The organism is Pseudoalteromonas sp. BZK2 (assembly GCF_014349195.1).
Classification (GTDB): Bacteria; Pseudomonadota; Gammaproteobacteria; order Enterobacterales; family Alteromonadaceae; genus Pseudoalteromonas; species Pseudoalteromonas simplex.
This window is the reverse complement of record NZ_JACSOG010000028.1, coordinates 1-57,671: the sequence shown is the minus strand read 5'-3', so window position 1 is coordinate 57,671 and position 57,671 is coordinate 1. Positions and strand designations below refer to the sequence as shown.

55 protein-coding genes (1 of these 55 running past the window's edge) are annotated in these 57,671 nt (G+C 41.6%); 31 read left to right on the top strand and 24 right to left on the bottom strand.

The window, feature by feature from the left end:
- On the top strand, positions 1-587 hold the 3' portion of the coding sequence (locus BIZ38_RS16155; protein ID WP_187490744.1) for a methyl-accepting chemotaxis protein. The gene continues 1,009 nt to the left of window position 1, outside the view; the window shows 587 of its 1,596 coding nt (coding positions 1,010-1,596); its start codon lies beyond the left edge, outside the window; its stop codon occupies positions 585-587.
- Positions 588-653: 66 nt separating this feature from the next.
- On the top strand, positions 654-1,106 hold the full coding sequence (locus BIZ38_RS16150; RefSeq protein ID WP_054554763.1) for a hypothetical protein: 453 nt from the start codon (positions 654-656) through the stop codon (positions 1,104-1,106).
- Here the strand turns inward: BIZ38_RS16150 and hemF are convergent.
- The 6 genes from hemF to BIZ38_RS16120 form a co-directional block, all read right to left on the bottom strand.
- Positions 1,103-2,053 carry an oxygen-dependent coproporphyrinogen oxidase gene (hemF, locus tag BIZ38_RS16145; protein WP_187490743.1) on the bottom strand — a complete coding sequence of 317 codons (951 nt, stop codon included), beginning with the start codon at positions 2,051-2,053 and terminating at the stop codon, positions 1,103-1,105. The two genes, BIZ38_RS16150 and hemF, sit on opposite strands and share 4 nt — an antisense overlap.
- Before the next feature lie 2 nt (positions 2,054-2,055).
- A complete protein-coding gene (locus BIZ38_RS16140; protein WP_138617971.1) occupies positions 2,056-2,622 on the bottom strand; it encodes an L-threonylcarbamoyladenylate synthase in 567 nt (188 codons plus the stop codon).
- A 34-nt stretch (positions 2,623-2,656) separates the two neighbouring features.
- Positions 2,657-3,226 carry a type I DNA topoisomerase gene (locus BIZ38_RS16135; protein ID WP_138617973.1) on the bottom strand — a complete coding sequence of 190 codons (570 nt, stop codon included), beginning with the start codon at positions 3,224-3,226 and terminating at the stop codon, positions 2,657-2,659.
- Positions 3,227-3,297: 71 nt separating this feature from the next.
- Positions 3,298-3,771: a DUF494 family protein gene (locus tag BIZ38_RS16130; protein ID WP_054554767.1), complete on the bottom strand. Its 474-nt coding sequence runs from the start codon at positions 3,769-3,771 to the stop codon at positions 3,298-3,300.
- On the bottom strand, positions 3,764-4,861 hold the full coding sequence (gene dprA, locus BIZ38_RS16125) for a DNA-processing protein DprA (protein ID WP_187490742.1): 1,098 nt from the start codon (positions 4,859-4,861) through the stop codon (positions 3,764-3,766). The genes BIZ38_RS16130 and dprA overlap by 8 nt, the downstream gene beginning before the upstream one ends.
- A 30-nt stretch (positions 4,862-4,891) precedes the next feature.
- Positions 4,892-6,010, bottom strand: coding sequence for a LysM peptidoglycan-binding domain-containing protein (locus tag BIZ38_RS16120; RefSeq protein WP_187490741.1), 1,119 nt, complete (start codon positions 6,008-6,010; stop codon positions 4,892-4,894).
- Positions 6,011-6,128: 118 nt separating this feature from the next.
- Here BIZ38_RS16120 and def point away from each other — a divergent pair, with 118 nt between their 5' ends.
- Genes def through trkA form a run of 4 tightly spaced genes read left to right on the top strand, consistent with a single transcriptional unit; the run spans position 6,129 to position 10,280 of the window.
- Entirely contained in the window at positions 6,129-6,638 is a 510-nt protein-coding gene (gene def, locus BIZ38_RS16115; protein ID WP_054554770.1) for a peptide deformylase, read from the top strand.
- Between the two features lie 20 nt (positions 6,639-6,658).
- Positions 6,659-7,612, top strand: a complete 954-nt coding sequence (fmt, locus tag BIZ38_RS16110; RefSeq protein WP_054554771.1) for a methionyl-tRNA formyltransferase — start codon at positions 6,659-6,661, stop codon at positions 7,610-7,612.
- Positions 7,605-8,891 carry a 16S rRNA (cytosine(967)-C(5))-methyltransferase RsmB gene (rsmB, locus tag BIZ38_RS16105; RefSeq protein WP_187490740.1) on the top strand — a complete coding sequence of 429 codons (1,287 nt, stop codon included), beginning with the start codon at positions 7,605-7,607 and terminating at the stop codon, positions 8,889-8,891. The genes fmt and rsmB overlap by 8 nt, the downstream gene beginning before the upstream one ends.
- 12 nt (positions 8,892-8,903) lie before the next feature.
- A complete protein-coding gene (trkA, locus tag BIZ38_RS16100; RefSeq protein ID WP_054554773.1) occupies positions 8,904-10,280 on the top strand; it encodes a Trk system potassium transporter TrkA in 1,377 nt (458 codons plus the stop codon).
- A gap of 84 nt (positions 10,281-10,364) precedes the next feature.
- Here the strand turns inward: trkA and BIZ38_RS16095 are convergent, their stop codons facing one another.
- The 9 genes from BIZ38_RS16095 to BIZ38_RS16055 all read right to left on the bottom strand — a co-directional run bounded on the left by BIZ38_RS16095 (position 10,365) and on the right by BIZ38_RS16055 (position 18,200).
- The gene (locus tag BIZ38_RS16095; protein ID WP_054554774.1) at positions 10,365-10,583 is read right to left on the bottom strand and encodes an EF-hand domain-containing protein; all 219 of its coding nucleotides are present in this window, start codon (positions 10,581-10,583) and stop codon (positions 10,365-10,367) included.
- An 86-nt stretch (positions 10,584-10,669) separates the two neighbouring features.
- Positions 10,670-10,885: a calmodulin gene (locus tag BIZ38_RS16090; protein ID WP_054554775.1), complete on the bottom strand. Its 216-nt coding sequence runs from the start codon at positions 10,883-10,885 to the stop codon at positions 10,670-10,672.
- Between the two features lie 140 nt (positions 10,886-11,025).
- Complete coding sequence (locus BIZ38_RS16085) at positions 11,026-11,238, bottom strand: calmodulin (RefSeq protein WP_054554776.1); 213 nt, start codon at positions 11,236-11,238, stop codon at positions 11,026-11,028.
- 67 nt (positions 11,239-11,305) lie between these two features.
- The gene (locus tag BIZ38_RS16080; protein WP_187490739.1) at positions 11,306-11,515 is read right to left on the bottom strand and encodes an EF-hand domain-containing protein; all 210 of its coding nucleotides are present in this window, start codon (positions 11,513-11,515) and stop codon (positions 11,306-11,308) included.
- 468 nt (positions 11,516-11,983) lie between these two features.
- Positions 11,984-12,640, bottom strand: coding sequence for a flagellar brake domain-containing protein (locus tag BIZ38_RS16075; protein ID WP_187490738.1), 657 nt, complete (start codon positions 12,638-12,640; stop codon positions 11,984-11,986).
- A 35-nt stretch (positions 12,641-12,675) separates the two neighbouring features.
- Positions 12,676-14,127 carry a TrkH family potassium uptake protein gene (locus BIZ38_RS16070; protein WP_054554779.1) on the bottom strand — a complete coding sequence of 484 codons (1,452 nt, stop codon included), beginning with the start codon at positions 14,125-14,127 and terminating at the stop codon, positions 12,676-12,678.
- 95 nt (positions 14,128-14,222) lie between these two features.
- Positions 14,223-14,840: a YigZ family protein gene (locus BIZ38_RS16065; protein ID WP_187490737.1), complete on the bottom strand. Its 618-nt coding sequence runs from the start codon at positions 14,838-14,840 to the stop codon at positions 14,223-14,225.
- Between the two features lie 57 nt (positions 14,841-14,897).
- On the bottom strand, positions 14,898-16,220 hold the full coding sequence (gene pepQ / locus BIZ38_RS16060; protein ID WP_054554781.1) for a Xaa-Pro dipeptidase: 1,323 nt from the start codon (positions 16,218-16,220) through the stop codon (positions 14,898-14,900).
- A gap of 93 nt (positions 16,221-16,313) precedes the next feature.
- Positions 16,314-18,200, bottom strand: coding sequence for a transglycosylase SLT domain-containing protein (locus BIZ38_RS16055; RefSeq protein ID WP_054554782.1), 1,887 nt, complete (start codon positions 18,198-18,200; stop codon positions 16,314-16,316).
- 195 nt (positions 18,201-18,395) lie between these two features.
- Between BIZ38_RS16055 and fadB the strand changes: the two genes are divergently transcribed.
- From fadB to tusA, 3 genes are all read left to right on the top strand, one after another.
- A complete protein-coding gene (fadB, locus tag BIZ38_RS16050; RefSeq protein WP_187490736.1) occupies positions 18,396-20,555 on the top strand; it encodes a fatty acid oxidation complex subunit alpha FadB in 2,160 nt (719 codons plus the stop codon).
- 5 nt (positions 20,556-20,560) lie between these two features.
- Positions 20,561-21,727: an acetyl-CoA C-acyltransferase FadA gene (fadA, locus tag BIZ38_RS16045; protein ID WP_054554784.1), complete on the top strand. Its 1,167-nt coding sequence runs from the start codon at positions 20,561-20,563 to the stop codon at positions 21,725-21,727.
- A 153-nt stretch (positions 21,728-21,880) separates the two neighbouring features.
- Positions 21,881-22,120, top strand: a complete 240-nt coding sequence (gene tusA, locus BIZ38_RS16040) for a sulfurtransferase TusA (protein ID WP_055199314.1) — start codon at positions 21,881-21,883, stop codon at positions 22,118-22,120.
- A 92-nt stretch (positions 22,121-22,212) separates the two neighbouring features.
- On the opposite strand, the gene BIZ38_RS16035 is transcribed toward tusA, so the two are convergent.
- From BIZ38_RS16035 to dnaA, 7 genes are all read right to left on the bottom strand, one after another.
- Positions 22,213-22,662 carry a hypothetical protein gene (locus BIZ38_RS16035; RefSeq protein ID WP_054563764.1) on the bottom strand — a complete coding sequence of 150 codons (450 nt, stop codon included), beginning with the start codon at positions 22,660-22,662 and terminating at the stop codon, positions 22,213-22,215.
- A gap of 61 nt (positions 22,663-22,723) precedes the next feature.
- Positions 22,724-24,793, bottom strand: a complete 2,070-nt coding sequence (gene glyS / locus BIZ38_RS16030; RefSeq protein ID WP_187490735.1) for a glycine--tRNA ligase subunit beta — start codon at positions 24,791-24,793, stop codon at positions 22,724-22,726.
- Positions 24,794-24,801: 8 nt separating this feature from the next.
- A complete protein-coding gene (gene glyQ, locus BIZ38_RS16025) occupies positions 24,802-25,701 on the bottom strand; it encodes a glycine--tRNA ligase subunit alpha (RefSeq protein WP_054554789.1) in 900 nt (299 codons plus the stop codon).
- A gap of 141 nt (positions 25,702-25,842) precedes the next feature.
- On the bottom strand, positions 25,843-28,269 hold the full coding sequence (gene gyrB, locus BIZ38_RS16020) for a DNA topoisomerase (ATP-hydrolyzing) subunit B (RefSeq protein ID WP_054554790.1): 2,427 nt from the start codon (positions 28,267-28,269) through the stop codon (positions 25,843-25,845).
- A gap of 12 nt (positions 28,270-28,281) precedes the next feature.
- Positions 28,282-29,376: a DNA replication/repair protein RecF gene (recF, locus tag BIZ38_RS16015; RefSeq protein WP_138602147.1), complete on the bottom strand. Its 1,095-nt coding sequence runs from the start codon at positions 29,374-29,376 to the stop codon at positions 28,282-28,284.
- A 6-nt stretch (positions 29,377-29,382) separates the two neighbouring features.
- Positions 29,383-30,486, bottom strand: a complete 1,104-nt coding sequence (dnaN, locus tag BIZ38_RS16010) for a DNA polymerase III subunit beta (protein ID WP_054563760.1) — start codon at positions 30,484-30,486, stop codon at positions 29,383-29,385.
- A gap of 13 nt (positions 30,487-30,499) precedes the next feature.
- On the bottom strand, positions 30,500-31,897 hold the full coding sequence (dnaA, locus tag BIZ38_RS16005; RefSeq protein ID WP_058583674.1) for a chromosomal replication initiator protein DnaA: 1,398 nt from the start codon (positions 31,895-31,897) through the stop codon (positions 30,500-30,502).
- Between the two features lie 506 nt (positions 31,898-32,403).
- Between dnaA and rpmH the strand changes: the two genes are divergently transcribed.
- The 4 genes from rpmH (at position 32,404) to yidC (ending at position 35,009) form a co-directional block, all read left to right on the top strand.
- Complete coding sequence (rpmH, locus tag BIZ38_RS16000; RefSeq protein ID WP_008488847.1) at positions 32,404-32,538, top strand: 50S ribosomal protein L34; 135 nt, start codon at positions 32,404-32,406, stop codon at positions 32,536-32,538.
- A 7-nt stretch (positions 32,539-32,545) separates the two neighbouring features.
- On the top strand, positions 32,546-32,968 hold the full coding sequence (gene rnpA, locus BIZ38_RS15995; RefSeq protein WP_058583673.1) for a ribonuclease P protein component: 423 nt from the start codon (positions 32,546-32,548) through the stop codon (positions 32,966-32,968).
- A 128-nt stretch (positions 32,969-33,096) separates the two neighbouring features.
- A complete protein-coding gene (gene yidD / locus BIZ38_RS15990; RefSeq protein ID WP_138618664.1) occupies positions 33,097-33,369 on the top strand; it encodes a membrane protein insertion efficiency factor YidD in 273 nt (90 codons plus the stop codon).
- 8 nt (positions 33,370-33,377) lie between these two features.
- Positions 33,378-35,009: a membrane protein insertase YidC gene (gene yidC, locus BIZ38_RS15985; protein ID WP_063530446.1), complete on the top strand. Its 1,632-nt coding sequence runs from the start codon at positions 33,378-33,380 to the stop codon at positions 35,007-35,009.
- 57 nt (positions 35,010-35,066) lie between these two features.
- Here yidC and BIZ38_RS15980 read toward each other — a convergent pair whose 3' ends face one another.
- Together BIZ38_RS15980 and BIZ38_RS15975 are read right to left on the bottom strand one after the other, a co-directional pair.
- A complete protein-coding gene (locus BIZ38_RS15980; RefSeq protein ID WP_187490734.1) occupies positions 35,067-36,272 on the bottom strand; it encodes a PepSY-associated TM helix domain-containing protein in 1,206 nt (401 codons plus the stop codon).
- Between the two features lie 9 nt (positions 36,273-36,281).
- Positions 36,282-38,429, bottom strand: a complete 2,148-nt coding sequence (locus BIZ38_RS15975; protein WP_166339765.1) for a TonB-dependent siderophore receptor — start codon at positions 38,427-38,429, stop codon at positions 36,282-36,284.
- Positions 38,430-38,638: 209 nt separating this feature from the next.
- Between BIZ38_RS15975 and mnmE the strand changes: the two genes are divergently transcribed.
- The 18 genes from mnmE to BIZ38_RS15885 all read left to right on the top strand — a co-directional run bounded on the left by mnmE (position 38,639) and on the right by BIZ38_RS15885 (position 57,318).
- Positions 38,639-40,003 (top strand): tRNA uridine-5-carboxymethylaminomethyl(34) synthesis GTPase MnmE, encoded by a 1,365-nt coding sequence (gene mnmE, locus BIZ38_RS15970; RefSeq protein ID WP_138618672.1) that lies wholly within the window; start codon positions 38,639-38,641, stop codon positions 40,001-40,003.
- A gap of 144 nt (positions 40,004-40,147) precedes the next feature.
- On the top strand, positions 40,148-40,888 hold the full coding sequence (locus BIZ38_RS15965) for an isocitrate lyase/phosphoenolpyruvate mutase family protein (RefSeq protein WP_138618674.1): 741 nt from the start codon (positions 40,148-40,150) through the stop codon (positions 40,886-40,888).
- Positions 40,889-41,473: 585 nt separating this feature from the next.
- The gene (gene mioC, locus BIZ38_RS15960; protein WP_187490733.1) at positions 41,474-41,923 is read left to right on the top strand and encodes an FMN-binding protein MioC; all 450 of its coding nucleotides are present in this window, start codon (positions 41,474-41,476) and stop codon (positions 41,921-41,923) included.
- Positions 41,924-42,352: 429 nt separating this feature from the next.
- Positions 42,353-44,242 carry a tRNA uridine-5-carboxymethylaminomethyl(34) synthesis enzyme MnmG gene (mnmG, locus tag BIZ38_RS15955; RefSeq protein ID WP_054554801.1) on the top strand — a complete coding sequence of 630 codons (1,890 nt, stop codon included), beginning with the start codon at positions 42,353-42,355 and terminating at the stop codon, positions 44,240-44,242.
- Between the two features lie 15 nt (positions 44,243-44,257).
- Entirely contained in the window at positions 44,258-44,878 is a 621-nt protein-coding gene (gene rsmG / locus BIZ38_RS15950; protein ID WP_054554802.1) for a 16S rRNA (guanine(527)-N(7))-methyltransferase RsmG, read from the top strand.
- A 13-nt stretch (positions 44,879-44,891) separates the two neighbouring features.
- The gene (locus BIZ38_RS15945; protein ID WP_054554803.1) at positions 44,892-45,677 is read left to right on the top strand and encodes a ParA family protein; all 786 of its coding nucleotides are present in this window, start codon (positions 44,892-44,894) and stop codon (positions 45,675-45,677) included.
- A 20-nt stretch (positions 45,678-45,697) separates the two neighbouring features.
- Complete coding sequence (locus tag BIZ38_RS15940; protein WP_187490732.1) at positions 45,698-46,609, top strand: ParB/RepB/Spo0J family partition protein; 912 nt, start codon at positions 45,698-45,700, stop codon at positions 46,607-46,609.
- A 159-nt stretch (positions 46,610-46,768) separates the two neighbouring features.
- On the top strand, positions 46,769-47,149 hold the full coding sequence (locus BIZ38_RS15935; protein WP_054554805.1) for an ATP synthase subunit I: 381 nt from the start codon (positions 46,769-46,771) through the stop codon (positions 47,147-47,149).
- A 15-nt stretch (positions 47,150-47,164) separates the two neighbouring features.
- The gene (gene atpB, locus BIZ38_RS15930; protein ID WP_054554806.1) at positions 47,165-48,022 is read left to right on the top strand and encodes a F0F1 ATP synthase subunit A; all 858 of its coding nucleotides are present in this window, start codon (positions 47,165-47,167) and stop codon (positions 48,020-48,022) included.
- A 56-nt stretch (positions 48,023-48,078) separates the two neighbouring features.
- The gene (gene atpE, locus BIZ38_RS15925) at positions 48,079-48,312 is read left to right on the top strand and encodes a F0F1 ATP synthase subunit C (RefSeq protein WP_004335261.1); all 234 of its coding nucleotides are present in this window, start codon (positions 48,079-48,081) and stop codon (positions 48,310-48,312) included.
- A 42-nt stretch (positions 48,313-48,354) separates the two neighbouring features.
- Positions 48,355-48,825, top strand: a complete 471-nt coding sequence (gene atpF, locus BIZ38_RS15920) for a F0F1 ATP synthase subunit B (protein ID WP_054554807.1) — start codon at positions 48,355-48,357, stop codon at positions 48,823-48,825.
- Positions 48,826-48,841: 16 nt separating this feature from the next.
- Positions 48,842-49,375: a F0F1 ATP synthase subunit delta gene (atpH, locus tag BIZ38_RS15915; protein WP_054554808.1), complete on the top strand. Its 534-nt coding sequence runs from the start codon at positions 48,842-48,844 to the stop codon at positions 49,373-49,375.
- 14 nt (positions 49,376-49,389) lie between these two features.
- On the top strand, positions 49,390-50,931 hold the full coding sequence (gene atpA / locus BIZ38_RS15910; protein WP_054554809.1) for a F0F1 ATP synthase subunit alpha: 1,542 nt from the start codon (positions 49,390-49,392) through the stop codon (positions 50,929-50,931).
- A 59-nt stretch (positions 50,932-50,990) separates the two neighbouring features.
- A complete protein-coding gene (gene atpG / locus BIZ38_RS15905) occupies positions 50,991-51,851 on the top strand; it encodes a F0F1 ATP synthase subunit gamma (protein ID WP_054554810.1) in 861 nt (286 codons plus the stop codon).
- A gap of 32 nt (positions 51,852-51,883) precedes the next feature.
- Positions 51,884-53,269: a F0F1 ATP synthase subunit beta gene (gene atpD / locus BIZ38_RS15900; RefSeq protein WP_054554811.1), complete on the top strand. Its 1,386-nt coding sequence runs from the start codon at positions 51,884-51,886 to the stop codon at positions 53,267-53,269.
- Between the two features lie 13 nt (positions 53,270-53,282).
- On the top strand, positions 53,283-53,705 hold the full coding sequence (locus tag BIZ38_RS15895; RefSeq protein WP_054554812.1) for a F0F1 ATP synthase subunit epsilon: 423 nt from the start codon (positions 53,283-53,285) through the stop codon (positions 53,703-53,705).
- 272 nt (positions 53,706-53,977) lie between these two features.
- Positions 53,978-55,336 carry a bifunctional UDP-N-acetylglucosamine diphosphorylase/glucosamine-1-phosphate N-acetyltransferase GlmU gene (glmU, locus tag BIZ38_RS15890; protein WP_187490731.1) on the top strand — a complete coding sequence of 453 codons (1,359 nt, stop codon included), beginning with the start codon at positions 53,978-53,980 and terminating at the stop codon, positions 55,334-55,336.
- Between the two features lie 143 nt (positions 55,337-55,479).
- Entirely contained in the window at positions 55,480-57,318 is a 1,839-nt protein-coding gene (locus BIZ38_RS15885) for a choice-of-anchor I family protein (RefSeq protein WP_187490730.1), read from the top strand.
- Positions 57,319-57,671: the final 353 nt, after the last annotated feature.

Here is a 57,671-nt window from a genome sequence, read left to right as displayed (position 1 = left end):
ATCAACTTGCGGCAGATGTTAGAGCGGCAGCTGAGCAAGTAAGTCAACTACAAACGCAAACGTTAGACGTTGGTAAAGTACTCGAGGTGATCAGTAGCATTGCCGAGCAAACTAACTTACTTGCACTTAATGCTGCCATTGAGGCAGCTCGTGCTGGTGAAGCTGGCCGAGGCTTTGCTGTGGTAGCCGATGAAGTACGTACTTTAGCAACCCGTACCCATGACTCAACCGACGAAATTCGCCGCACTATCGATAAACTACAAGCTGAAGCAGCACAAACCGTTAATACCATGAATAACTCTTGCGAAGAAGCAGACGAAAGAGCAGTTCAAGTTAAGCAAGTTGCAAAAGCTCTACGTGATATTTCTTCGCAGATGAGCGAAATAAATCAACTTAACGTGCAAATCGCTGATGCCACTGAACAGCAAAATCTAGCAGCTGAAGAAATTAACCAAAGCGTTATAGCAATTAGTGACAATGCCGAGCACTCATTGGTTGATGCCCATGAAAACCAAAAAGTCAGTGAAGAGCTGTTGTCGTTAGCACGGTCACTGGATGAACAAGTAAGACGCTTCAAATTAAGCTAAATTGCGCACTTTTCGTGCAACTGCTAGAGTTGTTATATACATTTCATAGTAAATAAGGATGTTTAAATGAAATTTATAACAACTCTTTTAGTCTGCATTGGGATTATTGCAGCGCTATTATTTACCTATCAGCACAGCGTGAATGATACTGCTGATCAACTAAGCACTATTGATCAATATATTTATCAGGATGATATTCAACAGATTGCTCAATCTCTTATCAGTCAAGATAAAACCTCACAGAGCGATAAACATGAACAAAGCATTGTTGATGGTTTTGATAAGCTTATTCAGCACCCTGAATATTTTGAGGTGAAACTTGATTTCTATGCCTGTGATATTAGTCAATGCTTAACACAGGTTAGTGCCCCCATTGATACACCATCTGATAAGTTAGAGATATTAAAAGCAGAAGTGCTATTTAGTGTCTTGGCAGAGCTGCCTAACAGTGACAGTGTCGCCACCCTCGTTGAGGGTGACAACACAATGTTGATTAGAGTGGTTTCAATACTTGATTAAAGCTGCCACTGACGTGCAACTAAATCTGATTCTTTGCTGTTTAACCAATCTTGCGGACGTAAATAGTACTGATACAGCTTAGCTTCTGGGCTATCTGCAGCAGGTACATAGTTATACTCCCAACGTGCTAATGGTGGCATCGACATCAAAATTGACTCAGTACGTCCGCCTGTTTGTAAGCCAAATAATGTACCGCGGTCCCAAACAAGATTAAATTCAACATAACGACCACGACGATACAGTTGGAAATCGCGTTGTTGTTCGGTTGTCGGCGTGTTTTTACGGCGCTCAATAATAGGAAGGTAAGCATCTAAATAGCCATTTCCTACCGCCTGCATAAAGGCAAAGCTTTGTTCAAAGCCGAGCTCATTTAAATCATCAAAGAATAAGCCACCAACACCACGTGTTTCGCTGCGGTGTTTTAGATAAAAGTAATCATCACACCAGTTTTTATATTTGTCGTATACCGATGCACCGAATGGCTGACATAAATCGCTTGCCACCTGATGCCAATGTTGTACATCTTCAAATACAGGGTAATAAGGTGTTAAATCAAAACCACCGCCAAACCACCAAATTGGATCTTCACCTTCTTTTTCGGCAATGAAGAAACGCACATTGGCGTGACTCGTTGGAATATGTGGATTATTAGGATGGATCACTAATGACACACCACATGCATGAAAACTACGACCTGCGAGCTCTGGACGATGCGCTGTTGCAGATGCTGGCATTGACGCGCCAAAAACATGCGAGTAGTTTACCCCACCCTGTTCGATGACATTACCACCTTGGATAACACGAGTACGACCACCGCCGCCTTCTGCACGTTGCCAATTATCTTCAACAAATTTTGCTTTGCCATCGGCACTCTCAAGACCCTGACAAATTGTATCTTGTAAGGCCATTAAATAGGTTTTAACTTGTTCGAGTAGCTCGCTTTGCATGTTTATCCTCTAAATACTTTGCCGGTCGCAGCGTCTTTGATCACACTTGGTTGGCTGTTGCCACCTAACGGCTCATCAACATAAAAATCTACCGTGTCAGCAAATTCGCTTTTCGCTTGTGCGATAGTCATTACCGTTTCTTGACCGGTTAAGTTTGCACTTGTTGAAACTAACGGCTTACCAAATTGCTGACACAGGGCTTTTACTGTTGGGTGATCAGTTACACGCACAGCAATAGTATCAAATTGACCCGTTAACCACTTTGGCGTTTCTTTTGCTGCCGGCATCACCCAAGTTATAGCACCTGGCCATTGTGAAAAGATATCAGCACGTTTATCCATGGGGATTTTGGCATCATCTACATACTTTAATAACTGGCCATAATTGTCAGCAATTAAAATTAAGCCTTTTTCTACAGGGCGTTGTTTGATGGCTAAAAGCTTTTCAACCGCAGATTGGTTATCAGGATCGCAACCAAGACCAAAAACAGCTTCGGTTGGGTAAACAATCACACCGCCTTGCTGCAAAGCGTCAATTGCATTGGCTGGTTGTGCAACAGGATCAGACAAAGAAACTCTCCTAAATAAACAAATTACAAGTGCATTAAGATTCGACTAACTTATGCATACACGACTTCTGCGGGCATTGTAACACAACACCTGAGGCAGTTTTCTTTTCGGTCATAATTGGCCACTGACAGGCAGGACACTCGGTCGCCACAGGTTTATGATTAAGCGTATATTTACAGCGCGGATAGCCATCACAAGAATAAAAGGTTTTGCCAAACTTATTACTACGCGCAACCAGCTGGCCTTTTTTGCATTTTGGGCAAGCAGGTAATTGAGGGGCACCGTCAGGCTCTTCATCATGTGCAATATAGTGGCACTCGGGATAGCCCGTACACCCAATAAACATGCCGTAGCGGCCATTTTTAATTACCAATGGCTTGCCACATTCTGGGCAGGCACTGTCTTCGAGTACTTTTATTTGTTGGCTATCGTGATGAGCTAATGGGCGGATGTAGTCACATTTAGGGTAACTGGCACAGCCTAAAAATGGCCCTGACTTTGAGTTGCGCATAACCAATTCAGAACCGCATTTAGGGCAAACCTCATACTCTTTTTCGAGTGCATGTTTATCTGCAGAAAAAAGAGAATGGTCGATTTTACTCATAAGATTCCTGTGGGGTTGGCTAATTTTCGCCTAATATACCCAAACTCAACAAAGATACAAGCAAAGTCGAATTAATGTAATACATCGGTTGGTTCGTCAAATATTAAGTCTTCCATTTGTGCGTAAGCTTGCTCTGATCCAGGTACATTAAATAACACCATCAGCACTACCCACTTTAGATCTTCCAAAGAAATAAATGGTTTATCTAAAGCGCAAAGCCTATCTATCACCATTTCGCGGGTTACGGTGTTAATCACACCAATTTGCTCAATAAACATTAAAAAGCCGCGACACTCAACACTTAACATTTGGCATTCACTATCTGTGTATATACGCATAGCATGTTGTGGTTGGGCATTAAGGTACGGGTAGATATCGCTTTGTTGTAAGTCTGCAAGTTGCTCTAGCCAATCAAGGGCTTTGTAGATTTCAGGTTTGTTGAAGCCAGCACGAACTAACTCATCGGTAAGTTCGTTCTCTTCAGTAAAGATTTCAGCTTCACTATGGATATAGTTTTCAAAAAGATACATGAGGATGTCAAACATGTTTATGTCCTCCCAGTCTTATATAACCATCTAGTACTCGTTCGATTTTATCTGCGAGCTCTAGGTCGAGTAACCGAGCTTGTACTTCGTCTACAGGTAATTGGCTGCGCAGTGTTATTTGATCAACACTTGTTACCTCATACCCTATACTTTTGAACACTGGGCAGTCGGGTTCATCTGCTATGGGCTGTTCTATACTATATAGACTGTTTTCACAGAAAAAGCTCACTTCATCAAGAATATCACTAATATTTTCTGTCAATTTAGCGCCTTGCTTAATTAAAAAATGACTCGCCTCTGAAAGTGGGCTTTTTATCGAACCCGGCACTGCAAACACTTCTTTATTCTGCTCAAGTGCATAGCGTACGGTAACCAAAGAGCCACTTTTAATCTGCGCTTCTACAATCAACACACCTAATGATAATCCAGAGATAATACGGTTTCGGCGCGGAAAATTAGCGGCATTAGCAGCAGTGCCTGGTAAGAACTCAGAAACCAATAAGCCCCGCTCTGCAACTTGTTTAATGAGCAAACTATGGCGTTTGGGATAGGCAATATCGATACCCGTACCAAGTACAGCAATGGTGTTTCCTGTTCCTGCTAATGCACCTTTATGGGCTGCGCCATCAATGCCCAAAGCCATACCAGATGTCACCGTCATGCCAACAGAAGATAATTGATGAGCAAATTCAGCAGCTATTTCAAGCCCTGTTGGTGTGGCATTACGGCTACCGACAATTGCTATTTGTGGTGACCGTAATAGCTCAGTGTTACCTAAACAAAATAATAAGATAGGTGCACTGGCTATTTGTTTGAGTAAGGGCGGATAGTTGCTATCAAAATAACTGATCACTTTGATTTTAAGCGTTGATATCTGCTCTTGATAGTGGGCGACTAATTGCCAATCGGTATTAACTAAGTTATCGGCTTGGCTTTGTGATAAGCCCAGCTGCTGAAGCTCTAAACTAGATAACCTAAATAGCTCATCCAGTGGCTGCTTTTGACTTAATGCAATAAGGCTTTTTATCCCAAGCCCTTTACATAAATAAAAGGCAAGCCAATGGGATAGCTTGCCTGAAACCTGTGCCATGCTCCCTCCTTAGAGCGCCCAAATTGTGAGTTAGTTTATAACTGCATAATCTCCAACTCGGATCGGGTGCTGATTTTTCACAATCAATGCGTAGCTAACGTTGTCATATACCTTAAACACCATTAGTTCACCGACTTTTTCCTTTGGCATATGCCATACAATACTGTCTTCGTCACTTTCGATACCGAACAGCTCATTTGCGTCAGTCATGAATTTCTCAAGGCTGTTAGAGTCTTCGCGGTAGCGAGGACCATTGCGACCGTCATACACTTCTGGTGATTGACGTTGAATATCGAGGACGAAACCCGGTTTCACTTGGTCCGAGCCTAAGTTTAGTACAACAATATCCATGGTACTAAATTCACGCATTTCATTAGCTGACGCGATTATCGTGCCATCTAAAGCCGTTTCTGGACGTTTCATTGTGAAATAGGCAGGCAACATCTGCCCTTCCATTGCTGGCATTAAAAAGTCATGCGGCTTAATTTCTTGTTTTACTAGCTCAACCTTAACTGAGGCAGGAACGCCATTTGCTACATCACCGCTTCTAAATGAGCGAACAATCGCCACAAGCTCAGCTTTATTCGCCAATACTTCATTGGTCTTTGGATCAACAAGGTCATTTCCTTTTCGATAAACCCCATACGCTTCATTTAAATGCAGGTCACCTTTAACATAGAGTGTATGCCCCAAGGTGTTCATTTTAGTATTAACACTAGCGCCTAAAATATAGGGTTTATCAGCAATAATTTCGGCACTAATCGCTTGCTCATAGCTTAAATATGGGCGTAATAATTCCAATGGTAAGGTAGGCACTGCATTTTTGCCTTTTGGAGTGATTCGCCCTTCTGGAGAGAGTTTTTTATAACGCGCATTTTTAACTAAACGAGGATTTCCGTCTTTATCGTAAATTAAAGTGAGCGCATCACCCGGGTATATTAAATGTGGATTCGCAATTTGTGGATTCATTTGCCATAAGTCAGGCCATTGCCAAGGCTCATCTAAATACACACCAGAAATATCCCAAAGTGTGTCGCCATTTTTTACAACGTATTGTTTTGGCGCATCTTTTTTTATTGTTAACACATCAGCAATTGCAGGAAAAGCACTGCTAAAGGCTAGCAAAGCCGCAACTAGTGGGTATCTCATTTGGCTTCCTTGTGTTGTTTTTCGATTATTATCAACCAAAACCTGTTAAAGGTGAACACGAATGGCTAAAATAAGAGCATACAATACCCTAAATGAATCACAAGTGTAAAAGGTAACTATGGCTAGGTTAGAAGTTTTAAGATTTCCGGATGAGCGTTTACGTACAATCGCGAAAGAAGTGCCAGAAGTAAACGATGAAGTTCGTCAAATCGTCAAAGACATGCTTGAAACTATGTATGACGAAAACGGTATCGGCTTAGCAGCAACGCAAGTAGATATCCACCAGCGCATTGTGGTGATCGATGTATCTGAAGAGCGCGACCAACCGTTAGTGTTAATCAACCCAGAAATCACCAAAAAAGATGGTTCAACGGTGAGTGAAGAAGGCTGTTTATCAGTTCCTTATTCATATGCAAAAGTTGACCGCGCAGAAACAGTCACTGTTAAAGCGCTAAATGAAAACGGTGAAGAATTCAGCCTAGACGCTGACGAGCTATTAGCGATTTGTATTCAGCATGAGCTTGATCACCTTAAAGGCACTCTATTTATTGATTATCTATCACCTTTAAAGCGCCAACGAATCCGTAAAAAGCTTGAGAAAGAAGCTAAGCTGGCAGCTAAATCATAAGTTAATCAATAGGAATATCTGTGACACAACCATTACGCATTATTTTTGCTGGTACGCCGGATTTTGCTGCGCGCCATTTACAAGCACTGATTGACTCAGAGCACGACATTGTTGGTGTATATAGCCAACCAGATCGCCCAGCGGGCCGAGGTAAAAAGCTAAAAGCCAGTGAAGTTAAAGAGCTGGCGCTTGCTCATGATTTACCTGTATTTCAACCGCAATCACTCAAATCAGATGAAGCACTTGCAGAGCTTACCAGCCTGAACGCCGATATTATGATTGTAGTGGCGTACGGCTTACTGTTACCAAAAGCGATTTTAGATGCACCGCGCTTAGGCTGCTTAAACGTGCATGGCTCTATTTTACCGCGCTGGCGTGGTGCTGCACCGATCCAACGTGCTATTTGGGCTGGTGACAACGAAACCGGTGTAACAATAATGCAAATGGATGAAGGCTTAGATACAGGCGACATGCTGCATATCAGCCGTTGCCCAATTGATAGCACAGAAACCAGTAGCTCTTTATACGATAAATTAGCTGCATTGGGTCCTGATGCACTGATCAGTACAATCAACCGTCTTGCTGCAGGTGAAATCACTCCAGAAAAGCAAGATGACGCACAAGCTAATTACGCTAAAAAGTTATCAAAAGACGAAGCCAATATTGATTGGTCAATGGATGCTGCGCAAATTGAGCGTAATATCCGCGCTTTTAATCCATGGCCTGTTTGTTTTACCGAAATGGCAGGACAAACAGTAAAAATTTGGCAAGCCGAAGTTGTATCGCAAACTGCACAAGCCGGTAAAATCATTGCTGCTGATAAGCAAGGTATTACTGTTGGCTGTGGGCAAGATGCACTTAAAATCACCCTTCTTCAACCGCAAGGTAAAAAACCAATGGCTGTTACTGACTTTTTAAATGGTCGCAGTGATTGGGTCGAGCCTGGCTCAGTATTAGGTCAAAGCAATGAGTAATGTAAGAGCACTTGCTGCTGAAACCCTTTACAACGTAGTCGATAAAGGCGCGTCGCTTAATAAAGAGCTACCTTTTGCAAGCCAGGGTTTATCGCCGAAAGATAAAGCTTTACTACAACAAATTTGCTACGGTGTGCTGCGCTATTTACCTAGCCTAGAAAATTATTGCCAGCAACTTTTAGATCAACCACTAAAAGGTAAGCGCCGTATTTTCCAGTTCTTGTTGTATGTGGGTATTTACCAACTTCAACATATGCGTGTACCACCTCATGCAGCAATCAGCGAAACGGTTAATGCGCTTCAGCAAATGCGCGCACTGGGTTTAAAAGGTCTGATTAACGCGATTTTACGCAGTTTCCAACGTGAGCAAGCTGAGCTTGAAGAAAAAGCAAAGCAAATTCCTGTTTGCAAATTTAACCACCCAGGTTGGTTTATCAAACAAGTTACTGCAGCTTATCCTGATAACTGGCAAGAAATTCTTGAAGCGAATCAGTTGCAAGCACCTATGTGGTTACGTGTAAACCAAGCGCAGTACAGCACCCAAGAATACAGCGAGATGCTTAAAGCAAATGATATTGAGCATATCCTTAATGCTGATTTTCCTGATGGTATTAAACTAGCTAAACCGTGTGATGTATACGCATTACCAGAGTTTGATACCGGTGCCTGCTCAGTTCAAGATGCAGCGGCACAATTAGCAGCACGCTTTTTAGATCCACAAAATGATGATGTCATTTTAGATGCGTGTGCAGCGCCAGGTGGTAAAACGTGCCATATCTTAGAACTTGCCGACGCTGACGTATTAGCACTAGATAGCGACAGCGAGCGTCTAGAACGTGTTAAACAAAACTTAGTGCGTATTGGCTTGGCAGCCGATCTACAATGTGCCGATGCTTCACAACCCCATATCTGGTGGGATGAACAGCAATTCGACCGTATTTTGCTTGATGTGCCTTGTTCAGCAACTGGCGTGATCCGTCGTCACCCTGATATTAAGTGGTTACGTCGTGCATCTGATATTGAAGATCTAGCTAACTTACAAGGCGATATCCTAAATAGCATTTGGCCTCTACTTAAGCCTGGTGGTACGTTAGTTTATGCGACCTGCTCTGTATTACCGCAAGAGAACCAACAACAAGTTGCTAAGTTCCTTGCCAATAATCAAAGTGCTGAACACATACCTTTGCATGAAAACGACACCCCTACGTTACCTGGTCTGCAATTACTGCCTGGTGAAAGTGACGGTTTCTATTACGCAAAGCTAGTTAAAAAACACTAATAAGAACAAGCTATGAAAATAATCATACTCGGTGCCGGACAAGTTGGTGGCACATTGGCAGAAAACCTCGTAGGTGAGCAAAATGAGATCACCGTTGTCGATATCGACGGTAACCGTTTGCGAGAGCTACAAGATAAGTACGACTTACAAGGTGTTACCGGTCACAGTGCGCATCCCGATGTATTGCGTCGCGCAGGCGCAGAAGACGCCGATATGATTATTGCCGTAACCAGTTCAGATGAAGTGAACATGGTTGCTTGCCAAGTTGCTTATAGTATTTTTAACACACCGACCAAAATTGCCCGTATTCGCTCAGAGCAATACTTAAAGTACCGTGAAAAGCTATTTCATAATGACGACTTACCTGTTGATCACTATATTGCTCCTGAAGCGCTGGTAACTAAGTATATTCGTCGCTTAATCGACTATCCGGGTGCTTTACAGGTATTACAATTTGCCGATGGCATGTTATCGCTGGTTGCGGTGAAAGCCTATTACGGTGGTTTGCTGGTGGGTTATGCACTTTCAGCCTTGAAAGAACACATTCCGAATGTCGAAACCCGTGTAGCGGCTATTTATCGTCAAGGTAAAGCGATAAAACCGCTTGGCACAACGGTTATCGAAGCGGACGATGAAGTGTTCTTTATCGCTGCAACAAAGCATATTCGCGCAGTCATGAATGAACTTCAAAAGCTCGAACGTTCATACAAAAAGATCATGATCGCCGGTGGTGGTAATATCGGTGCAGGTCTTGCGCGTTCACTTGAGAAAAACCACAGCGTTAAGCTGCTTGAGCGCAATAAAGAGCGTGCAGCACAGCTTTCTGAAATGCTTGATAACACCGTCGTATTTTGTGGCGATGCCTCTGATCAAGAACTGTTATCTGAAGAACATATTGAACAAGTAGATGTTTTCATTGCTGTTACCAATGATGATGAAGCAAACATTATGTCTGCGATGCTGGCAAAGCGTATGGGCGCACAAAAAACCATGGTGCTTATTCAGCGTGGCGCTTATGTAGACTTAGTACAAGGTGGTGAGATTGATATTGCTATTTCGCCTCAGCAAGCCACTATTTCAGCACTACTAACACACGTTCGCCGTGGTGACATTGTTAATGTTTATTCGTTACGTAAAGGCGCAGCAGAAGCTATTGAAGCTGTCGCTCATGGTGATGAGCATACATCTAAAGTTGTTGGCCGAGCAATTGCTGAGATTAAGCTACCAGCTGGAACTACCATTGGTGCAATTGTACGTAACGATGATGTGCTGATTGCCCATGACGATACCGTTATTCAGTCTGGCGACCACGTTATCATGTTCTTGATTGATAAAAAGCACATTACAGTTGTTGAAAAGCTATTCCAAGTAAGTGCTATCTTCTTGTAAACGAACGCTTATAAACGAAAAAAGCAGCCATGACAGCTGCTTTACGACTCTTGAAGTGAAAGTACCTAACTTTTCTAAAAGATTCTACTGAATTTGAGCAAACTCTTCTTTTGAAAGTTCGCCATTACCATCGCTATCTAACTCTGGAAATAACTTTTCAAGCTGCATATTTGCAGACGCTTCTTCTTTGCTGATCACACCATCACCGTCGGTATCGAACGTTGCAAAGCTTACGCCTTGTGCAAAGGCTGCTGATGATGTTGCTAGTGCTAAAATTGCGATTGTTGTGCTTAACTGTTTCATAATAACTACCTTAAATTTTAAAAGAGTGAAATCCGTTTCTGAGATCCTTGCTTAGTGGAAACTGGTATAACTACGTACTAATTCAGTTATTCGGCTTCAGAGAACTCAGCTTCAGTAAGAACGCCGTCGCCATTCACATCTAGTGTTTTAAACTGCGACATAATTTTTGCGTCAACGGCTGCTTCACTTTTGCTAACCACGCCATTACCGTCAACGTCTAGAGTGTCAAAGTCAGATGCTGCAAAAGCTGCTGATGATGATGCAAGTGCGATTAAAGCTAATGTTTTGTTTACTGTTTTCATAATCATATTCCTTCAATATTAAGAGTGTTAGCTGATCACACTTCCAGTGTTGTCCTTTGTCATGGATTCCCTTATCCATTTAGGCTGTCTTTGGCAGCTCAGAACTAATCAGCTAAATAAACTGGTTTTGCTTAATCACATTAAGCTTTTGAAAATTCTTGTTTCGATAACTCACCGTTACCGTCAGTGTCTAGTTCACTGAATTTGCTCATAAGCTCTGCATCTACCGATGCTTCGCTTTGGCTGATAACACCATTGCCATCAACATCTAAGGTATCGAAGTCACTCATCGCAAATGCTGCAGATGAAGATACAAGTGCCATAAGTGCTAGTGTTTTATTTACTGTGTTCATAATGTCATTCCTTCAAAATGTGTTGTCTTGAGTTAGAAATCCTTTTCAGTGCGTCCTTACAATGAAATTAAGCTTTTGAGTACTCTTGTTTTGACAGCTCACCGTTGCCGTCTGTATCAAGCTCTTTAAATTGGCTCATTAATGCTTTGCTTACAGATGCTTCGCTTTTGCTGATTGCGCCATCACCATTAACATCTAATGTGTCAAAGTCAGCGGCAAATGCTGCAGATGAAGTTGCAAGAGCTACAAGTGCTAAAGTTTTGTGTAACGTTTTCATAATCACTATTCCTTCAATGTTGTCTCAACTGTGATAAAGGATATGTTCCTGAATCAGTTTTTCTCTGTGTTCGCTAAGACTATTTCAACTTCGATGCCAAAGTTAAAAAGAACAATAAAATCAGTGTATTAAATTAAAATACCGAGAATTAGGGGGAAATAACGCGATTTATTTGTTGCTGTTTTGCAACAAGCTCGGTGGTTGGTTTTTTGTCACCTTTAAAATCAATAAGTTACAAAGATTAAAATGGAGACAATAGCGATTAATTCGGATTAGAAAACAGAAAAGTTAGGGATTGGAAAATAAACTCTATCTGAACAACAAAACTTAAAGAAAAAAATCGAAATTAATTTAATTAGTAACACATTGATTTAATTGGTTATTTAAATTTATTTATAAAATAATTTTAATATCTGTAGGGTTAAATTGAGGAAAATAGCCATTTTGTTGCAAAATGGCGAATTGGCATTAACTATCCAACACTGAAAGGTCAATTAAGTGCTCTTCCATGAATTTTTTCATTTCATCTTCACTGGTATCAAGTTGCACACCAAACATAAAGCCACCCGCTCGCTTGCGTACGCTGCATACCTTGCCACTAAACTCACGTTTACTTAGGGTGATTTGGCAGCTTTGTCCTTTAAAAGCGCTTAAGTCCTCCTTGCTATTAATATCAAACTGCACACCTGTCACAGAAATATCTTTAATAAGCCCTGCCAATTTTTGCTCCGAAATCACTAAGTTTGCAGGGAATAAAGTAGGAATACGCGCTTCACTACGCAAGCTATAAAGCTGCACTTGCTGAGGAAAGTCGAGAAAAATTAAGCGATAAGGGTGCGATGATAAGGCGTTTATTTGCTGACGAAAAGCAATCACTTGCCCACCACCCGCTTCGAGCACAGCCCGTATAATCACCATCACACCGTCTTTGATGAAATCACTGCCGTTCGCCAATCGCTTTGAGGAAGGGTAATTTAAGATGATGTATTGCTCATTCATCAAGCCAATAAACTCTGTTTTCACACGCTTACTATTTGTTGGTGTGATAATTTCCACATCAACTAAGCTACCAGCAGGAATACAGGTTAACTTTTCTAAATTTAATTGTTTTTGGGTTTTTGGCACTTTTTGATCTCCATTCCTAGAGAGTTATCCGCCGTTTACCCTCGCCAAAACGTTGGGGTAAATAACACTAATAAAGTAAATATTTCTAAACGACCAAATACCATCGCAATAGTAAGTAGCCATTTTGCCGTATCAGAAATCGCGCCGTAATGAGCGGCGACTTCACCTAAACCAGGGCCTAAGTTATTTAAGCAAGCAGCGGTTGCTGAGAATGCACTGATGTTATCCATACCGGTGCCCATCAGCGCCAACATAATAATGACGAACACTAACGCATAGGCTGAGAAAAAGCCCCAAACGGCTTCTACAACTTTATCTGGGAGTGCTTTTCGGCCTAATTTAATTGAATAAATAGCCCTCGGGTGCACTAGACGATTAAGTTCACGAATACCTTGTAGGTAAAGTAAGAACACCCGCACGACCTTCATACCACCACCGGTAGATCCGGCACAGCCGCCAATAAAACTTGAAAAGATAAGTAAAATAGGTAAGAACAGCGGCCATGCTGAGAAGTTATCAGTCGCAAAGCCCGCGGTTGTACTCATTGAAACCGCTTGGAACATGGCTTGGTCGAGAGTCTCATCACCATCGGCATAAATATTATTTGATGACAGCACAGTAAAGCAGACAATAACTAAGGCTAATTGAATCAATAAAAACACTTTGAATTCAGGGTCGCGTAAATAAACACGAATATTGCGTGACGATACAGCTGCATAGTGCAGCGAGAAGTTAATGGCTGCGATCAGCAAAAACACGACACAGATAAAGTTAATTAATGGGCTATCAAACTGCCCCATTGATGCGTCGTAGGTAGAGAAGCCGCCAATCGCAATCGTAGAGAATGCATGACATATTGCATCAAACCAATCCATCCCTGCAGCCCAGTATGCAAGCGTACAGGCAATCGTCAGCGATACATAGATATACCAAAGGTGCTTTGCAGTATCGGCAATACGCGGCGTCATTTTTGAATCTTTAACCGGACCGGGGGTTTCTGCACGGTATAGCTGCATGCCACCAACGCCTAGCATAGGCAGTACCGCGACCGCGAGTACGATGATCCCCATACCACCTAGCCATTGCAGTTGCTGGCGATAAAAGAGCACTGATTTAGGTAGGTATTCTATGCCCGTAAGTACGGTAGCCCCTGTCGTTGTCAGCCCAGAAAAGGCCTCAAATACCGAGTCAGCTAAGGAAAGATTAGGTTCTTGTAAGAACACTAAAGGCACCGCAGCGAAGGTACCTAGTACTAACCAAAACAAGACCACAATCAAGAAGCCTTCACGGGCTTTAAGATCACCATGTTCATGACGGTTTGGATAATAAGCCGCTAAACCAATTACAACACTAAAGATAAAAGCGAGAACGAATGGCACACCACCACCGTCTTTGTAGATCAAAGACACCAGTGCCGGTGGCACCATAGTGATACTAAATAACGCCACCAGCTGGCCGAGAATTTTTATTATGGTACGAAATTGCATCTAGGCGTATCGCTTTCTTATTAAATGTTTAGCTAATACAGTTTATTGTCTTACAGCCTTAATTGTAAGTAAACGGAATGTATTATTTTTACATTTCAAACTTTTCTGACTTTTAGGCTAACTTCGCCATGAGTCAATTCATGGATATCATCAATCGCTTGCTCTGCCTGACGGCTATCGATTTCAATTTGCCAAGTGATGTTCTCTGCAAATTGTTTTTCGATATTAAGCACCTGATACTGATTTTTTAATAACTGCTCGATTGCACCTTGTACGCTGTAATCACTTTGACCTATCAGCTCAACACTCGGTACCTTGGTAATGGTTTTAAGCTCACGCATGGCGTTATTTAAACTACCGCCGTAAGCACGCACAAGCCCACCTGTACCAAGCTTGATGCCCCCGAAATAACGGGTTACCACCGCTGTAATTTCACCAATACCAGAGCCAGTTAATACATTGAGCATGGGTTTACCTGCTGTGCCATTGGGTTCACCATCATCAGAAAAGCCATACACATGACTGCCACCGGGGTTACCCGCAACATGTGCCCAGCAATTATGACGAGCATCGCTGTATTTATCTTGAATTTCTTTAATAAAGGCTTTTGCTGCCGCAAGATCAGGAGTGTGGGCAATATGCACAATAAAGGTGCTTTTTTTGATTTCTTCTTGGTAAAAAACCGGCTCAGCCGGATATTGGTATTCAGACATAATTGCTTATCTAAAAAAATGGGGCCTATTGGCCCCGATATTCACTAACCTTTATCGTTAATCTAAGTGTAGATCACGCGTCATGTTTTCTAGGCTATCTTCATGAACGATAATATTATCTTCAATACGGATACCGCCAAATGGCTTAAGCGCTTCAACTTTTTCCCAGTTAATAAACTGTTTGTTGTCAGTTTGCGCAAGGTCACCTAATAACGAGTCGATAAAGTATAAACCAGGTTCAATAGTAAATACTTGGTTCTTTTCGATTAAGCGAGTGCAACGTAGGAAAGGATGACCTTCCGGTGGTGCTTGGTGCGCACCTGTATCATCAGCCATAAAACCACCCATATCGTGAACTTGTAAACCAAGGTGGTGACCAAGACCATGCGGGAAGAACGTCGACGTAATACCACGTTCCACAATTTCAGCGGCTGGTAATTTCACAATATTAAAGTCGCTTAGTACTTGCGCTACACGCTGGTGACAATCTAAATGCAATTCACCGTATAACAGACCTGGCTTTAATGCTTTACCTAAAGCGATTTGATGCTCAGTCATTACTTTAATTAAATCGCTAAATTCACCTGACTTTTTAAAGTCATAAGTACGTGTGATATCAGCAGCATAACCATTAAAGTTTGCACCAGCGTCAATAAGGAAAGAATGATGCGTTTGCGGCGCTTTAGGTTCAAAATGCGTGTAATGTAAAATTGCACAGTTCTCATTTAGTGCAACGATATTACCGTAAGGCATTTCGTTTTCACTCTGGCGGGTAGCCATGAGGTAAGCTTGCTGAATATCAAACTCTGAACCACCAGCAAAAAACGTATCACGTGCTGCTTTATGGCCATCTACCGCGATACGGTTAGCTTGTCGTAAACACTCAAGCTCGTATTGTGTTTTATAAGCACGATGAAAATGCAAGTAGTTCATCACTGGCTCTGGATTCATAATGCTAAAGCCCAGTGCTTGCGCTACTTCTAAATATTCACCGATATAAGCATATTTAGCTTTATCATAAGGAAGCAGTTTTTCTACCTGATCTGGCTGTACTAATAATTCAATATCAAAATACTCAGCCCAAAAATCACGTGGTTCGTCAGGCACTTTATGCCAAAAGTCGACAGGACGATAAAAAATCAGTTTCGGCTTAGATGCACCATCAACCACAATCCAGCAATGTGGGTTGTCGATCACTGGTAACCAAGCTTTAAATTGCGGATTCACCTTAAACGGATAATACATGTCATCTAAAAACTGACGTTTAGCCTGACCTGAGTGAATTACTAACCCTTCTAAACCTTCACGCTCTGTAATTGTACGAGTGCGTTGTTGCAAGGTTGCAATATGTTCGGCGTATAGCACCGCTAATTTATCCATAGTAAACCCATCTTTAGTAAATTTAACTTGTTAGAAGTCTATCATAGCCAGCACTATCCCCCAACTGAGGGAGAATAGTGTGGCAAATCGAGTTTAACCACCCATCGACATATCAAGGATTGGCGCTAGAACATTGCCATCGCGTCCTAATCGAGTGTGATAAACCTGCCTGTAAGCAAACACGTTCTTAACGTAGTTTCGTGTCTCTGTGTAAGGAATTAACTCAATCCACAGCTCTGCTGGCATAGCTTGCTCTGGGATCCAACGTTTAATACGATGGTAGCCCGCATTATAAGAAGCCGTTGCTAGGATTTCGTTGCCATGATTTTTCTTTTTCAAATACTGCAAATACTCACTACCAAGACGAATATTAGTACGAGGCTGATATAACTGTTTTCGTGATACCGAGCTCTTATTCATGTATTTAGCAGTGCTTGGCAACAACTGCATTAAACCATGGGCATTGGCATGAGAACGCGCATCCGGTGCAAAAGAGCTTTCACGGCGTGAAATTGCAATGCTCCAAGCGACATCAATATGGCTACGACTACTATAAGTGGCAAACACATTCTTAAATGCAAATGGGAAACGTAAGTCGACATAGTCCCACTCTTTTATTTGCGCTAAGGTGTAGATGGTACTGTCATACCAATCAAGTTCAGCAGCAAGCAAAGACGCAGCGAGCTTTTCTTCTTTGGTTGATGTATCCGTTAAATAATTCCATTCACGACGCGCAGAAGTAAAACGCTCAAGCTCATACAAAGCGCGAGCGCGCTTAAAGCCAGGGGCATTGGCCACCTCAAGCTTTAACTTGTTACTTATATTAATTTCTTTATTATTTAAGCTAACCGGAACACCTAAGCGTGCAGACGCTAAAAAGCCGTAATAGTCACGCTCTTTAGCCACTGTTTGCCAAATCTCACGAGCACGTTCGACTTCACCACGTTGATTTAAGCTATACGCCAGCCAATATTGCTGACCAAGGCTCAAGTTTTCTTTACCTGTGAAAAACGCCACTATGCCAGACCAATCTTGCCTCTCTAGCATATTACCAAGTTGCCATTGCATTAACTTTTGAGTTTGGCGTTCTTTAGGCACCTTATTTAACCAAAAGCGTGCTTGTTGATGACCGCTTGAGGCAAGCGATAACGCAAAGCTGTAGTAAACGTCTGCTTTTTGCTCGTCAGTGTAATTAAACATGGTTTCGAGTTTTTCCCATGCACGTAATGCAAGGTCTTTATCTCGCCATACTAAGCGCTTCACACCATAAATCGCGATTTGCCCTTCTTTAGCAGACTTTTTCTTATAACGATAAAGACCCGCCGAAGCACTTGGGTCTTTGCGTACCTTTAAATATAAATCAGCTAAATATTGATCAGCACGAGGCAATAATGTTTTTAAATATGGAATTAAACTCGATGAGCCTCCTTCGGCAGCTAAGCTAATACGCTGCCAAACTCGCTCTTCGGTTTGGTAGCCTTTTTTCTTCCAAAGTGAGAACAACTCATCACATTCTTTTGGCTGAGATTTTCCTACCACCCATAAATCTGTTACTTGGTTCATGATGGCTTTTTCAGGGGCACCTAAGTCCAATTGAAAACTTAAATAAGGACAAGTTAATTCGTTATTGCTTGTTTCGCGGTAGTTACGAATATAAGCCGCTTTTTTATTATACTTTTTTAAATAATTAAGCCATGCCTTACGCACAGGCCACTCTAATGGCGTGTTTTGGTAAACATTGAGGTAGTCCTCGATTTCGGTCTGGTGTTTAAGGCTTGGGTTTCGTTGCCAATAAGCCTTTTCGACATAAGGTTTCAGTGGGTGATCAAGCCCATTTGCCGCCTCTTTCATGTCTTGATAATCACCGTAACGCGCCTTTTTTTCTGCTTTTAAAAAAGCGTCATGTTTATCGTTGGCTTCAGCTGCAAAAAAAGGAAAAAGTAATGCGGCAGCTGTCCAACCAAGGAGTTGTTTTTTCATGATGACCTTTAACAAAAATTAAAGAATTAATAACAAAAAACTTCTGCTACACCTTAGCACCAAACCAGCTATATTTTAACCAATCGCGATAAAGCGTAGTAAATTTTTCGTTGCATTTTCATTTTAAAGCAAGCACACTGATTGAAATGCAAACTCATCGTACCAGTCTTAGTTAATAAACTAGGGAGAATAATAATGTTATATAAAAGCGATTCATTTGAAGTTGCTTTCATCAAGGACAACATCGCCGAGTTTAAGTTCTGTGCAGACGGCTCAGTAAATAAACTTTCGCAGCAAACCTTGCAAGATTGCGCTTTAGCATTAAAAGAATTGGCAACAAACTCAGATATCAAAGGCATGGTGTTCACCAGCGATAAAGATCATTTCATTATCGGTGCCGACATTTTCGAATTTTTACCTACCTTCACTAAGCCTCAAGAAGAACTTGTTGCATGGATCAAAAATGCAACTGACGTTTTTGATGCAATTGAAGATTTACCTTTCCCAACGCTAAGTGCTGTAAACGGCATGGCGCTTGGTGGTGGATGTGAGTGGGCACTTGCTACCGATTACCGCGTTGCTAGCTCTAACGCTAAAATTGGCCTACCTGAAGTTAAACTAGGTATTATGCCTGGTTTTGGTGGTACAGTTCGCCTTCCACGCCTTATTGGCGCTGATAATGCGATGACATGGATCACTACAGGTAAAGAAAACCGCGCCGCTGCTGCCCTAAAGGTAGGTGCATTTGACGCAGTAGTTAGTGCTGACAAACTTTTAGAGTCAAGTATTGCAACACTTGAGCAAGCAATTGCTGGCAAGCTAGATTGGCAAGCAAAACGACAAGTAAAATTACAGCCACTGAAAATGAACCGTGTTGAGCAAGGTATGAGCTTTGCGATGGCGGAAGGCATGGTAATGGGTCAGACAAAAGGTCACTACCCAGCACCTGTTATGGCTGTAAAAACAATCAAAGCTGCGGCAAACTGTGAACGCGCTGAAGCAATGGCGATTGAAAACGCTAACTTTGCTAAATTAGCAGCAACAAGCGAAGCTGCTGCGCAAACAGGTATTTTCTTAGCTGACCAATACATTAAAGGTAAAGCGAAGAAGCAAGCTAAACACAGTGAGCTTGAGATCAAACAAGCTGCTGTATTAGGTGCTGGTATTATGGGCGGTGGTATTGCATACCAGTCTGCTTATAAAGGCACACCTATTATCATGAAAGACATCAACCAAGATGCACTTGATTTAGGTATGGGTGAAGCATCTAAGCTACTTGGCAAAAAAGTACAACGTGGCCATATGGCGATGGATAAGATGGTTGCTACCTTAGGCAAGATCAAGCCAACGCTAAACGATGCAGACTTACAAAGCGCAGACATCGTTGTTGAAGCTGTGGTTGAAAACCCTAAAGTGAAGCAAGCTGTTCTTGCGGGCCTTGAAAAAGACTTACCAGCGGGCACTATCCTAACTTCAAATACCTCAACAATTCGTATTGACGAGTTAGCATCGGCACTTGAAAAACCAGAAAACTTCTGTGGTATGCACTTCTTTAACCCAGTGCCAAAAATGCCATTAGTAGAAATCATTCGTGGTGAAAAAACATCAGAAGCAACAATTAATGCCGTTGTTGATTACGCATTAAAACTTGGTAAATCACCAATCGTTGTAAACGACTGCCCTGGTTTCTTTGTAAACCGCGTACTATTCCCTTACTTTGCAGGTTTCAGCAAACTTGTTGTTGAAGGTGCTGACTTCACTAAAGTTGATAAAGTGATGGAAAATGTATTTGGTTGGCCAATGGGTCCTGCCTATCTTCTTGATGTTGTAGGTATCGATACAGCTTACCACTGTACTGGTGTAATGGCTGACGGTTTCCCTGAGCGTATGGCTCGCCAAGATAAAGACCCTGTTACTGTATTTGCAAACGAAAAACGCTTTGGTCAGAAAAATGGTGCTGGTTTCTACCAATACGCGCCAGACCGTCGTGGTCGCCTGAAAAAAGCAAAAGATGCTACAGCAACTGAGTTACTGAGTGCTATTACTGATGCACCTAAAGATTTCGATAAACAAGAAATCATTGACCGTTGTATGATCCCGATGATCAACGAAGTACTACTTTGTTTACAAGAAGGTATCGTAGCGTCACCACAAGAAGCTGACATGGCGCTAATTTACGGCATTGGTTTCCCTCCATTTAGAGGCGGTGCATTCCGTTACTTAGATCAAACTGGTTTAGCGAACTTTGTTGCAACAGCAGACAAATACGCTCACTTAGGTGCGATTTACCAAGTATCAGATGAAACTCGCAAGTGGGCCGAAGAAGGCCGTGTATTCTATAAGGTGGAAGGATAAGAAACATGAATAATCCAGTAATCGTAGATTGTATCCGCACACCAATGGGTCGTTCAAAGAACGGCGTATTCAAAAACAAGCGTGCGGAAGATTTAAGTGCTCACTTAATGAAAGGTTTGTTAGACCGTAACCCAGCCGTTGATCCAGCATCAATTGATGATATTTACTGGGGCTGTGTACAACAAACTTTAGAGCAAGGTTTTAACATTGCTCGTAACGCAGCACTACTAGCCGGTATCCCTCACTCAGTACCAGCTGTCACAGTTAACCGTTTATGTGGTTCATCAATGCAAGCATTACACGATGCAGCACGCGCTATTATGACTGGCGCTGGTGATACCTACATCATTGGTGGTGTTGAGCACATGGGTCACGTACCTATGACTCACGGTAATGATTTTCACCCAGGTTTATCAACGTCTGTAGCACAAGCTGCTGGCGTAATGGGTTTAACTGCAGAATACCTTGCTACGCTACACGGCATTAGCCGCGAGCAACAAGACGAATTTGCTTACCGTTCACACCAACGTGCACACGCGGCAACTGTTGAAGGTCGTTTCCGTCGTGAAATCCTGCCAATGGAAGGTCACGATGCAGATGGTTCTTTAATCTTAGTTGAAGACGATGAAGTAATCCGTCCTGAGACAACTGTTGAAGGTTTATCGCAACTTCGCCCTGTATTCAATCCAGCATCAGGTAGCGTAACCGCAGGTACTTCTTCTGCACTTTCTGACGGCGCATCAGCAATGCTTGTAATGAGCGAAGAGAAAGCAAAAGAACTTGGTTTACCAATTCGTGCGCGTATTAAATCAATGGCTGTTGCAGGTTGCGATCCATCAATCATGGGTTACGGCCCTGTTCCTGCATCGCAAAAAGCACTTCAACAAGCAGGTATCACTATTGACGATATCGATGTTGCAGAGCTTAACGAAGCCTTCGCAGCACAATCTCTACCAGTATTAAAAGACCTAGGTCTGATGGATGTGGTAGATGAAAAAGTTAACCTAAATGGTGGTGCAATTGCACTTGGTCACCCACTTGGTTGTTCTGGTTCACGTATTAGCACAACGCTTGTTCACCTAATGGAAGACAAGAACGCTAAATACGGCCTAGCAACTATGTGTATTGGTTTAGGCCAAGGTATTGCAACTGTATTTGAGCGCGTAGAATAACGAGCTCGCACCAAACATCTTGGTGATAAAAAGGCGCACTGACTTGCTCAGTGCGCCTTTTTTATTTGCTTTGCTTTCACTTATTGAAACTGGCAGCAATAGAAAGTTAAAATATCCGCTTATTAATAGTCTCTTTCATCCAAAAGGTCAGCCATGAGTTTTGATAATCCCGATCACCAATTAGATGCACTTGGCCTTCGATGTCCAGAACCTGTCATGATGGTGCGTGGCGCAGTACGAAAAATGAAAGATGGGGAAACATTACTTATCATCGCCGACGACCCATCAACCACCCGCGATATCCCAAGCTTTTGTACCTTTATGGATCACACTCTTGTTGCTAAAGATGTAAAAGAAGCACCGTATCGATACTTGGTGAAGAAAGGGTTGTAACAACGAGTTTCGAGTTAATCAATTAAAATTAAAAGTGAGCATTTATCAATATTAAACGCTCACTCGATCGGCTTAAAACTGACAGCTTAAAGCTATTTCTTCGTTACTGTCACTTTTGGTTGATTACTATTGCGGTAATCAAAGCTCACTACATACACGCCTTTTGCAGCGGGTTTAAAGCTGAAATAATTGTAGATGGTATTACAATCTGCATTGGCGGCTTGGCCTAGAACCAATGATTGCCCTGCTGGGTCCATATCACTGTAACCACAATTATAGCCTTCACTAAAATCAGCATCCGCTACTTTGAATTCATAAACCTTACCAGGTGTTGAAAACTTAACGTCGGTTTGGAATATGCCCGGTGCAACTTGCTCTAATTGATACTGCGGCTCGGCATCCCACAAGGTGAAATCACCACGTAAATACATAGTACGGTCAAGCTCTTTACTTGGCAGAATATCGTCAATGCTTGGCATTTGCATTTGGCTAGAACAGGCTGTTAATAAGCCTGCTAATGCTAAAGTAATTACACGTTTCATTACTGTTCCTTATGCTACAAAAAAGCCAGCACTGAGCTGGCTTTTATTAATTGGCTACTGCTTACTTCTGAAGTACAGAAATATCAGCAATATCTAAAAACAGACGGCTTAGTTGGCTTAACAATGCTAAACGATTTTGTTTAACCGCTTCATCATCTGCCATTACCATGACGTTATCAAAGAAGTTATCAACACTCTCACGGATACCCGCAAGTTGTGATAATGCTTCTTGGTAATCGCCATTTGCATATAAAGGTGCTAGCTCAGTTGCGAACTTAGCAACGTGTGACGCTAATACTTTTTCTGCGTCATCGCTTAATAGGCTCTCATTCACATCACCTTGTGTTGTGATGTCATTTTTAGCCAAAATATTGCTTACACGTTTATTTGCTGCTGCAAGCGCTTCTGCTGCGTCTAATGTACGGAAGTGACTTACCGCTTTAACACGACGGTCGAAATCAACTGGTTTAGTTGGACGACGTGCTAACACAGCTTGGATCACATCAACTTCGATACCTTCATCTTGGTACCATGCGCGGAAACGACCTAGCATAAACTCAAACACATCTGTTGATACGTTTAAGTTAGTTAGCTTTTCACCGAATAACGTTTGTGACTTAGCAACAAGATCTAAGATATCTAGCGGTAATGATTTTTCAACCATGATGCGTAATGCACCAATTGCTGCACGGCGAAGTGCAAATGGGTCTTTGTCACCTTTTGGCGCTTGACCAATACCAAAAATACCCACCAGCGTATCAAACTTATCAGCAATTGCTACCGCACAGCTGATCACATTTGTTGGTAAGTTATCGCCCGCAAAGCGTGGCATATATTGTTCATTTTGCGCGAGAGCAACTTCTTCAGCTTCACCGTCGTGACGAGCGTAATGCATACCCATTACACCTTGTACGTCGGTAAACTCCATGACCATTTCGGTCATTAAGTCTGTTTTGCTTAACAAGCCTGCACGTTTAGCCAACTCGGCATCAGCACCTAATTGCTCAGCAATATAACCGGCAAGTTCACTAATACGCTCAGATTTATCTTTCAGCGTACCAAGTTGCTTTTGGAATAAAACGGTATCTAGCGATTCTAAGCGACTCTCTAGCGTTTTCTTCTTGTCTGTTTCGTAGAAGAACTGCGCATCAGCTAAACGAGGACGAACAACTTTTTCGTTACCGGCAATTACCACGCTTGGATCTTTACTTTCAATATTAGAAACAAATAGGAACTTGTTAAGTAAGTTGCCATCTTGGTCTAATAACGGGAAGTACTTTTGGTCGTCCTTCATGGTATAGATAAGCGCTTCTGAAGGAACATCTAAGAATGCTTCTTCGAATGTTGCTGTCAACGTTACTGGCCATTCAACCAAGGATGTTACTTCTTCAAGTAAGCCTTCATCCATCGCTACTTTTGCATTTACAGCGCTAGCTGCTGCTTCAATTTGTTCGCGAATTTGTGCTTTACGCGCTTCGAAGTCAGCGACAACGTAAGCAGATTTCAGCACATCAAACACATCATCAGCGTGGTTGATTGTTACTTTTTCTGGATGATGGAAACGGTGGCCTTGTAATTGGTTGCCAACTTGCTTACCAAGTATTTCGCCTTCGATCAGCGTGCTACCAAATAAAATAGTCGCAGTGTGCACTGGGCGAATAAATTGTGTTTTATTTGCCCCCCAACGCATTGGTTTAGGGATAGGTAATTTAGCAAGTGCTTTGTTTACTGCATCACTCATAAGCGATGTAGTTGCTTGACCTTCAACCTGTGCTTTATGTAATAACCAAGCGCCTTTATCTGTTTCTAGTGTTTGTGCATCGCTTACATCGATACCACAACCACGCGCCCAACCCATTGCTGCTTTAGTTGGATTACCATCGGCATCAAAAGCGGCTGCAACTGCAGGACCACGCTTTTCTACAACCTTGTCACTTTGTTTTGCTTCAAGTGCAGTAACACGTAAGCCTAAACGACGTGGTGATGCGTACCAGTTAACGCCTTGATGATTTAATTCTAAGCTTGCAAGCTCAGCTGCTAAGTTCTCAGCAAACGACTCAGCAAGTTTACGAAGTGCTTTCGGTGGCAACTCTTCAGTGCCAATTTCTACTAATAAATTTTCTGCTGACATGCTAATTCTTAATCCTTACAAAGCGGGAAACCAAGAGCTTCACGGGCATCATAGTAACTTTGCGCACATGCTTTAGATAAAGCACGAACACGTAAGATATAACGTTGACGTTCTGTTACTGAGATAGCGTGACGAGCGTCTAATAAGTTAAACGCATGTGATGCTTTCATTACTTGCTCATAAGCTGGTAATGGTAAGCCTGCTTCAATTAGCTTTTCGCTTTCTTTTTCACAGTGATCGAACTGTGCAAATAAGAACTCAACATCCGCTTGTTCGAAGTTATAAGCTGACTGCTCTACTTCATTTTGATGGAATACATCACCATATGTCACACGACCCATAGGACCGTCTGCCCATACTAGGTCATAGATACTATCTACGCCCTGAATATACATTGCTAAACGCTCAAGACCATAAGTGATTTCACCGGTTACTGGTGAGCACTCTAAGCCACCTACTTGCTGGAAGTAAGTAAACTGTGTTACTTCCATGCCGTTTAACCAGATTTCCCAACCTAGACCCCATGCACCTAATGTAGGCGACTCCCAGTTGTCTTCTACGAAGCGAACTTCATCAGTTAGTGTATCAATACCAACAGCTGCTAAAGAGCCTAAATAAAGCTCCTGGATGTTTTCTGGTGATGGTTTTAATACTACTTGGAATTGGTAGTAATGCTGTAAACGGTTCGGGTTTTCACCATAACGACCATCAGTTGGACGGCGGCATGGTTGAACATACGCGCTCGACATTGGCTCTGGGCCAATCGACTTTAAGAAAGTTAACGGATGAAATGTCCCTGCTCCCACTTCCATATCGAGTGGTTGAGCAATCACACAGCCTTGCTGTGCCCAATAGTCCTGTAAAGCCAGGATCAAACCTTGAAAGGTTTTAACGTCATATTTTTGCATATTTGGCTTATAGTATCTGGTGCGTTTAGTCTGAAAATTGCTCTCAGTATACCTTGTGTGCAGTAAGGTTTTAAGCAGTTTGTGCTTTTTCAGCAATAAAAAAAGGAGCCAGTTGGCTCCTTTTTAATTCTTAATTTAGCGTTATACGTCTAGGTTAACTACGCGTAGTGCATTCGTTTCGATGAAGTCACGACGCGGCTCAACTTGGTCACCCATTAGAGTCGCGAACAATTGGTCTGCAGCTACGGCATCTTCAATTGTTACTTTCAACATACGACGAGCATCTGGGTCCATAGTGGTTTCCCAAAGCTGATCAGGGTTCATCTCACCGAGTCCTTTATAGCGTTGGATATAAAGGCCGCGTTTCGATTCATTGATTAACCACTCTAATGCATCCACAAAGTTATCAACAGCAAGAGTTTTCTCACCGCGTTGAACATATGCCCCTTCTTCAAGTAAGTTAGCAATGTTTACGCCTGTCGCTGCAATGCGTTTATAGTCACGCGATGTGATGAAGTCATGGTTTAGTACATGAGCTTTATCCACACCATGTTGACGAATATTCACAACAGGATAATACATGTTGCGCTCAGTATCGTGCTCAGTGCCCGCATGGAAGATAGTTGCATCTTCATCACGTGCAATTAAGTCGTCAACTAGCGTGTTAGTCCACTCTTTAACTTTTGCTTCATCTGCTAAATCAGCTTCGGTAATTTCGCTTTGATAGATTAAACGTTCCATAACCGAGTTTGGATATTTACGTTTTAAGCGTTCAATCACTTTAACTGTATTTTGATAGTCGTGAACGATTCTTTCTAGTTCTTCACCTTCAAGTGCAGATGCACCTTCGCTTGTATAAAGTGCAGCATTGTTTAATGCTAATGATGTTAAATAATCAACAAGCGCTGGGTCATCTTTAATGTAGCGTTCTTGCTTACCTTTTTTCACTTTATAAAGTGGTGGTTGCGCAATATAGATAAAGCCTTTTTCTACAATCTCTGGCATTTGACGGTAGAAGAAAGTCAGTAGTAAGGTACGAATGTGAGAACCATCCACGTCCGCATCGGTCATGATAATGATACGATGATAACGTAGCTTTTCTGGGTCATATTCATCACGACCAATACCACAGCCTAATGCAGTGATTAGAGTTGCGACTTCTTGAGAAGAAAGCATCTTATCAAAGCGCGCTTTTTCAACGTTAAGAATCTTACCTTTAAGTGGCAAGATAGCTTGGTTTTTACGGTTACGACCCTGCTTAGCTGAACCCCCTGCAGAGTCACCCTCCACTATGTATAGTTCAGAAAGTGCTGGATCTTTTTCTTGGCAGTCTGCCAATTTACCTGGTAAACCAGCTAAATCCATTGCACCTTTACGGCGTGTCATTTCACGTGCTTTACGTGCTGCTTCACGAGCTCGTGCTGCATCAATAATTTTGCCAACAACTGTTTTAGCATCAACAGGGTTTTCTAATAAGAACTCTGTTAGTTTTTCTGCCATTGCTTGTTCTACAGCAGACTTAACTTCACTTGATACTAGTTTGTCTTTCGTTTGTGATGAGAACTTAGGATCAGGTACTTTAACACTTACAACCGCAGTTAAGCCTTCACGAGCATCATCACCCGTCGCATTGCTTGTTGTTTTCGCTTTTTTGTTAAAGCCTTCTTTTTCCATGTAGTTATTTAGCGTACGCGTTAATGCAGCTCTAAAGCCAGCTAAGTGCGTACCACCATCACGTTGTGGAATGTTGTTTGTGAAGCAGTAAATGCTTTCTTGGAAACCATCGTTCCACTGCATTGAAACTTCTACACTAATACCGTCTTCTTCACGCTCATGGGTAAAGTGGAAAACACTTTTATGTACAGGTGTTTTGTTACGGTTTAGATATTCTACGAATGCTTGGATACCACCGTCATATTTGAAGTGGTCATTCTTAGATTCTTCGCGCTCATCAGTAAGAATAATACTTACACCAGAGTTTAAGAACGAAAGCTCACGCAAACGTTTTGCTAAGATATCGTAGTGGAAGTTAAGGTCACTGAATGTTTCACCACTTGGCCAGAAACGTAATTCAGTACCTGTGTCTGTTGCGTCACCAATTATAGCTAATGGCGCATCTGGTACACCCATAGTATATGTTTGTTGGTGAATTTTGCCTTCACGACGAATAGTCAGTTGTAGCTTTTCAGATAGTGCATTTACTACTGAAACACCTACACCGTGTAAGCCACCTGATACTTTATATGAGTTATCATCAAACTTACCACCAGCGTGAAGTACCGTCATGATAACTTCAGCCGCAGAAACACCTTCTTCTTCGTGAATAGAGGTAGGAATACCACGACCGTTATCTCTTACAGAGACTGAACCGTCTAAGTGAATCGTTACAAAAATATCATCACAATGACCAGCTAAGGCTTCATCGATAGAGTTATCAACAACCTCAAACACCATATGGTGAAGGCCTGTACCGTCATCGGTGTCCCCTATATACATTCCTGGACGCTTTCTTACTGCGTCTAATCCTTTAAGTACTTTAATACTCGACGAATCGTAATTCTCAGACATGGTTAATCCCACTTATCTTGTTATTAGGTTGCCATGTTTCACGTGGAACATTTTTAGTTCTCGTTGCATGGGTTCCACCACAGCAGAAATACTTTCAGATAAAATTGATGAGATAAAAAGTTGCGAATCGCAATGAGTCAAAAGCTGACCCACTTTCTCTTTTGTATCTTCACCCAGTTCTGAAGGTAAGTCATCTATTAGCAATATAGATTGCTTATCTGTTTCTGACTCAATTAAGCTATTTTGCGTTACTTTTAACGCATAAAGCAAGAGCTTCAATTGACCGCGAGAAAAGGTATTTTCTACACTGTTACCAGAAACACTAAAACTAAAATCAGCTTTATGCGGACCTTTACTTGTGAAACCTTGTTTGGCATCACGTTCAAAGCTTTGCTCAAGCGCCTCTGAGAGCGTTTCACTCTCTTTCCAGCCCGCATGAAAGTTAATTTCTAAATCGCTTACAAGCGTTAATTCTGCACACATTTTATCAAAAAACTGCTGCTTAAACCTACTTATATACGCGATTCTTAGATTATTTATTTGTTCAGCTAGTCTAACAAATTCTTTATCCCAAAACTTGATCTGTTCAAAATAATCTCTAGGTTTACTTTTTAATAAAGCATTACGTTGTTTTAGTACTTTATTAAAAGACTGCCACAAGTAAAAAAAGTCATGTTCCACGTGGAACAATCCTAAATCGAGAAATTTTCTACGCTCTTTTGGGCCACCAAAAAACAACGAATAGCTTTCTGGAGTAATAACTTGCACCGGCACTAGTTGAGCTAATTCAGAGATTTTACGGCTCGTTTTTCCCTGAATCTTTAAAGACGTTTCACCCGCTTGGTTTTTGCTTATACCAATCGGAATAGACAAATCATGCAGCGCTTTGCGCCCATGAATCACAAACTTGTCTTGTTGATGCTGAATGATATTTTTATGTTTGGCGGTACGAAATGATTTACCGTGAGAAAGGAAATATATCGCCTCAAGGAGGCTGGTTTTTCCGCTGCCATTTTCGCCATAGATAATGTTTATGCCATTAACCGGCTCAATTGTCAGCGCCTCAATATTCCGAAAATTATTGAGGCTTAAATGACTTAAACTCATATAAGCTTATAGGCGCATCGGCATTACAACGTACATAGCTTCTTCGTCACCTGCACCTTCAATTAGCGCACTGCTATTAGAGTCTGCAAGCGTAAAGGTTACATCTTCTGTTTTTAATGTATTAAGTACATCAAGCACATAAGAAACGTTAAAGCCAATTTCAAGTTCGCCGCCCTGGTACATTACCTCAACAACCTCTTCAGCTTGTTCTTGCTCAGGGTTGTTAGCAGTAATTTTTAATAAACCTTCAGATAGGTTTAATCGTACACCACGGAATTTTTCATTCGATAAAATAGACACACGTTGGAAAGCACTACGAAGCCATTCACGGTTAGCAGTAATCACTTTATCACCACCACGTGGCAATACACGACGATAGTCAGGGAAACGACCATCCACCAGCTTGCTGGTAAACGTAAACTCAGTATCAATAATACGAATATGGTTAGCACCAAATTGAATGGTAACTAGCTCATCATCAGCCACCATTAGGCGCATAATTTCTTGTACACCTTTACGTGGAATAATTAACTGACGTTGTGTATTTAAAGACTGTGGTAATTGCTTTTGTGCAATTGCCAAACGGTGGCCATCTGTAGCCACTGTTTTGATATCTGCGTTATCAACTTCAAATGACATACCGTTTAAATAATAACGTACATCTTGATTCGCCATAGAAAAGTGCGTGCTTTCTAAAAGTTTACGCAATTCTAAACGCGTTAGTTGAAATTCAACTTCACCATCCCACTGCTCAAGATTCGGAAAATCTTCAGCGGCCAGCGTAGTTAAAGAAAAACGGCTTTTACCACTTGTTAGTAGTAACTGATGATCTTGGCTACTTAACGTAAGGTCTGAGCCATCAGGTAAACTTTTACAAATATCGAGTAACTTTTTAGCTGGTAAAGTAAGTTGCGTATCTGTGGTATCTTCACCGACAAACACACTCGCCACTAACTCAATTTCAAGATCAGTACCCGTCATCGAAAGTTGTCCGTTTTCAACAACTAACAGTACGTTCGATAAAATCGGTAAAGTGTGCTTACGCTCAATCGCACCAGACACTTGAACTAAAGGTTTTAAAAATTGCTCTCTTGATATTGTTATTTGCATAATAAAGTCGGCCTTAAGATGACAAGGTTCTTATTAAGTTTTGATAATCTTCTTTCACTTCATGGCTTTCGTCACGGAGTGATTTAACTTTACGACAAGCGTGTAATACAGTTGTGTGATCACGGCCGCCAAAGGCGTCACCAATCTCAGGTAAACTGTGATTTGTAAGTTCTTTTGATAATGCCATGGCCACTTGACGTGGTCTTGCTACTGAACGGCTACGACGTTTAGAGAGTAAATCTGACACACGAATACGGTAATACTCAGCAACAGTGCGTTGAATATTATCTATCGTTACCAGTTTATCTTGCAGCGCAAGTAAGTCACGTAGCGCTTCTTTTACAAAGTCGATTGAAATCGGACGACCAGTAAAGTTTGCATTAGCAATAACGCGGTTTAACGCCCCTTCTAATTCACGCACATTTGAGCGTAATTTTTTCGCGATAAAAAAGGCAACTTCGTGAGGTAAATTAATTTTACTTTGCTGCGCTTTTTTCATCAAAATAGCAACGCGCGTTTCAAGCTCTGGCGGCTCAATAGCAATGGTTAAGCCCCAACCAAAACGTGATTTAAGGCGATCTTCAACCCCTTCAATCTCTTTTGGATAGCGGTCTGAAGTTAAGATAATCTGTTGATTTCCTTCAAGTAAAGCGTTGAAGGTATGAAAGAACTCTTCTTGTGAGCGTTCTTTATTAGCGAAAAATTGAATGTCATCGATCATCAATGCATCAACACTTCGGTAATAACGTTTAAATTCTTCGATGGCATTATTTTGAAGCGCTTTAACCATGTCTTGCACAAATCGCTCTGAGTGCATATAAACAATTTTCGCGTCTGGCTTATTAGCCATAATACCGTTACCAACAGCGTGCAATAAGTGAGTTTTACCCAAGCCAGTACCACCATATATAAATACAGGGTTAAATGCAGAACCTGGGTTATCTGCAACTTGAGTCGCTGCAGCTTTTGCTAATTGGTTTGATTTACCTTCAACAAAGCTATCAAAGGTGTAATTTTCTTTAATGTTTGATTTATAGCCTGATTTTGGTGCAGGTTCGACCGCTGCTTTTTCAGGTTTTGGCTGTTGCTTTTCAGCAGTTTGTTGTGGAACAGATGCGCTTGTTTCTGCTGCAGCCGGTGCTGATGCCACTTGGGCATTTAAAATAGGTTTACTACCAACATCAAAACGTAATTCAGGTGCTTCATCACCACAAATTTCAACGAGTAGTTCATTAATACGGTTTAAATACTTTTCTCTCACCCAATCCAAAACAAAACGGTTAGGTGCATATATAGTCAACGTATCTTCGGTACTTTCTGCTTGAAGTGGTCTTACCCACATACTGAATTGCTGTGAAGGCAATTCATCTTGCAATACATATAAACAACTTTGCCAAACCGACAGATACACAGTTAAACTCCCAGAGATTTAATTTTTATTCCCGTTCATCTTTAATGATGGAAAATCAAACATTTATTGCTAATCTTTGACCAACTTTCTTGGCCCAGACCGACTATTATGAAGGTACTTTATCCACAAGTACAAGATTGATTTTTATGAAAAATATGATCTCAGCAACATAAAAGAATAAAACACTGATTTTTAAGAAAATTATTTTTTAAGCTCGAACAGTGATCATAACAAATTTGCAGCCAGATCGCGATCAAATTCTACGATCGAATTGGCTTTTCCCAAGCTTTTATTCACTTTTTATACAGAGGCTGTGGAAAACTTCTTATTTATGATGATCCTATATGATCAGGTAAAAGGATCCTTTATAATTACGGCCTCTGCAGCGTTTTAATGATTGACTTTTGTTGTCTTCATCTATAATATCTCGCGCTCGCAATGGCACCTGTGCCAGGATCGCGACCTGCATAGGATGTTTTAACCTTAACCGATCGGATGGAATTGTTATGAAAAGAACTTTTCAACCTAGCGTTTTAAAACGCAAACGTACACACGGTTTCCGTGCTCGTATGGCAACAGCAAATGGCCGTAAAGTATTAGCTCGTCGTCGTGCTAAAGGCCGTAAAGTTCTTTCTGCTTAATATATAAGTGGAAGACTTTAGCTTCAGCAGGGAGTTACGTCTGTTAACTCCCTCGCATTACTCTCGAATCTTTAATGAACCAGCACGCGCTGCGACTCCTTTCTTTACCCTATTAGCTAAACGCAATGACCAAACTAATCCTCGATTAGGTCTTACGGTCGCAAAAAAACGCGTTAAAAAAGCCTGTCAACGTAATCGAATTAAACGACTTGCTCGCGAAAGTTTCCGTTTAAATCAACATAAACTCGATAACATTGATATTGTGCTTATGGTTAAAAGTGGTATTGATGAACAGTCAAACGAAGAGCTGACAAAGCAACTAAATAAATTGTGGCGAAAAATTAACGAACGCTGCAAGCCTGGTGCACCTAAACCACCACCATTTAAAAAACGCCCGAATAAATCAGCTAAATCTAATAAACAAGCCTGATAGCAATAGAATTACAGGCTTAATTAAGGTATCTTTAGCTCACCTTTTAATCATGCATTTAAAATTCTACGATGGGAATTTAAATTCATGGTATCCATTGACTAAATTAACGCAGGGGCAGACACATCATGAGGTTAATTAAACCACTTGTTGCTATTCCAAAGCGCTGTTTAGTCATGCTAATACGCGGCTATCAAAAATGGATAAGCCCACTATTAGGCCCGCATTGTCGTTTTAATCCAACCTGCTCTAGTTACGCTATTCAAGCAATTAATTTGCATGGAAGTGTAAAAGGCAGTTGGTTAGCTGTTAAACGCATATTAAAATGCCACCCTTTACATGCTGGTGGGGATGATCCCGTACCGGCAAAAAATCATATTAACCACCAACACGAGAAATAAGAGCTGTTATGGAATCGCAACGCACGTTTTTATTAATCGGCTTGATGCTTGTGTCGTTTTTATTATTTCAAGAATGGAATAACGACTACAACGCACCAAAGGCTGATCCAAGTGCCACAACACAAACACTAGGCGCAACAACACCAGAATCTGATGACTTTATTCCAGCATCATCTGACGGTGAAGTTCCAGCTGTAACGACAGCAAAGCGCTCAGTTATCGATGTAACAACTGACGTATTCACTGTTAAAATTGACACCCGTGGTGGTGACATCATTGAAACAGACTTACTTCAGTACGAAGAAGAAAAAGGCAGTAACACACCTTACATGCTATTAGGTGAGTTCGATGGTAAGCAATACTTCTCGCAAAGTGGCTTAATTGGTTTAAATGGTCCTGACGCAACTGTTGCTGGTCGCCCTGTTTATAAAACCACACAAAAAGCATTCACTTTAACGGGTGATGAGCTACGTGTACCACTTGAGTTTACTGACAGTAAAGGTGTGACCTTTACTAAAACTTATATCTTCAAAAAAGGCGACTACGCTGTAGATTTAGAGTACACAGTAAACAACGTAACAGCTGATCCAATTCAAGTTCAGTTATACACGCAAGTAAAACGCACAGTACAAGAAAAAGGTAGCTTAGTAGATCAAAACTACTTAGGTGCAGCATTTGGTACTGAAGAAGAGCCATACGAAAAGTACAGCTTCTCAGACATGGCTGATAAAAACCTTAACATCACTACAGCTGGCGGCTACATTGCATTTATTCAACACTACTTTGTAAGTGCGTGGGTACCAAAGCAAGACCAACAAAATACCCTTTACAGCAAATTAGTTGCTGGTAATGCGGCAATTATTGGTACTAAAGGTGAAGCAGTTAACGTACAAGCTGGTACGCAAGCAACACTTAGCTCAACTTATTACATGGGCCCGAAAGAGTCTGACGTACTAGAAGCAATTCACCCAGACTTAGACCTTACTGTAGACTACGGTTGGTTATGGTTTATTTCACAACCATTATTCGTACTACTTAAGTGGTTACACAGCATCCTAGGTAACTGGGGTCTAGCTATCATTGCAATCACGGTTATCGTTAAAACGGCAATGTACCCGCTTACTAAAGCACAATACACGTCAATGGCGAAGATGCGTGCACTTCAGCCTAAAATGGCTGCACTAAAAGAGAAGTATGGTGATGACCGTCAAAAATTCGGTCAGGCTATGATGGAAATGTACCGCAAAGAAAAAGTGAACCCTATGGGTGGCTGTTTCCCACTGTTACTACAAATGCCAATCTTCTTAGCATTATTCTACGTATTCTTAGAATCAACTGAGCTACGTCATGCTGAATTCGTTTTATGGTTAAATGACTTATCAGCAATGGACCCATACTACGTATTACCGGTTTTATTTGGTTTAAGTATGTTCATCACTCAAAAGCTGCAACCTATGACGGTTACTGACCCTATGCAGCAAAAAATGATGACCTTTATGCCAGTAGTATTCTCTATTTTCTTCTTATGGTTCCCATCTGGCCTAGTACTTTACTGGTTAGTATCGAACCTTATCTCAATCGCACAGATGCTAATCATCTACCGCGGTATGGAGAAAAAAGGTATTAAGGTAAGAGGCTAAACTCTTAACCCAATAAAAAAGGCGCTAACTGCGCCTTTTTTTAATGCCTGAAAAAAGCTAACCGAGAATAGGAGAATAAACTTGATTAGGCACACTGCGTTCAGTAAAGCTCAAACTTGTTGTTAGTAGTGAAGCAACTACCAAGCCGATTGCAACCACCCCAGATAAACCAAGCCACTTTCCTGCCGTTGTTTTACGCTTGACCCTAAGCCAACTCATATAGATACCAGCAGCACTTACAAAGCTCATCAATGCACCAAATAACCCCCAAATAAGCTTGGTACCAATGCCTGCAAAGTTACCAAAATGCAGCGGATCAGCGGTGTCTTTAATGCGTGGAAGCAGGTTTAGTTCTTCCCCTTTTTGTACACCAAGAACTTCACCGGAGCTTGGTTTTAAATAAACCCGGTTAGCACGCAGGCGCAATAAAATATCATCGTTATAACCACGCACTTCAATAGGCTGATCCGCTTTATTAGGATAACGAATATAGCGAATATCAAGGCTAGGAAATGCCTTTTGAGCGGCTGTATAAGCTGTAGCTAAACTAATTGGCGATAGACCTTTGCGAGGGCTTTGTTTCTTAAACTCACTCACAGCTGGTGGACTAGAGACATAGTGAGGTACCTTCGCGGTTTGCAGCCCATGTTCTACCAGATACCAAATCCCTGTGATGGCCATCACAGTAATAAACCATAAACTCCAAAGCCCTAACAGCTTATGCCAATCAGACCAACTACTACGTTTATCAATACTAAGCGCAGCAGGCTTTTTCATAAAGCCTTGCCACCAGCGTCGATATACATAAAAACTCGAGACCAATAAAATAACGAGTAACACACTCAAACTGGTGACGATTAGTTTACCCGTCCAGCCCATCGATAAGTTCATATGCCAGTTACGTAAAAACCGCGATATCCGCGCCCACTCTCCTTCACCGAGTAAGCGACCCGTTGCAGCATCTAAATAAACAAAGCGAAATGAATCACCGACTTTAAGAGCCACTTCAGTGGCAAGGTAATCTTGCTTATGACGTTGGATATAAAGTAATTGAGCTTGCGGATAATGCTGATTAAGGGTGTTTTCGAGAGCTAGGAAGTTAGTAGAGGCAGAAGAAGTTAATGCACGGTACTTAGCGTCTGTTAAGTACTCGAGTTCATGACTTAACGTAGCGAGTGTTCCCGATACGCAGGTAACAAAAAGCAGGACTCCAACAAAGAGTCCTGCCCAAGAATGTAAGTTAAACCAACTTTTAGCGTTCACACGCCACCATTAAAAGCTGTATTTAGCACTTAAATAAACACGACGTGGTTCACCAGGAAAGTGCCCTGTTCGTTCGATAAAGCCACTGCTTGCGTATTCTTTATCAAATAGGTTCTTAACTGATAGCTGCCATTGCCAGTTATCAACGGTTGTTTGCCACGCCATGTTGTAAACAGTGTAAGGTTTAACACGTTGACCGCCTAAACTAAGCTGTTCATCAACATAATCTAAGCCTGCAGAAATAGATGACGATAAGCTAGGTAGCTCATAGCGTGTCCATATACCTAGAGTATTTTGCGGCGCGTTAGCAAATTTATCGCTATCAGGAATTTGATTGGTAATACTGTCGTTTGCTTCAGTAATACGGGTATCATTATAAGCGTAGCTTGCAGTCACTACCCAGCTATCAGTAATATCGCCAACCACCTCGAGTTCAAAACCTTTACTTTGTACTTCACCAACGGCAACTAAATCATCAACGCCGTCACCTGCAACATCACCTAATAAGCTAGGTTGTAGGATGTTTTCGCGGACAATATCGTACACAGCCATATTAACAGCAAGTGTGTCTGCTAATAGTTTGGTTCTTAAGCCTAACTCGTTAATACGGCTAGTCTCTGGCGAGAACGGACCGCCCTTTGCTGTTTCTTGATTACTCGCACTTTGCGGCACAAAGCCAGTGCCATGTAGCGCATAAGGGAAAAACATATTATTAATGTTATAGCTGGTACCAATACGGTAGGTTAAGTCGCTATCAGAAAACTCTGTTTGATTTAACAGATCTTTGTCTTCAAAACGATCATACCTTAAGCCAGCAGTCACACTCCAATTAGCGGTGATATCTAGCTGGTCTTGTAAGTACGCACCAAAGCGGGTGCTATTCGTTTTGCCAAGCCGTGGGGTAATACTATCAAGATCATAATCATCAGCAGAGGTTAAACCATACTCAGGGTTGTTAAGATCAAGTCCTGGTACTGGGCCACCTTTACTTTGTTGCGTAGCTGTACGGTAGACGCTTTCAAAATCATGTTCATACCAATCACTACCAAACAGCACTTGATGCTGCATATTAGCAAATGCAAACTCCGCAATCGCATTAGCTGTTAAGCTAAAGCCTTCGTTCTCACGAACTTGATCACGAAACTCACGATGGCTCCAATCAACAATACCGTCGTCATCTGTATCTACGAGGCCTCTTGGTTCATGATAGTTTTGCACTTCTTTGTTATCAAAATAACGTGCTGTGACATCTGTGCGCCAAACATCATTAAACTCATGTTTTAAAGTTGCCTGATAGACATGGGCTTCAACATTTTGAAAGTCTGTCGCCTCGTTATGATTCCAGCTAATATCAGTTAGAAAATTACCGTTATCATCAGCAGGTACACCACGTAAACGTGCCCCACCCAACTCTTGCTCTATATAGGTATACTGAGTGGTTAATTCGGTTGCACTGTTTATAAGCCACGTATAACCAAGATCAACAATGGTATTATCGCTGCTAGTATTAGCACGGAATGGCTTTTCAGTATCACGGTAAAGACCAACACGGTAAGCATGATTATCAAGTGATTCACTCAATGTTCCAGTGCTTTCTAATGCACCACTGAAGAAGTCATCATTACCTACTTCAACTTCAATACTGTGTTCACTGGTGAATTTAGGCTTCTTAGTTACATAGTTAATAATACCACCCGGATTACCACTACCGTATATAGCGCCAGCAGGCCCTTTTAACACCGCAACTTGTTCAATATTAAATAATTGCGGTACAGCAAAGCCATTGAAAGGGTCGCCCTTTACACCATCATATAAAATCTCATCTTGGCGGAAACCACGGAATGTCACGCCTGAATAACTAAAGGCATTAACACCAGCTATATTGCTATAAAGGTCGGTAATTTGGCGAGCAGCCTGATCACTAATCAGCTCCTGCGGCAAAATTTGAATTGACTGGGGAATTTTCTCTAAAGGTGTATTGGTACGAGTAGCAAAACTTGACTCGGTTGGGCGATATAAAGAAAACGCACGGCCAACAACTTCTATTTTTTCGAGTTCTTTTGAATCACTTTGATCCGAAGTAGTCACTTCAGTTTGAGCATGGGCAACGCCCGAAAAACCAGCAGCAAGTGCAATAAAAACAGCAGAAAGACGCATAATAAAAAACGATAAGATTTAGAATGCGCAACATGTTAATGAATATAGTTATCATTTTCAATGAGTGTTTATTATTAATTAAAGCTAAATAAAGTATTACTTACATCAGACTTTTGCTACCTCATTACTCAAACAGCTATTCGCATGAAATTAAGCCATAGGTTACAATAGAGCCAGCATTCATTCTTTTATTGGCATTATTTCATCGCATGATTAATCAAGACACAATTGCAGCACAAGCGACCGCACCAGGACGTGGTGGGGTTGGTATTATTCGCGTCTCTGGTAGCTTAGCTAAAACAGTGGCAGAACAGATTATTGGCCGTTGTCCTAAAACGCGTTACGCAGACTATGTACCATTTAAAAGCTTGAGCGGTGAACAGCTTGACCAAGGTATTGCTATTTACTTCCAAGGGCCAAATTCATTTACCGGCGAAGACGTACTAGAACTACAAGGTCACGGCGGCCCTGTCGTATTAGATATGCTATTAAAAGAAATTAGCCAAATTGACGGTGTACGTTTAGCAAAACCAGGTGAGTTCTCTGAGCGCGCATTTATGAATGATAAGCTTGATTTAACTCAAGCAGAGGCAATTGCCGATTTAATTAATGCAACCAGTGAACAGGCAGCAAAAAGCGCCCTCCAATCACTGCAAGGTGAATTCTCTAAACATATTGAAACGCTGGTGGAGAAAGTCATTCACCTACGTATGTATGTTGAAGCCGCAATTGATTTTCCTGATGAAGAAATCGACTTTTTATCAGACGGTAAAGTATCAACAGATCTCAATGCCATTATTGATCAGTTAGAGAATGTAACTCAGCAAGCTAAACAAGGTAGCATCATGCGTGAAGGTATGCGTGTTGTTATTGCGGGTCGCCCTAACGCTGGTAAATCAAGCCTACTTAATGCGTTAGCTGGCCGTGATGCAGCCATCGTTACCGAAATAGCAGGTACAACACGTGACGTATTACGCGAACATATCCACATTGATGGTATGCCACTACATATTATTGATACCGCAGGCCTGCGTGAAAGCCCAGATAAAGTAGAGCAAATTGGTATCGAGCGCGCATGGGATGAAATTAACCAAGCCGATCGCGTACTATTTATGTTAGACGGCACTGATACATCAGCCACTGACCCTCATGATATTTGGCCAGAGTTTATGGCCAAGTTACCAGAGGGTATGGGTGTTACTGTGATCCGAAATAAAGCCGATATTTCCGGTGAAAATGTCGGTATGGATGAACATGATCAATATCCGGTGATCCGTTTGAGTGCTAAAAATGCAGAGGGTATAGAGTTAGTTCGTACTCACTTAAAGGCATGTATAGGTTTCCAAGGCGCCACAGAAGGTGGATTTATGGCACGCCGTCGTCACTTAGATGCACTTGATCATGCTGCCTATCATTTAAACACAGGCAAAGAGCAATTAGAGATGCATGTTGCTGGTGAGATCTTGGCTGAAGAATTACGCCTAACTCAACAGTTCTTAAATGAGATAACGGGTGAATTTACCTCTGATGACTTGCTTGGGAAAATCTTTAGTTCGTTCTGTATCGGTAAATAAATTCCGGTCATCAATATTATAAAAAGAGTCGCAAGACTCTTTTTTATTTTTAGTCCAGTAATCAATTATCAGTTCAGGGCCGAAACCAGCCAGTAATTAACCTCATATCAATTAGTCTAGCGATGTCATTAAACGGAGGACATCATGGACAAATATCAACTTTTTCACCAATTACACCACCTGCATGGGGGCTTTGTACTCGCTAATGCATGGGATCTTAGTTCAGCACAATTCATCCAAGCTGCGGGAGCTAAAGCCGTAGCAACAACCAGCTGGGGAATTGCGGCAAGTTTAGGTTTAGCTGATGGTGAAAACATCTCTTTTCAAACTCAGTTAGCGCTGGTTAAAAGCTTAACCGAACACCTTCATATTCCACTCTCTGTCGATATAGAATCAGGCTACAGTAACGATCCGCTGCAAATTAGCGAAAACATTTTAGCGTTAGCAAGATTAGGAGTTGTAGGCATCAACATAGAGGACTCAGATAAAGACACTAACGCGCTGAGATCTACCGAGCAGCAATGCACTATTATTAGTGAAATAAAGAAAGTTCTTAACGAAAATGGCTTCGGTGGTTTATTTATAAACGCCAGAACCGATACCTACTTTGTTAGTGACTCCCCTTTTCAAGCAACATTAAAGCGAGCAAAAGCGTATCAAGATGCAGGTGCTGACGGTCTGTTTGTGCCCGGCTTAACGAACATAGAGCACATAACCGGCTTAGCTAACACAATAGATATGCCATTAAATGTGATGGCAATGAGCAATTTTAACTCAGCAAAAGCCGCTTTCGCTGGTGGTGCAAAACGGTTTTCATTGGGTAATTCGCTCTATGATCTAGTCGGTAATACGATAAAAACCAGTTTAACTCAGATCGAAAACTAACTTAGCGAGCTAAAAAATCAGATCAAAACAGCTTTTAAGATCGAATTTAGCTAAAAATGTTATCCACATTTGGGGCTTTTTTAGATCTAAAGGCTGATTTGATCATAAAAAAACGCGAAAATTTGAATTTATTTTCATACAACAGCCCTTTTTGATAACTAATTCTCTTAAAAACAGCCTTTATTAGCGCTTATTTAAGTTTTTTTCGATCTGTTTTATTGATCGCAAAATGCAAACCGATCGTTATCAACAAGCGATCTATCCACAAAACGATCATACTCACTATTTTTATCAGATCTGAAAATTTAAGCGCTTACACATAATTAAAGATCAACAACTTAGCAAAGTTATACAGTTTCCAATATTTAGCTTGATCAGAACTTTCCCCAAATTTATTAACAGCTTGATCAAGGGTTTGATTTATGAATAAAAATAAAAAACCATTAAAAACAGTAAATTATAAAAAACATTGAATTAAAGCTGTCATTTTAAGCAGAAAAACTTATTCAGATCGTAATTCAACGCTTTACTCACACCCTAACTTAGTTATCATGTGGCCACTTATTTCTATACATGATCAATCACATGCAATCAGTAAATATCATCGTTGGCAGCCAAATGGGATCTGCAGAATACGTGGCAGAGCAACTAGCAGAAGCCCTTGAACAACAAGGGATCCAAGTACAGCTTCATGAACAGCCTGTATTTGATGATATTGATCAGCAAGATACTATTTGGTTGTTATGTACTTCTACATACGGCGCTGGAGACTACCCAGAGAACCTACTGCCGTTTGTTGAGTCTATTAACCAACAGGCTGATCTTAAAGGATTAAACTACAGTGTGATCGGATTAGGTGACACTAGTTACGACACCTATAATTATGCAGGCCGTAATCTAGATGAGTTATTAGCTAATAAAGGCGCAAACCGCGTGGCAGAACGCTTAGAGCTAAATATTCTTGATGAAGCATTGCCAGAAGACACGGCATTAGCCTGGTTACCAAGCTGGATCGAATCAACAGGGCTCAATTAAGCCGATCGGTATTGATCGTTGTTATAAAAGTTACCCACAATTTACTGATAATTTAGATCAGATTGTGGATAAACACTGATCTAACTGCGATTTTAACCTAGTTTATCCCTTGGATAAGATCCAATCGATATTGACCTGTGTATAAATAGCCCTTTTGATCAAAGCTTTTACGCGGGAAGATCCGATCATATTAACACCTTTAGATCTGCGGTAAGATCATGTTTTAAATAGTAAAGCGAACATTATCAACAGATCTAGCCGTTACTAGTAGTAAGAGTAATAAAAGATCTCTTTAAAAGATCCTTTATATTATTAGAGATCACCCACTTAGATCTTGAGCACTGTTTAATCATTTATCTTCTCTAAATTTCTAGGTAGAATACGCTCCCTTTACAAAGTTTTGCTGGTCGATTAAGTAGGATCCCATAAATGATTTTTCACGAACGTTTTGATGTTATTGTTGTAGGTGGTGGACATGCAGGTACTGAAGCTGCATTAGCATCTGCTCGCATGGGCATGAATACCCTATTGCTAACTCATAATATGGATACCCTTGGTCAAATGTCTTGTAATCCGGCAATTGGCGGTATTGGTAAAGGCCATTTAGTTAAAGAGATCGATGCACTTGGTGGTGCAATGGCTCAGGCTATTGATAAAGGCGGTATTCAATTTCGTACTTTAAACTCATCTAAAGGCCCTGCTGTACGTGCTACACGTGCACAAGCTGACCGTGCTTTATATAAAGCAGCTATTCAACATACTTTACAACATCAAGAAAACTTAAAGATCTTCCAACAATCATGTGACGATCTAATCGTTGAAGGTGATCGAGTAATCGGTGTTGTAACGCAAATGGGTCTTCGTTTTAGCGCGCCTTCTGTGGTTCTTACTGTAGGTACTTTCTTAGGTGGTCAGATCCATATTGGTTTAGAGAACTTCAAAGGCGGTCGTGCCGGTGATCCACCTTCAATTGCACTTGCTGAGCGTTTACGTGAATTACCTTTCCGTGTTGATCGCTTAAAAACAGGCACGCCTCCTCGTATTGATGCGCGAACTGTTGATTTTAGCAAGATGCAAGAACAGCCTGGTGATACCCCTACGCCTGTATTCTCATTTATGGGTAAACAATCGGATCACCCACAGCAGATCCCGTGTTACATTACTTATACAAATGAAAAAACACATGATGTGATCCGCAATAACTTACATCGCTCACCTATGTATTCAGGTGTAATTGAAGGTATTGGTCCACGTTACTGCCCTTCAATCGAAGATAAGATCGTACGTTTTGCTGATAAAGACAAACATCAAATCTTTGTTGAACCTGAAGGTTTAACATCATACGAATTATATCCAAATGGTATTTCTACGAGTTTACCGTTTGATGTACAGCTTGAAATTGTGCAATCAATCACTGGTTTTGAAAATGCACATATTTGTCGTCCTGGTTATGCGATTGAGTATGACTTCTTTGATCCGCGCGACTTAAAGCAATCATTAGAAACTAAGTTTATTAATGGTTTATTCTTCGCAGGCCAAATCAATGGTACAACCGGTTACGAAGAAGCTGGCGCGCAAGGTTTAATTGCGGGTATGAATGCGGCATTACAAGTACAAGGTAAAGAGTCATGGACACCTCGCCGTGATGAAGCATACACAGGTGTACTCATTGACGACCTAGCAACATTAGGTACTAAAGAACCGTATCGTATGTTTACTAGCCGTGCTGAATACCGTTTATTACTTCGTGAAGATAATGCCGACATTCGTTTAACTGAAAAAGGCCGTGAACTTGGCTTAGTTGACGATGCTCGTTGGGCTGCATTTAACGAAAAAATGGAAATCATCGAAAAAGAAACGCAACGTTTAAAAGAAACATGGATCCACAAAGATCATGTTGCTGTTGATCAAGTAAACGCGTTATTAAAAACACCACTGACTCGTGAAGCGAGCCTTGAAGATCTGATCCGTCGTCCTGAAATTCGTTATAACGACTTAATGGCAATCGATGGTTTAGGTTCTGAGTTTGATAACCAAGCTGCACTTGAGCAAGTTGAGATCCATACTAAGTACGCAGGCTATATTGCTCGTCAGCAAGATGAGATCAATAAGCAGCTACGTCATGAACAAACTGTATTACCAAAAGACTTTGATTATTCAACTGTTTCTGGTTTATCAAATGAGGTTATCGCAAAGCTTACTGATAGTCGTCCAGATACAATTGGCCAAGCGTCACGTATTTCAGGTATCACCCCTGCTGCTATTTCGCTATTATTAGTCTATCTGAAAAAGCAAGGCTTACTGCGCAAGACTGCGTAGTTGGTGAGGAATACAGTGTTACAACAACAATTAACTTCGCTGTTAGCGCAAACTGATATTGCGCTAACAGAAAAACAGCAACAACAACTTGTGCAATATGTTGAATTATTAGACAAGTGGAACAAAGCGTATAACTTAACCTCTGTTCGTTTACCTGAAGAAATGATGGTTAAACATATTATGGATAGCTTAGTTGTTGCACCACACCTTAAAGGCAAACATTACATTGATGTAGGTACGGGTCCTGGTTTACCGGGTATCGTATTAGCCATCGCTTTACCTGATACACAATTTGTATTGTTAGATAGTTTAGGTAAACGCGTACGCTTTTTGATGCAGGTAAAACATGCACTTGGTCTTGAAAATGTAACCCCAGTGCAGTCTAGAGTTGAAGAATATCAACCAAGTGTTAAATTAGATGGTGTATTAAGTCGTGCATTCGCCTCTTTACAAGATATGGTTGACTGGTGTGCGCACTTGATTGATCATTCAGGTAAATTTATCGCCTTAAAAGGCGTATTTCCGAGCGAAGAACTAGACTCATTACCTAAAGGTATTAAGTTTGATGAAAAAATCAGCTTGGAAGTACCTGAGTTAGATGCGCAAAGACATCTAATCATTCTATCTAAAGACTAGGGATCAGAGCACTGTGGCAAAAGTCATCGCATTAGCAAACCAAAAAGGTGGTGTTGGTAAAACAACCACCGCTGTGAATCTCGCGGCATCGATGGCCGCGACGAAGCGTAAAGTGTTATTAATCGATCTTGATCCGCAAGGAAACGCAACCATGGGTAGTGGTGTCGATAAATACGGTGATGTTGCGACTATTTACGATTTATTGATTGAAGAAACACCAATCGATGAAGTGATCAATAAAGAAACCTCAGGTGAGTATCACTTAATTGCTGCTAATGGCGATGTGACTGCCGCTGAAGTTAAACTAATGGAATTGTTTGCTCGTGAAGTGCGTTTACGTAATGCGCTTGAACAAATTCAAGACCAATACGATTTCATTTTTATCGATTGCCCGCCTTCACTTAACATGCTTACTGTTAATGCCATGGCTGCCGCAGATTCGATTTTAGTTCCGATGCAATGTGAGTATTATGCCCTTGAAGGTTTAACGGCATTAATGGATACCATTACGCAGCTATCTAAGCTAGTAAATCCAGCGTTAACAATTGAAGGGATTTTGCGCACCATGTATGATCCGCGCAATCGCCTTGCAAATGATGTATCAGAACAACTCAAACAACATTTTGGCGATAAAGTATATCGTACCGTTATCCCACGTAATGTCCGTTTAGCAGAAGCGCCGAGTTTTGGTGCCCCTGCCATGTATTATGACCGTGCATCAAGTGGTGCTAAAGCTTACTTAGCCCTAGCCGGCGAAATGTTACGTAGAAAAGAGAAAACATCTTCAGCAGTAGCCTAACTTCGAGGTAAAAAAATAACATGTCTGCTAAAAAACGCGGTTTAGGCCGAGGACTCGACGCTTTATTAAGTTCATCAAAACCTGCCCCAAGTGCAAATAATCAGCAACAAGCGACAGCAACACCAGAGCAAGTCTCTGAAGTAGTTGCAGAGCAAAGCAAAGGTGAACTGCAAAAATTAGCGATTGAGTTTTTACAATCGGGTAAATATCAACCGCGTAAAGACATGTCTGAAGAAGCGCTAGAAGAGTTAGCCAGCTCAATTCGTGCTCAAGGCATCATTCAGCCAATTGTTGTGCGCCAAATTGGTGCAGACAAATATGAAATTATTGCTGGTGAACGTCGTTGGCGTGCTGCTCAACTTGCAAAATTAGATGCTGTTCCATGTATCATCAAAGATGTACCAGATGAAGCAGCCGTTGCGATCGCATTGATTGAAAATATCCAACGTGAAGACCTAAACGCGATGGAAGAAGCGATTGCATTGAATCGTTTACTTAACGAATTTGAACTCACTCATCAACAAGTCGCCGAAGCAGTTGGTAAATCGCGTACGACTGTGACTAATTTACTACGTCTAAATAACCTTAACGAAGATGTTAAAATCTTGTTAGAACATGGCGACATCGAAATGGGTCATGCACGTTGTTTATTGGCACTTGAAGGCGAAGCGCAGTCAGATGCTGCTAGATTAGCGGTTGCTAAAGCGTTGACTGTTCGTGAAACTGAGAAATTAGTTCGCTCTATTTTAGAACCAGCTCCGAAAAAAGAAGTGCAAGAAAAAGATCAGGATGTCAAACAGTTAGAACAAAAACTTGCTGAAAATTTAGGCGCCAAAGTAGAAATAAACTACAATAAAAAAGGCAAAGGCAAACTGGTTATCTCTTATACAACTCTTGATGAGTTGGATGGCATTTTAAGCCGTATAAATTAAGACTATTCCCGTCATTAATTAATAACATGTCCAAAAAGAGACATTTGTGGTGTTTTTGCACTACAAAGGGTCGACTCAAGTTGCAAAACTGGTAGGAATCAGTATAATTTCGCCAGTTTTCATACCCTGACAATTTAACGTTCTAAAGGTTAACAAAACGTGACTAATAGGTTAGCAAGGCCGTATAGGCTTGCCGCATTTAAATTAATTTGTCTTCAGGGTATCGTAGCATTAATCGCTGCAGTAATTGTTTTTATAGGTTGGGGAGTCAATGCCGGCCAGTCAGCGCTTGCTGGCGGAGCTGTTGCACTACTCCCTAATTTTGTATTTGCTGTCTATGCATTCCGTTATATGGGTGCAAGTCGAGTAAATCAAGTGTATGCCTCGCTAAAGCGCGGCAACGGATTAAAATTTATGCTAACAATCGTTTTGTTTGCACTGATACTGAAGTCTTACACGGTCGTTTTATTACCGTTTTTCTGTGTTTATGTATTGGTGTTATTTAGCGGATTGTTTGCGCCCGTTTTTTTTAATCATTAACTTTTGGGATATAACATGGCTGCAGAAGAAGTAACTCTATCAAGCCATATTCAGCACCACTTAACTAACGCTAAGATGTGCTCGACCGACGCTGGTCTTGCCTTCAACAAAGCGTGTGCAGACAGTGGTTTCTGGACATGGAATATAGATACCCTCGCATGGTCAATCGGTCTAGGTCTTGTATTTTTATGGATCTTCCGTAGTGCCGCTAAGAAAGCAAATACCGGTGTACCTGGTAAATTTCAGTGTTTCATTGAAATGATCGTTGAGTTCGTTGGCGACAACGTACGTGACACATACCACGGTAAAAGCGCATTAATCGCTCCATTAGCTCTAACGATTTTCGTTTGGGTGTTCTTAATGAACTTAATGGACTTGATTCCGGTTGATTTCCTACCTGCATTCGCTGGCTTCGTTGGCGAGCAAGCATTTGGTATGGATTCTCACGATGTTTACATGAAGATTGTACCTACAACAGACATCAACATGACTGCTGCACTTGCTATTGGTGTATTCATTCTGATGATCGGTTACGCAATCAAAATCAAAGGGATTGGCGGATTCTTAGCTGAATTAACCCTTCACCCGTTTAGCTCTAATAACAAGCTAGCGATGGTGTTCTTAATCCCATGTAACTTATTACTAGAAACAATCGCTTTAGTTGCTAAGCCGTTCTCGTTAGCACTGCGTTTATTCGGTAACTTATATGCTGGTGAGTTGATTTTCATCTTGATCGGCGCAGTTGGTTTAATGCAACTACCGTTGCACTTTATTTGGGCTGTATTCCACATCTTAGTAATCGTACTGCAAGCATTCGTATTCATGATGCTTACAATCGTATACCTAAGCATGGCAAGCTCAGATAATCACTAATTTTTTACACTTTTAAAATTTAATTTTAATTTACAATTGAAACTTTGGAGAAAAAAATGGAACTAGTATTAGGTCTTAAGTATATCGCTGTTGCTCTACTTATCGGCTTCGGTGCAATCGGTACTGCAATCGGCTTCGGTAACATGGGTGGTAAATTCCTAGAAGCTTGTGCTCGTCAACCTGAACTTGCACCTTCATTACAAGTTAAGATGTTCATCCTTGCTGGTCTAATCGATGCCGTAGCTATGATCGGTGTTGGTATCGCAATGGTATTGTTGTTCGTACTTTAATATTATTTTTTGAACAGCTTACTATTTTAAGGAGGAGCGGTCGTGAACTTAACAGCCACTCTTATCGGTGAATTAATTGCATTTACGGTTTTCGTACTTTTCTGTATGAAATACGTATGGCCACCACTAAATGGTGCAATTGAAGCTCGCCAGAAGAAAATCGAAGATGGTTTAGCTGCCTCTGATAGAGCCGAAAAAGACTTAGAACTTGCGCAAAAGAAAGCTGCTGAGCAGCTTAAAGAGGCAAAAGCTCAAGCGGCTGATATCATTGAACAAGCTAAAAAGCGTGCCACGCTAATCGTTGACGAAGAAACTGTTCGTGGTCAACAAGAGCGTGAAAAAATTATTGCTCAAGGGCACTCTGAAATCGAAGCAGAGCGTAACCGTGTGACAGAAGAACTACGTAAACAAGTAGCGACGCTGGCAGTGGTTGGTGCTGAGAAGATTTTAGAGCGCGAAATCAATCAAGCCGCACACAGTGACATCGTTGAAAAACTTGTCGCTGAGCTGTAATTAGGAGGGTATGAGCATGTCTGAATTGGCTACTATCGCTCGCCCATACGCTAAAGCGGCTTTTGAACTTGCCGTTGAAAAAGGCACTGTTGAAAGTTGGAACGACATGCTGTTCTTTGCTGGCCATGTTGCCAGCAACGAGCAAGCCGCTGCCGCGCTAGCTGGATTGCCTACTGCTACTGAACAAGCAGATCTGTTTATCAAGATCTGTGCAGAGCAGCTCAACGAACAAGGTCAGAACCTAATCAAGGTGATGGCTGAAAATGGACGTTTAGTTGCACTGCCTGCTGTTGCTGAGTTATTCGCTGAATTTAAAGCGGACTACGACAAAGAAATCGACGTTGACGTGATTTCTGCAACACCGCTTGCTGCTGAGCAGCAAGCAACATTGGTAGCGGCACTTGAAAAACGTTTCGCACGCAAAGTTAAGCTGAATTGTAGTGAAGATACTACAGTTGTTGGCGGTCTTATCATTAAGGCGGGTGACACTGTAATCGACGGCTCAGTACGTGGCAAATTAGCCCGCTTAGCTACATCACTACAATCGTAATTGGGAAAAAGAGCATGCAACTTAATTCCACTGAAATTTCAGATCTGATCAAACAACGTATTGAGCAGTTCGAAGTTGTAAGTGAAGCTCGTAACGAAGGTACTATCGTATCTGTTACTGACGGTATCATCCGCATCCACGGTCTTGCTGACTGTATGCAAGGTGAGATGATCGAGCTTCCTGGCAACCGTTATGCTATCGCACTAAACCTTGAGCGTGACTCAGTAGGTGCTGTAGTAATGGGTCCTTACGCTGACCTTAAAGAAGGCGTAAAAGTTAAATCAACTGGTCGTATCCTAGAGGTTCCTGTTGGTCGTGGTCTACTTGGTCGTGTTGTTAACACACTAGGTGCACCTATCGACGGTAAAGGCGCTTTAGATAACGACGGTTTTGAACCTGTTGAGAAAATCGCACCAGGCGTTATCGAACGTCAATCAGTAGATGAGCCAGTACAAACTGGTTATAAATCTATCGATGCGATGATCCCAGTAGGTCGTGGTCAACGTGAGCTTGTGATCGGTGACCGCCAAACTGGTAAAACTGCATTAGCAATCGATGCTATCATCAACCAAAAAGGTACAGGCGTTAAGTGTGTGTACGTTGCAGTTGGTCAAAAAGCATCTACTATCGCTAACGTAGTACGTAAATTAGAAGAGCACGGTGCATTAGAAAACACGATTGTTGTTGTTGCATCTGCTTCTGAATCTGCGGCACTTCAGTACCTAGCACCATTCTCTGGTTGTACTATGGGTGAATACTTCCGTGACCGTGGTGAAGACGCGCTAATCGTATATGATGATTTATCTAAGCAAGCTGTTGCTTACCGTCAAATCTCATTACTACTTAAGCGTCCACCAGGCCGTGAAGCATACCCAGGTGACGTATTCTACCTTCACTCACGTCTTCTAGAGCGTGCATCACGTGTAAACGCTGATTACGTTGAGAAGTTCACTAATGGTGAAGTGAAAGGTAAAACAGGTTCATTGACGGCATTGCCAATCATTGAAACTCAAGGCGGCGACGTTTCTGCGTTCGTACCGACAAACGTTATCTCTATCACCGATGGTCAGATCTTCTTAGAAACTGACTTATTCAACTCAGGTATCCGTCCAGCTGTTAACGCTGGTATCTCGGTATCTCGTGTTGGTGGTGCAGCGCAAACTAAAATCGTTAAGAAACTAGGTGGTGGTATCCGTCTAGCGTTAGCTCAGTACCGTGAATTAGCTGCGTTCTCGCAGTTCGCGTCTGACCTTGACGATGCAACACGTGCTCAATTAGAGCATGGTGAGCGCGTAACAGAGCTAATGAAGCAGAAACAGTACGCACCAATGTCTGTTGCTGAAATGTCTCTGTCGCTATTTGCTGCTGAAAAAGGCTACCTAAAAGACATCGAAATCGCGAAAATCATGGATTTCGAAGCTGGCCTAATTTCTTACGCAAACAGCACATACGCAGAGCTAATGGCTCAAATCAATGAAACTGGTAACTACAACGCTGAGATTGAAGCTCAACTTAAAGAACTTCTAGAGAAGTTCAAGTCGACGCAAACTTGGTAATTTAGTTATGAATGGTGAGCTTTAGGCAACTAAAGCCCACCTGATTCGGAGAGAGAGTCATGGCCAGCGGAAAAGAGATTAAAAGCAAGATCGGGAGTATCAAGAATACTCAAAAGATCACCAGCGCAATGGAAATGGTTGCTGCGTCTAAAATGAAAAAAGCGCAGGAACGTGTGGCGTCAAGCCGTCCATACGCTGAAAACTTACGCCAAGTGATTGGTCGTGTTGCTCAAGCAAATCTTGATTTTACTCACCCTTTCTTAGAAGAGCGTGAAGTAAAACGAGTTGGTTATATTGTTATCTCTACTGACCGTGGTCTATGTGGTGGCTTGAACTCAAACGAGTTCAAAAAAGTTGCCCTTGATGTTAAAGCGTGGAAAGAAAAAGGCGTTGAAGCTGAATTTACTACTTTAGGTAGCAAAGCAGCTGGCTTTTTCCAACGTTTTGGCGGTAAGTTAGTCGCTAAAAAAGCGAACTTAGGAGATACACCTTCACTACAAGACGTTATTGGTCCTGTAAAGACAATGCTAGATGCATACTCTGAAGGTAAAATTGACCGCTTATACGTAGTATTTAACAAGTTCGTTAATACTATGAAGCAAGAGCCAACAATCGATCAGTTACTCCCTTTGCCAAAAGCTGAAGAAGAAGTATCTCAACATTCTTGGGATTACTTATATGAGCCAAACCCAGAAGCGATTTTAGAAGCTCTGTTAGTACGCTTTATTGAGTCTCAAGTATACCAAGGTGTAGTTGAGAACGCTGCCTCTGAACAGGCTGCCCGTATGGTTGCAATGAAAGCTGCAACTGATAACGCTGGCGACCTTATGGATGAGTTACAGCTTGTTTATAACAAGGCTCGTCAAGCTGCAATCACACAAGAAATTAGTGAGATTGTTGGCGGTTCGGCAGCAGTTTAACGCTTCGGCAAAGTTTAATGAGAGGAATAGACATGAGTTTAGGTAAGGTCGTCCAAATTATCGGCGCCGTTGTGGATATCGAATTTCCACAAGACAACGTGCCAGCCGTATATGACGCACTAAAAGTAACAGATGGCGACTTAGCTGGTTTAACTTTAGAAGTTCAACAACAGCTAGGTGGCGGTGTGGTACGTGGTATCGCACTTGGTACTACTGACGGTTTACGTCGTGGTACTGCAGTAGAAGGTACAGGTCAGCCAATCCACGTTCCAGTAGGTACGAAGACACTAGGTCGTATCATGGACGTATTAGGTAACCCTATTGATGAAGCTGGTCCAATTGGTGAAGAAGAGCGTATGTCTATTCACCGTGCAGCACCTTCTTATGAAGAACAATCAAGTTCAGTAGAACTTTTAGAGACTGGTATCAAGGTAATCGACCTTGTATGTCCATTCGCTAAAGGTGGTAAAGTTGGTCTATTCGGTGGTGCCGGTGTTGGTAAAACCGTAAACATGATGGAACTTATCCGTAACATCGCAATCGAGCACAGCGGTTACTCAGTATTCGCAGGTGTTGGTGAGCGTACTCGTGAGGGTAATGACTTCTACCATGAGATGAACGACTCAAACGTACTAGACAAAGTATCTCTAGTATACGGTCAAATGAATGAGCCACCGGGTAACCGTTTACGCGTAGCGTTAACTGGTCTTACTATGGCTGAGAAGTTCCGTGACGAAGGTCGTGACGTACTTTTCTTCGTTGATAACATCTACCGTTATACTCTAGCGGGTACAGAGGTATCAGCACTTCTAGGTCGTATGCCTTCAGCAGTAGGTTACCAACCAACTCTTGCTGAAGAAATGGGTGTACTTCAAGAGCGTATCGCATCTACTAAGACGGGTTCAATCACTTCAATCCAAGCGGTATACGTACCTGCGGATGACTTAACTGACCCATCTCCAGCAACAACGTTTGCTCACTTAGATGCAACAGTAGTACTTTCTCGTGATATCGCTTCACTTGGTATCTACCCTGCGGTAGACCCACTTGATTCATCTTCACGTCAACTTGACCCATTAGTAATCGGTCAAGAGCACTACGATACAGCGCGTGGCGTTCAAACAGTTCTTCAACGTTATAAAGAACTTAAAGACATCATCGCAATCCTAGGTATGGACGAGCTTTCTGACGAAGATAAGCAAGTTGTATCTCGTGCACGTAAAATCCAGCGTTTCCTATCTCAGCCGTTCTTCGTTGCTGAAGTATTCACAGGCGCGCCTGGTAAATACGTGTCACTTAAAGACACAATTGCTGGCTTCAAAGGTATCTTAAACGGTGAGTTTGATGATATGCCAGAGCAAGCGTTCTACATGGTTGGCTCTATTGAAGAAGCTCAAGAAAAAGCCAAAAGCATGTAATTAGGAGGGTAGTATGGCGGCTATGACTGTACATCTTGACGTAGTAAGCGCAGAAGAGAGCTTGTTCTCTGGTCTGGTTGAATCGATTCAAGTGAGTGGTAGTGAAGGTGACCTTGGTGTTAACTATGGTCACGCTCCATTATTAACTGCCCTAAAACCTGGTATGGTACGTTTAGTTAAGCAATTTGGTCACGAAGACGTGATGTATATTGCTGGCGGCACGCTAGAAGTTCAACCGGATCGCATCACGATTCTTGCAGATACTGCAGTACGTGGTGAAGACCTAGACGAGCAAGCGGCTGAAAAAGCTAAACGTGATGCTGAAGAGCAAATGGCGAATACGTCAACTGCTGAGTTAGATTATCAACAAGCTGCAGTGCAACTTGCTGAAGCAATCGCTCAACTTCGCGTAATTCAACAATTACGTAAAAAGTAAGCCTACTCGGTTTTCGAAAAGCCCACTTAACGTGGGCTTTTTTGTGCCTAAAATTCACCGCTTAGCGCCCTACTTTATATTTATACTTATATCCTTCATCAAAGCTCGCTACAATAGTGTAAATTAATAGTGAATAGCTGTTTCATTCAAGGTTCAGTCCAATGCATTAGGATTGCGTATTTACACATGATGTGACTTACACAACTTTGTATGTTTCCCAGAACTCACAAAATATTGCACACCTAAAACAAAGAAAGAAGGATATTGTTTTAATGTCTCTGACTACCGTTATTCTTGCTGCGGGTAAAGGCACCCGTATGCGCTCTGCTCTACCTAAGGTATTACACAAAGTTGCTGGCAAACCTATGGTTCAGCACGTTATTGATAATGCCACTGCCCTTGGCGCTCGTGAAACAAATCTTGTTTATGGTCATGGCCGTGAGCAGCTTCAAGAAGCCCTATCGCACAACCAAGTAAACTGGGTATTACAAGAAGAACAACTCGGTACGGGTCATGCTGTTGCTGTTGCTAAAGAACACATTGCCGATGATGACACCGTATTAATTCTCTATGGTGATGTGCCACTAACAAAACGCGCGACCTTAGAAAAGCTACTTGCTGCAACTCCAGAAAAAGGTTTAGCGGTGTTAACGGTTACCTTAGATGACCCATCAGGTTATGGCCGAATGATCCGTGAAAATGGCAAGCTAGTAGGTATTATCGAACAAAAAGATGCTTCACCTGAGCAACTTGCGATTAAAGAAATCAATACCGGTATTATGGCTGCTAATGGAGCGCTACTTAAACGTTGGTTAGGTAACTTATCTAACAACAATGCCCAAGGTGAATACTACCTAACAGATATTGTTGCTATGGCACACAGTGAAGGTGTTGAAATTACTTCTGCACAGCCTGAGCATCCGATGGAAGTTGAAGGTGCGAATAATCGCGTACAACTTTCAGCGCTTGAACGTGCATACCAAGCATGGCAAGCAGAAGAGCTAATGCTAAACGGCGCAACACTTGCTGATCCTGCTCGTATTGATGTACGTGGTGAAGTAACGACTGGCGAAGACGTACTGATCGACGTTAATGTTATTTTCGAAGGTAAAGTAACTCTGGGTAATAACGTACAAATTGGGCCAAATTGCGTACTTAAAGATTGTACTATCGGCGATAACGTTGTTATTAAAGCTAACTCACTTGTTGAAGAAGCCAGCGTTGCTGCTAAATGCACTTTAGGCCCATATGCCCGCCTTCGCCCTGGTGCGATTATGGAAGAAGACTCGCACATTGGTAACTTCGTTGAGATGAAAAAGACTCGCTTAGGCAAAGGCTCAAAAGCAAACCACCTAACCTACTTAGGCGACACTGACGTTGGCGAAAAAGTTAATATTGGCGCAGGTACTATTACTTGTAACTATGATGGCGTAAATAAATCAAAAACCATTATTGGTGATAACGCCTTTATCGGTTCTAACTCATCACTGGTGGCCCCTGTGAATATTGGCTCAATGGCAACGATTGGCGCAGGTTCTGTTATCACTAATACTGTTGAAGATGATCAGCTTGCAGTCGCTCGTGGTAAACAACGTAACCTTACTGGTTGGAAGCGCCCAACTAAAAAGTAATGAGCTACCCTACTAATTTATAAATAAAAAGCGACTTTATACTCGCTTTTTTTATGACTAAATTTTGTTCTCATAAAAGTGCCATATAGTTGTAATGCCTGCGTGTTGTAATTGCCTCAATACAACTCCAAGGAAAAATAATAATGTTAAAAAGATCAATTATTGCGCTATCACTTTTAACCATTCTTTCTGGCTGCTCATTAGACGGTGACGACGGCAAAGACGGCCTACAAGGTGAACAAGGTCCTGCAGGTCAAAATGGTACTAATGGAACTGATGGGGTTAATGGCACCGATGGTGCAAACGGAACTGACGGAGCAAATGGTACAGATGCAAACGCTGCTTTAACTATAAATCTTATCGGCCGTGCAGTGCTGAACGCAGAAAGCCCTGAAGGTGCTGCGGAAATTGTTGCTTACCAAGCATCTAAACAACGAATATTTGCTATCAATAGTTCCGGTGATTCTGCGGTCGTTAATATCATGAAAGCCGATAGCTTTGACCGTGCAGCTTTAGTTAAAGATAACGAAGGGGTTCTAAACGGCACTAATTTAACCTCAGAGATTACCCTTGCACTTAATGAGCACAGTGTGGGTGATGCGAACAGTATCGCGATTGATGCTAATAATGAACTTTTAGCCGTTGCAATGGCAGCTAGTAATACCGGTGATGCAGGTTTAATCGCATTTTATGATATTAGTGGCGACGAGCCTCAGTTTATTAAAAATGTCACTGTAGGCGCCCTGCCCGACATGGTTACTTTTAGCCATGATGGCAATAAAGTACTGGTTGCAAATGAAGGTGAACCTAATGGTGACTATAGCATTGACCCTGAAGGCTCTATCAGCATTATTAATATTAATGATGGTGTAATTGCAGATACTGCTATTAGCATTACTTTTTCGGCTTATAACGACAAACAAGCAGAGCTTGAAGAACTTGGGATTGTATTTGCTAACCCGACAGGTCGAACAATCAACGGTAACTTGATTAATACAACCGTAGCAATGGATTTAGAACCTGAATACATCAGCGTTTCGAAAGACAATAAGTTTGCCTACGTCTCACTACAAGAAAATAACGCCCTTGCTATCGTCAACCTTGAAGATAATAGCCTAGAGCTTAAAGGATTAGGTTTTAAAGATTGGTCCAATTTACTTTTTGATGCATCTGATAAAGACGGTGGCGTTAACTTTAAATCGTACCCTGGTCTCTATGGCATGTATCAACCAGATACGATTTCAAGCTTTACTTGGAAAGGTGCTAACTTTATTGTCACAGCGAACGAAGGTGATGCACGAGAATACTTCTTTGATACAACCGACGAAGCTGATTGTTTCGCAAAAGGTGGTCTAGATTACGATGAAGATGATGGTTGTTTATCATATATAGATGAAACTAGAGCTAAAGACTTAACACTGGTAAGCAATTTTGACTACCTGAACAATGACAACAGTGATATTGGCCGTTTAAAAGTAACCACTGTTAAAGGTGATGAAGATAATAATGGCGAATATGAATCACTCTATGCATATGGTGCTCGCTCTTTTACCATCTGGGATAGTAACGGCATGGTGGTTTTTGACTCGGGCGATCAAATCTCACGTATTACTGCATCAGTTCACGGAGCAGCATTCAATAATAACGAAGATGAAAATGAAGGTGATAGTCGCTCTGATGACAAAGGTGCAGAACCAGAAGCGTTAGCACTGGGTACGATTGGCGAACGTACATTTGCATTTATTGGTTTAGAGCGTATGGGTGGCATTATGGTGTTTGATATTACTAATCCATACAATGTGACATTCCAAGATTACTTTTTTAATCGTGGCCTAGAAGCTGATGCAGATATAACAGGTGATCTTGCTCCTGAAGGTATGGCATTTATACCTGCAGAACAAAGTGCAACGAATGAAGCATTGCTAGTTGTCGGTAATGAAATTTCGGGTTCAATCGCTGTTTGGGAAATTTCTACTAACTAATCCGCCTTATAAAAATAAAAAGCGACATAGCTAATTTAATGTATGTCGCTTTTTCTATGCCATTTTATCCTCACAAAAATGACTGCTTTTTGAGCTAAAACCCCTCTGTAACCCTTTATTTGTATGGTTATTGCACTAATTTGAAAATATTCAAAAAAACCTTCAAAAAGTGCTTGCGTTAATTCTTCGTATCCCTATAATGCGCATCCACTGACACGGCGGGCAGCAATGAAAAGGGCTGAACAAAGTGACAGAGAGTTAAGTAAAACTTCGGTTTAAAACGGTCTAAAAAGAAAGTTTAAAATTAAGTGTTGACTCGAAAAATTAAGGATGTATTATACGCATCCCTAGCG

Coding starts and splice junctions, on each gene's coding strand:
- atpA (WP_054554809.1), top strand. CDS start 49,390: ATGCAACTTAATTCCACTGAAATTTCAGATCTGATCAAACAACGTATT.
- rpmH (WP_008488847.1), top strand. CDS start 32,404: ATGAAAAGAACTTTTCAACCTAGCGTTTTAAAACGCAAACGTACACAC.
- yidC (WP_063530446.1), top strand. CDS start 33,378: ATGGAATCGCAACGCACGTTTTTATTAATCGGCTTGATGCTTGTGTCG.
- BIZ38_RS16135 (WP_138617973.1), bottom strand. CDS start 3,226: ATGAGTAAAATCGACCATTCTCTTTTTTCTGCAGATAAACATGCACTC.
- BIZ38_RS16095 (WP_054554774.1), bottom strand. CDS start 10,583: ATGAAACAGTTAAGCACAACAATCGCAATTTTAGCACTAGCAACATCA.
- BIZ38_RS16150 (WP_054554763.1), top strand. CDS start 654: ATGAAATTTATAACAACTCTTTTAGTCTGCATTGGGATTATTGCAGCG.
- BIZ38_RS16085 (WP_054554776.1), bottom strand. CDS start 11,238: ATGAACACAGTAAATAAAACACTAGCACTTATGGCACTTGTATCTTCA.
- BIZ38_RS15965 (WP_138618674.1), top strand. CDS start 40,148: ATGGACAAATATCAACTTTTTCACCAATTACACCACCTGCATGGGGGC.
- glyS (WP_187490735.1), bottom strand. CDS start 24,793: ATGTCAGCAGAAAATTTATTAGTAGAAATTGGCACTGAAGAGTTGCCA.
- BIZ38_RS16065 (WP_187490737.1), bottom strand. CDS start 14,840: ATGTCTGAATACCAATATCCGGCTGAGCCGGTTTTTTACCAAGAAGAA.
- atpD (WP_054554811.1), top strand. CDS start 51,884: ATGAGTTTAGGTAAGGTCGTCCAAATTATCGGCGCCGTTGTGGATATC.
- recF (WP_138602147.1), bottom strand. CDS start 29,376: ATGAGTTTAAGTCATTTAAGCCTCAATAATTTTCGGAATATTGAGGCG.
- BIZ38_RS15895 (WP_054554812.1), top strand. CDS start 53,283: ATGGCGGCTATGACTGTACATCTTGACGTAGTAAGCGCAGAAGAGAGC.
- fadA (WP_054554784.1), top strand. CDS start 20,561: ATGAATAATCCAGTAATCGTAGATTGTATCCGCACACCAATGGGTCGT.
- BIZ38_RS15885 (WP_187490730.1), top strand. CDS start 55,480: ATGTTAAAAAGATCAATTATTGCGCTATCACTTTTAACCATTCTTTCT.
- gyrB (WP_054554790.1), bottom strand. CDS start 28,269: ATGTCTGAGAATTACGATTCGTCGAGTATTAAAGTACTTAAAGGATTA.
- atpG (WP_054554810.1), top strand. CDS start 50,991: ATGGCCAGCGGAAAAGAGATTAAAAGCAAGATCGGGAGTATCAAGAAT.
- BIZ38_RS16090 (WP_054554775.1), bottom strand. CDS start 10,885: ATGAAAACAGTAAACAAAACATTAGCTTTAATCGCACTTGCATCATCA.
- hemF (WP_187490743.1), bottom strand. CDS start 2,053: ATGCAAAGCGAGCTACTCGAACAAGTTAAAACCTATTTAATGGCCTTA.
- def (WP_054554770.1), top strand. CDS start 6,129: ATGGCTAGGTTAGAAGTTTTAAGATTTCCGGATGAGCGTTTACGTACA.
- trkA (WP_054554773.1), top strand. CDS start 8,904: ATGAAAATAATCATACTCGGTGCCGGACAAGTTGGTGGCACATTGGCA.
- BIZ38_RS15940 (WP_187490732.1), top strand. CDS start 45,698: ATGTCTGCTAAAAAACGCGGTTTAGGCCGAGGACTCGACGCTTTATTA.
- mnmE (WP_138618672.1), top strand. CDS start 38,639: ATGATTAATCAAGACACAATTGCAGCACAAGCGACCGCACCAGGACGT.
- BIZ38_RS16130 (WP_054554767.1), bottom strand. CDS start 3,771: ATGTTTGACATCCTCATGTATCTTTTTGAAAACTATATCCATAGTGAA.
- atpH (WP_054554808.1), top strand. CDS start 48,842: ATGTCTGAATTGGCTACTATCGCTCGCCCATACGCTAAAGCGGCTTTT.
- glmU (WP_187490731.1), top strand. CDS start 53,978: ATGTCTCTGACTACCGTTATTCTTGCTGCGGGTAAAGGCACCCGTATG.
- mnmG (WP_054554801.1), top strand. CDS start 42,353: ATGATTTTTCACGAACGTTTTGATGTTATTGTTGTAGGTGGTGGACAT.
- glyQ (WP_054554789.1), bottom strand. CDS start 25,701: ATGCAAAAATATGACGTTAAAACCTTTCAAGGTTTGATCCTGGCTTTA.
- BIZ38_RS16120 (WP_187490741.1), bottom strand. CDS start 6,010: ATGAGATACCCACTAGTTGCGGCTTTGCTAGCCTTTAGCAGTGCTTTT.
- tusA (WP_055199314.1), top strand. CDS start 21,881: ATGAGTTTTGATAATCCCGATCACCAATTAGATGCACTTGGCCTTCGA.
- BIZ38_RS16055 (WP_054554782.1), bottom strand. CDS start 18,200: ATGAAAAAACAACTCCTTGGTTGGACAGCTGCCGCATTACTTTTTCCT.
- pepQ (WP_054554781.1), bottom strand. CDS start 16,220: ATGGATAAATTAGCGGTGCTATACGCCGAACATATTGCAACCTTGCAA.
- rsmB (WP_187490740.1), top strand. CDS start 7,605: ATGAGTAATGTAAGAGCACTTGCTGCTGAAACCCTTTACAACGTAGTC.
- BIZ38_RS16070 (WP_054554779.1), bottom strand. CDS start 14,127: ATGCAATTTCGTACCATAATAAAAATTCTCGGCCAGCTGGTGGCGTTA.
- BIZ38_RS16035 (WP_054563764.1), bottom strand. CDS start 22,662: ATGAAACGTGTAATTACTTTAGCATTAGCAGGCTTATTAACAGCCTGT.
- yidD (WP_138618664.1), top strand. CDS start 33,097: ATGAGGTTAATTAAACCACTTGTTGCTATTCCAAAGCGCTGTTTAGTC.
- atpE (WP_004335261.1), top strand. CDS start 48,079: ATGGAACTAGTATTAGGTCTTAAGTATATCGCTGTTGCTCTACTTATC.
- BIZ38_RS15975 (WP_166339765.1), bottom strand. CDS start 38,429: ATGCGTCTTTCTGCTGTTTTTATTGCACTTGCTGCTGGTTTTTCGGGC.
- BIZ38_RS16080 (WP_187490739.1), bottom strand. CDS start 11,515: ATGAAAACGTTACACAAAACTTTAGCACTTGTAGCTCTTGCAACTTCA.
- dnaN (WP_054563760.1), bottom strand. CDS start 30,486: ATGCAAATAACAATATCAAGAGAGCAATTTTTAAAACCTTTAGTTCAA.
- dprA (WP_187490742.1), bottom strand. CDS start 4,861: ATGGCACAGGTTTCAGGCAAGCTATCCCATTGGCTTGCCTTTTATTTA.
- mioC (WP_187490733.1), top strand. CDS start 41,474: ATGCAATCAGTAAATATCATCGTTGGCAGCCAAATGGGATCTGCAGAA.
- fadB (WP_187490736.1), top strand. CDS start 18,396: ATGTTATATAAAAGCGATTCATTTGAAGTTGCTTTCATCAAGGACAAC.
- atpB (WP_054554806.1), top strand. CDS start 47,165: ATGGCTGCAGAAGAAGTAACTCTATCAAGCCATATTCAGCACCACTTA.